Origin of the sequence: Streptomyces sp. NPDC102274, assembly GCF_044766385.1 — a bacterium.
Taxonomy (GTDB): Bacteria; Actinomycetota; Actinomycetes; order Streptomycetales; family Streptomycetaceae; genus Streptomyces.
On record NZ_JBIWLW010000006.1, the window covers coordinates 206942 to 264427 of the forward strand.

The 57486-nt window shown below is 71.2% G+C and carries 49 protein-coding genes and 1 pseudogene (1 of these 50 running past the window's edge); 21 read left to right on the forward strand and 29 right to left on the reverse strand.

Annotated features, from left to right (window positions below; translation table 11 throughout):
• Positions 1-134: 134 nt before the first annotated feature.
• Positions 135-662: a hypothetical protein gene (locus tag ACIRQP_RS11230; RefSeq protein ID WP_403887151.1), complete on the reverse strand. Its 528-nt coding sequence runs from the start codon at positions 660-662 to the stop codon at positions 135-137.
• Between the two features lie 214 nt (positions 663-876).
• Here ACIRQP_RS11230 and ACIRQP_RS11235 point away from each other — a divergent pair, with 214 nt between their 5' ends.
• Positions 877-1641, forward strand: a complete 765-nt coding sequence (locus ACIRQP_RS11235; RefSeq protein WP_403886846.1) for a hypothetical protein — start codon at positions 877-879, stop codon at positions 1639-1641.
• A 68-nt stretch (positions 1642-1709) separates the two neighbouring features.
• Here ACIRQP_RS11235 and ACIRQP_RS11240 read toward each other — a convergent pair whose 3' ends face one another.
• Complete coding sequence (locus ACIRQP_RS11240; protein ID WP_403886849.1) at positions 1710-4181, reverse strand: PQQ-binding-like beta-propeller repeat protein; 2472 nt, start codon at positions 4179-4181, stop codon at positions 1710-1712.
• A gap of 122 nt (positions 4182-4303) precedes the next feature.
• Positions 4304-5218 carry a VOC family protein gene (locus ACIRQP_RS11245; RefSeq protein ID WP_403886852.1) on the reverse strand — a complete coding sequence of 305 codons (915 nt, stop codon included), beginning with the start codon at positions 5216-5218 and terminating at the stop codon, positions 4304-4306.
• A gap of 361 nt (positions 5219-5579) precedes the next feature.
• Here ACIRQP_RS11245 and ACIRQP_RS11250 point away from each other — a divergent pair, with 361 nt between their 5' ends.
• Positions 5580-6227 (forward strand): TetR family transcriptional regulator, encoded by a 648-nt coding sequence (locus ACIRQP_RS11250; RefSeq protein ID WP_403886855.1) that lies wholly within the window; start codon positions 5580-5582, stop codon positions 6225-6227.
• Between the two features lie 150 nt (positions 6228-6377).
• Here the strand turns inward: ACIRQP_RS11250 and ACIRQP_RS11255 are convergent, their stop codons facing one another.
• Positions 6378-6509, reverse strand: a complete 132-nt coding sequence (locus tag ACIRQP_RS11255; protein WP_403886858.1) for a hypothetical protein — start codon at positions 6507-6509, stop codon at positions 6378-6380.
• A gap of 178 nt (positions 6510-6687) precedes the next feature.
• On the opposite strand from ACIRQP_RS11255, the gene ACIRQP_RS11260 reads away from it, so the two are divergent.
• Positions 6688-7359 (forward strand): pyridoxal 5'-phosphate synthase, encoded by a 672-nt coding sequence (locus ACIRQP_RS11260; protein WP_403886861.1) that lies wholly within the window; start codon positions 6688-6690, stop codon positions 7357-7359.
• 97 nt (positions 7360-7456) lie between these two features.
• Entirely contained in the window at positions 7457-8602 is a 1146-nt protein-coding gene (locus ACIRQP_RS11265) for a flavin-containing monooxygenase (protein WP_403886864.1), read from the forward strand.
• A 61-nt stretch (positions 8603-8663) separates the two neighbouring features.
• Here ACIRQP_RS11265 and ACIRQP_RS11270 read toward each other — a convergent pair whose 3' ends face one another.
• On the reverse strand, positions 8664-9995 hold the full coding sequence (locus ACIRQP_RS11270; RefSeq protein WP_403886867.1) for an MFS transporter: 1332 nt from the start codon (positions 9993-9995) through the stop codon (positions 8664-8666).
• A gap of 159 nt (positions 9996-10154) precedes the next feature.
• Positions 10155-11435: an MFS transporter gene (locus tag ACIRQP_RS11275; protein WP_403886870.1), complete on the reverse strand. Its 1281-nt coding sequence runs from the start codon at positions 11433-11435 to the stop codon at positions 10155-10157.
• Between the two features lie 89 nt (positions 11436-11524).
• On the opposite strand from ACIRQP_RS11275, the gene ACIRQP_RS11280 reads away from it, so the two are divergent.
• Positions 11525-12517, forward strand: coding sequence for a GlxA family transcriptional regulator (locus tag ACIRQP_RS11280; protein WP_403886873.1), 993 nt, complete (start codon positions 11525-11527; stop codon positions 12515-12517).
• Between the two features lie 313 nt (positions 12518-12830).
• Here ACIRQP_RS11280 and ACIRQP_RS11285 read toward each other — a convergent pair whose 3' ends face one another.
• The 3 genes from ACIRQP_RS11285 to ACIRQP_RS11295 form a co-directional block, all read right to left on the reverse strand.
• On the reverse strand, positions 12831-13304 hold the full coding sequence (locus tag ACIRQP_RS11285) for an ATP-binding protein (RefSeq protein WP_403886876.1): 474 nt from the start codon (positions 13302-13304) through the stop codon (positions 12831-12833).
• A 642-nt stretch (positions 13305-13946) separates the two neighbouring features.
• Positions 13947-14459, reverse strand: coding sequence for an EF-hand domain-containing protein (locus ACIRQP_RS11290; protein WP_403886879.1), 513 nt, complete (start codon positions 14457-14459; stop codon positions 13947-13949).
• A 55-nt stretch (positions 14460-14514) separates the two neighbouring features.
• On the reverse strand, positions 14515-14889 hold the full coding sequence (locus ACIRQP_RS11295) for an STAS domain-containing protein (protein WP_403886881.1): 375 nt from the start codon (positions 14887-14889) through the stop codon (positions 14515-14517).
• Between the two features lie 318 nt (positions 14890-15207).
• On the opposite strand from ACIRQP_RS11295, the gene ACIRQP_RS11300 reads away from it, so the two are divergent.
• Complete coding sequence (locus ACIRQP_RS11300; protein ID WP_403886884.1) at positions 15208-15789, forward strand: RNA polymerase sigma factor; 582 nt, start codon at positions 15208-15210, stop codon at positions 15787-15789.
• Entirely contained in the window at positions 15786-17159 is a 1374-nt protein-coding gene (locus ACIRQP_RS11305) for a maleylpyruvate isomerase N-terminal domain-containing protein (protein WP_403886887.1), read from the forward strand. Before ACIRQP_RS11300 ends, ACIRQP_RS11305 begins: the two co-directional genes overlap by 4 nt.
• Before the next feature lie 72 nt (positions 17160-17231).
• Here the strand turns inward: ACIRQP_RS11305 and purU are convergent, their stop codons facing one another.
• On the reverse strand, positions 17232-18134 hold the full coding sequence (purU, locus tag ACIRQP_RS11310) for a formyltetrahydrofolate deformylase (RefSeq protein WP_403886890.1): 903 nt from the start codon (positions 18132-18134) through the stop codon (positions 17232-17234).
• Between the two features lie 147 nt (positions 18135-18281).
• Complete coding sequence (locus ACIRQP_RS11315; RefSeq protein WP_403887154.1) at positions 18282-18728, reverse strand: hypothetical protein; 447 nt, start codon at positions 18726-18728, stop codon at positions 18282-18284.
• Positions 18729-18902: 174 nt separating this feature from the next.
• Here ACIRQP_RS11315 and ACIRQP_RS11320 point away from each other — a divergent pair, with 174 nt between their 5' ends.
• Positions 18903-20183, forward strand: a complete 1281-nt coding sequence (locus tag ACIRQP_RS11320) for an ABC transporter substrate-binding protein (protein WP_403886893.1) — start codon at positions 18903-18905, stop codon at positions 20181-20183.
• Between the two features lie 248 nt (positions 20184-20431).
• On the opposite strand, the gene ACIRQP_RS11325 is transcribed toward ACIRQP_RS11320, so the two are convergent.
• Together ACIRQP_RS11325 and ACIRQP_RS11330 are read right to left on the reverse strand one after the other, a co-directional pair.
• Positions 20432-22087: a hypothetical protein gene (locus ACIRQP_RS11325; RefSeq protein WP_403886896.1), complete on the reverse strand. Its 1656-nt coding sequence runs from the start codon at positions 22085-22087 to the stop codon at positions 20432-20434.
• A gap of 291 nt (positions 22088-22378) precedes the next feature.
• Entirely contained in the window at positions 22379-23761 is a 1383-nt protein-coding gene (locus ACIRQP_RS11330; protein ID WP_403886898.1) for a transcriptional regulator, read from the reverse strand.
• 309 nt (positions 23762-24070) lie between these two features.
• Here ACIRQP_RS11330 and ACIRQP_RS11335 point away from each other — a divergent pair, with 309 nt between their 5' ends.
• The 3 genes from ACIRQP_RS11335 to ACIRQP_RS11345 all read left to right on the forward strand — a co-directional run bounded on the left by ACIRQP_RS11335 (position 24071) and on the right by ACIRQP_RS11345 (position 27483).
• On the forward strand, positions 24071-24775 hold the full coding sequence (locus tag ACIRQP_RS11335; RefSeq protein ID WP_403887158.1) for a bifunctional DNA primase/polymerase: 705 nt from the start codon (positions 24071-24073) through the stop codon (positions 24773-24775).
• 132 nt (positions 24776-24907) lie between these two features.
• A complete protein-coding gene (locus tag ACIRQP_RS11340) occupies positions 24908-25822 on the forward strand; it encodes an ABC transporter ATP-binding protein (protein WP_403886901.1) in 915 nt (304 codons plus the stop codon).
• A gap of 2 nt (positions 25823-25824) precedes the next feature.
• Positions 25825-27483, forward strand: coding sequence for a transporter (locus ACIRQP_RS11345; protein WP_403886903.1), 1659 nt, complete (start codon positions 25825-25827; stop codon positions 27481-27483).
• 136 nt (positions 27484-27619) lie between these two features.
• On the opposite strand, the gene ACIRQP_RS11350 is transcribed toward ACIRQP_RS11345, so the two are convergent.
• On the reverse strand, positions 27620-28483 hold the full coding sequence (locus ACIRQP_RS11350) for an alpha/beta fold hydrolase (protein ID WP_403886906.1): 864 nt from the start codon (positions 28481-28483) through the stop codon (positions 27620-27622).
• Positions 28484-29378: 895 nt separating this feature from the next.
• The gene (locus ACIRQP_RS11355; protein WP_403886909.1) at positions 29379-30071 is read right to left on the reverse strand and encodes a metal-dependent transcriptional regulator; all 693 of its coding nucleotides are present in this window, start codon (positions 30069-30071) and stop codon (positions 29379-29381) included.
• 311 nt (positions 30072-30382) lie between these two features.
• Between ACIRQP_RS11355 and ACIRQP_RS11360 the strand changes: the two genes are divergently transcribed.
• The 3 genes from ACIRQP_RS11360 to ACIRQP_RS11370 all read left to right on the forward strand — a co-directional run bounded on the left by ACIRQP_RS11360 (position 30383) and on the right by ACIRQP_RS11370 (position 33934).
• A complete protein-coding gene (locus ACIRQP_RS11360; RefSeq protein WP_403886911.1) occupies positions 30383-31138 on the forward strand; it encodes an SIS domain-containing protein in 756 nt (251 codons plus the stop codon).
• 612 nt (positions 31139-31750) lie between these two features.
• On the forward strand, positions 31751-32335 hold the full coding sequence (locus ACIRQP_RS11365) for a carbonic anhydrase (protein ID WP_403886914.1): 585 nt from the start codon (positions 31751-31753) through the stop codon (positions 32333-32335).
• 69 nt (positions 32336-32404) lie between these two features.
• Positions 32405-33934, forward strand: a complete 1530-nt coding sequence (locus ACIRQP_RS11370) for a SulP family inorganic anion transporter (protein WP_403886917.1) — start codon at positions 32405-32407, stop codon at positions 33932-33934.
• 93 nt (positions 33935-34027) lie between these two features.
• On the opposite strand, the gene ACIRQP_RS11375 is transcribed toward ACIRQP_RS11370, so the two are convergent.
• Both ACIRQP_RS11375 and pdxH read right to left on the reverse strand, forming a co-directional pair.
• Positions 34028-35491 (reverse strand): PAS domain-containing protein, encoded by a 1464-nt coding sequence (locus ACIRQP_RS11375; protein ID WP_403886920.1) that lies wholly within the window; start codon positions 35489-35491, stop codon positions 34028-34030.
• 498 nt (positions 35492-35989) lie between these two features.
• Positions 35990-36619 carry a pyridoxamine 5'-phosphate oxidase gene (gene pdxH, locus ACIRQP_RS11380; protein WP_403887161.1) on the reverse strand — a complete coding sequence of 210 codons (630 nt, stop codon included), beginning with the start codon at positions 36617-36619 and terminating at the stop codon, positions 35990-35992.
• 338 nt (positions 36620-36957) lie between these two features.
• Between pdxH and ACIRQP_RS11385 the strand changes: the two genes are divergently transcribed.
• Entirely contained in the window at positions 36958-38070 is a 1113-nt protein-coding gene (locus ACIRQP_RS11385) for a citrate synthase 2 (protein WP_403886923.1), read from the forward strand.
• A 139-nt stretch (positions 38071-38209) separates the two neighbouring features.
• Here the strand turns inward: ACIRQP_RS11385 and ACIRQP_RS11390 are convergent, their stop codons facing one another.
• The 4 genes and pseudogenes from ACIRQP_RS11390 to ACIRQP_RS11405 all read right to left on the reverse strand — a co-directional run bounded on the left by ACIRQP_RS11390 (position 38210) and on the right by ACIRQP_RS11405 (position 41091).
• A complete protein-coding gene (locus ACIRQP_RS11390) occupies positions 38210-38851 on the reverse strand; it encodes a TetR/AcrR family transcriptional regulator (RefSeq protein ID WP_403886926.1) in 642 nt (213 codons plus the stop codon).
• Complete coding sequence (locus tag ACIRQP_RS11395; RefSeq protein ID WP_403887164.1) at positions 38839-39525, reverse strand: enoyl-CoA hydratase family protein; 687 nt, start codon at positions 39523-39525, stop codon at positions 38839-38841. Before ACIRQP_RS11395 ends, ACIRQP_RS11390 begins: the two co-directional genes overlap by 13 nt.
• A gap of 74 nt (positions 39526-39599) precedes the next feature.
• Positions 39600-39833 (reverse strand): annotated as a pseudogene (locus ACIRQP_RS11400) (hypothetical protein); the annotation flags it as partial.
• Positions 39834-39897: 64 nt separating this feature from the next.
• Positions 39898-41091: an RNA-guided endonuclease InsQ/TnpB family protein gene (locus ACIRQP_RS11405; RefSeq protein WP_403886928.1), complete on the reverse strand. Its 1194-nt coding sequence runs from the start codon at positions 41089-41091 to the stop codon at positions 39898-39900.
• Positions 41092-41211: 120 nt separating this feature from the next.
• On the opposite strand from ACIRQP_RS11405, the gene ACIRQP_RS11410 reads away from it, so the two are divergent.
• Positions 41212-41358: a hypothetical protein gene (locus ACIRQP_RS11410; RefSeq protein WP_403886931.1), complete on the forward strand. Its 147-nt coding sequence runs from the start codon at positions 41212-41214 to the stop codon at positions 41356-41358.
• Between the two features lie 2103 nt (positions 41359-43461).
• Here ACIRQP_RS11410 and ACIRQP_RS11415 read toward each other — a convergent pair.
• On the reverse strand, positions 43462-43854 hold the full coding sequence (locus ACIRQP_RS11415) for an HNH endonuclease (RefSeq protein WP_403886934.1): 393 nt from the start codon (positions 43852-43854) through the stop codon (positions 43462-43464).
• A gap of 78 nt (positions 43855-43932) precedes the next feature.
• Positions 43933-44157 carry a hypothetical protein gene (locus ACIRQP_RS11420; protein WP_403886937.1) on the reverse strand — a complete coding sequence of 75 codons (225 nt, stop codon included), beginning with the start codon at positions 44155-44157 and terminating at the stop codon, positions 43933-43935.
• Between the two features lie 323 nt (positions 44158-44480).
• Between ACIRQP_RS11420 and ACIRQP_RS11425 the strand changes: the two genes are divergently transcribed.
• The 3 genes from ACIRQP_RS11425 (at position 44481) to ACIRQP_RS11435 (ending at position 46602) form a co-directional block, all read left to right on the forward strand.
• Positions 44481-45686, forward strand: a complete 1206-nt coding sequence (locus tag ACIRQP_RS11425; RefSeq protein ID WP_403886940.1) for a helix-turn-helix domain-containing protein — start codon at positions 44481-44483, stop codon at positions 45684-45686.
• A 102-nt stretch (positions 45687-45788) separates the two neighbouring features.
• Positions 45789-46280 (forward strand): hypothetical protein, encoded by a 492-nt coding sequence (locus ACIRQP_RS11430; protein ID WP_403886943.1) that lies wholly within the window; start codon positions 45789-45791, stop codon positions 46278-46280.
• Between the two features lie 154 nt (positions 46281-46434).
• Entirely contained in the window at positions 46435-46602 is a 168-nt protein-coding gene (locus ACIRQP_RS11435; protein WP_403886945.1) for a hypothetical protein, read from the forward strand.
• Positions 46603-46857: 255 nt separating this feature from the next.
• Here ACIRQP_RS11435 and ACIRQP_RS11440 read toward each other — a convergent pair whose 3' ends face one another.
• From ACIRQP_RS11440 to ACIRQP_RS11465, 6 genes are all read right to left on the reverse strand, one after another.
• Positions 46858-48042, reverse strand: coding sequence for an acyl-CoA dehydrogenase family protein (locus ACIRQP_RS11440; RefSeq protein WP_403886948.1), 1185 nt, complete (start codon positions 48040-48042; stop codon positions 46858-46860).
• A complete protein-coding gene (locus ACIRQP_RS11445) occupies positions 48039-50087 on the reverse strand; it encodes an acetyl/propionyl/methylcrotonyl-CoA carboxylase subunit alpha (protein WP_403886951.1) in 2049 nt (682 codons plus the stop codon). The genes ACIRQP_RS11440 and ACIRQP_RS11445 overlap by 4 nt, the downstream gene beginning before the upstream one ends.
• A gap of 7 nt (positions 50088-50094) precedes the next feature.
• Complete coding sequence (locus ACIRQP_RS11450) at positions 50095-51702, reverse strand: acyl-CoA carboxylase subunit beta (RefSeq protein ID WP_403886954.1); 1608 nt, start codon at positions 51700-51702, stop codon at positions 50095-50097.
• Complete coding sequence (locus ACIRQP_RS11455; protein WP_403886956.1) at positions 51699-53471, reverse strand: acyclic terpene utilization AtuA family protein; 1773 nt, start codon at positions 53469-53471, stop codon at positions 51699-51701. Before ACIRQP_RS11455 ends, ACIRQP_RS11450 begins: the two co-directional genes overlap by 4 nt.
• On the reverse strand, positions 53471-54265 hold the full coding sequence (locus ACIRQP_RS11460) for a TIGR03084 family metal-binding protein (protein WP_403886959.1): 795 nt from the start codon (positions 54263-54265) through the stop codon (positions 53471-53473). Before ACIRQP_RS11460 ends, ACIRQP_RS11455 begins: the two co-directional genes overlap by 1 nt.
• Before the next feature lie 87 nt (positions 54266-54352).
• On the reverse strand, positions 54353-55417 hold the full coding sequence (locus tag ACIRQP_RS11465; protein WP_403887167.1) for an EamA family transporter: 1065 nt from the start codon (positions 55415-55417) through the stop codon (positions 54353-54355).
• Positions 55418-55690: 273 nt separating this feature from the next.
• Between ACIRQP_RS11465 and ACIRQP_RS11470 the strand changes: the two genes are divergently transcribed.
• Positions 55691-56548 carry a LysR family transcriptional regulator gene (locus ACIRQP_RS11470; RefSeq protein WP_403886962.1) on the forward strand — a complete coding sequence of 286 codons (858 nt, stop codon included), beginning with the start codon at positions 55691-55693 and terminating at the stop codon, positions 56546-56548.
• A gap of 319 nt (positions 56549-56867) precedes the next feature.
• A protein-coding gene (locus ACIRQP_RS11475; RefSeq protein WP_403886966.1) for an alpha/beta fold hydrolase crosses the window boundary here: on the forward strand, positions 56868-57486 show its 5' portion. Its footprint extends 335 nt past the window's final position; the window shows 619 of its 954 coding nt (coding positions 1-619); the start codon lies at positions 56868-56870; its stop codon lies off the right edge, out of view.

Below are 57486 nucleotides of genomic sequence, written 5' to 3' on the forward strand. Positions count from 1 at the left end.
CCCTCCTCGCCTCCGCCCCCCCACCTCCTCTTGTGGGGGGACCCGCACCACTACCCTTGGTGGGACGGCCCAAGGGGGGGGCGGCCCGGTTGGGGGGGGGGGGGGGGGCGCCCCCCCCCCCCCCGCCTCTCTTCTCACTGGATCCGCACGGTCGCCTCGCACTTCCTTACCCGCGAGACCTGCTTCGGGCTGTCCATCGGGACCCTGACCGTCGTCGTCTGCCCGCCCTGCAGCTCGACCTCCGCGTCGCCGAAGTCGACGACCGAGCCGGACGCGTCCTCGAACGTCACGTCGACCCCGTGGATGTCCGTCCGGCCCGCCGGGGCGTGGCCCGCCGTGACCCGCACGGTCGCGTACGTGACGGCCTTCCGCTTGCCCTTCGCCCTGCTGACGCAGGTGACGATCCGTGCCTCGGCGCCCGTCGTCGCCGTGGGCGTCGGGTCGCCATACGAGCTGCCGGACGAGCCGTAGTCGTCATCGGAGTCGTAGTCCGAGCCCGAGCCGGAGTACGAACCATTGCTCTTCTTGGAGTTGGAGCAGCCACCTCCGCTGCCGCTCGATCCCTTGCTCTTGCCGCTCTTGCCGCTCGTGGAGGACGAGAACCCCGTCAGGGCCAGCACCACCACGACCAGTACGGCCGCCATTTTCAGACGTCGACGCATCACGATCGAGTTACTCCCCCGTTGTGCTCACTCACCCGATGGCCCACGGGCTGTTCTGCCCATGAACCTGCCAATCGCGCGCGACACCCTAGCAGTTGGAGCGCGAGCGCCCTCGGCCGCGCGACGGGCACCCGGCGGTCGCGTGGCGGGGGCCGGACACGCGGCGTAGCGTCGCCAGCGGAGCACGATCACGCACCGCGAAGGAGGGCCGGCGATGGTCCGTAACATCCTCGGCTCGCTGCTCGCTCTCATCGGAGCGGCCGCCGCCGTCCTCAGTCCTTTCCGTCCCTGGTACGACGGCCGGAAGGGGAGCGACTACCCGGTCGCCGACCTGTTCAACGGTATCTCCGGCAGCGGTTCCAGCGTCTTCTTCTCGCTCGGGCTGCCCTTCTTCTTCGCCGCCCTGCTCACGCTGTTCGCGGTGGTGCTGCGTTCGCGGACGCTCGTGGCGCTGGCCGGTCTTGTCGTGCTCGGCTTCACGGTCCTGTGGATGGTGCGTCAGGGCCAGTCGGCGGACGGTCTCGGCGTCGGCGTCGACGGTTCGGGCCTGGGCACCGGCGTCGCGTTCGCCCTCGGCGGCGGGGTCGTTCTGCTGCTGGCCGCGCTGGTGATGAGCGGTCGCCCGCGCCGCGCCCCGCGGGGGCACCGCGAGCCCCGGTACGACTACGAGCCCCCGTACCAGCCGCAGTACCAGCCTCCCTACGAGCAGCAGTACCAGCCTCAGTACGAACAGCCTCAGTACGAACAGCCTCAGTACCAGCCTCCGTACGAGCCGTCGCAGCCGTACGGGCGGTACGGGTCCCACCGGTACGGGTACGAGCCCGAGCCTCCGCGCTCCTCGCCCCCGGAGGAGTGGTCCCTGCACGACGGCGACACCCAGTCGCTCCCCCGGGTCACCGACGAGCCGTGGAGCCCGAGCTCCACACCGCCGGAGGGACCGCCGCCCGAAGAGCCGCCCGCCGCCCCCCGGCCACGCTGACCGCCACTGACCGCCGCTGACCCGCCGGGCCGTACGCGACGTCCCCGTCGTCCCGCCCCGGGCCCCCGTTATCCCGACCCGCGCCCCGTCGCCGTCCCCTTCACCGCGTCCAGCGCGTACACACAGCGGTCCTTGCTGCACGCGTACACCACGCCCCGCCGCGCCACGGGCGATCCCGTGATCTCGCCGCCCGTCGCCAGCTTCCAGCGCAGCTGGCCGCCGCTCGCGTCGAGCGTGTAGAGGACATGGTCGGCCGAGCCGAAGTGCAGCCGGCCGTCGGCGACGACCGGCGCGCCGATGACCTCGCCGCCCGCCGCGAAGCGCCACTTGGGTGTGCCCGTCACCGCGTCCAGCGTGTACAGCGCGCTGCCACTGCCGACATGGATATTGCCGTCCGCGACCAGCACCGGTTCGATCGACTGCCGGGACTCCGTCGCGATGCGCCAGCGGTCCTTGCCGGTGGTGGCGTCCAGCGCGTAGACCGTGCCGAGGTAGTCGGCCAGATAGACACCGCCGCCGGTCACGGCCGGTCCCGGCGCGAAGGCCGGCGGGGAGAGGAAGACCGCGGGCGCCTCGAAGTGCCAGCGCACATGGCCGCTGACCAGATCGATGGAGAGCACGCGCGTACCGGCCGAGACATACAACTGGCCGTCGGCGGCGGGCCGTACCCGTACCGGCACGCCCCCGCAGGAGGCGGCGTCCCCGATGGGGTACGACCACAGCTCGGCGCCCGTGCGCGCGTCCAGCGCCAGCAGTCTGGCGTCCTTCCACACGTAGACCGTGCCGTCGTGGATCACGGGCCCGGCCTCCGGTGTCTCGAAGTCCGTCTGGGCCCCGGCGGTCTCCCACAGCTTGTCGCCGTTCGACGCCTCCCACGCCTGGACGCCGCCGCCGCGCGTGCCGGTGACGACAGTGCCCCGGTCGACCTTCAGGGAGTACACCCAGGCGTCCGTCTGGAGCCGCCAGCGCTCGGTCCCGTCCGCGCCGTCGAGCGCGTACAGCGTCGGCCCGTCCGAGGCGTGGATCCGGCCTCCGGCGACGGCCATCGCCCATGCCACGTCCCGGGTCTTGAACTGGCGGCGGCCACTGGCCACATCGAGCGCGTGCACCTCGAAGGAGGTGACGTACAGCAGATCGCCGTCGACGACCGGCGTCCCCCAGACGTCGTTGGACATCCGGAACCGCCAGGGCCGCCAGCGGCCGGGAGCGCCGTCGGGGGGCTGGGCCGGCGAGGGCACCGGCGGAGCGGCGGGGGCGGGCGCCGGGGCGGCGGGCGTCTCCGCGCCGTTCAGCCCGGCGGGCGGGCGGATCCAGCCGGTGGCGGGGCCCGCGTCGGCGCCGCCGACGCGCGTGTCCGCGACCCGGGGGCCTGGACCGATCGGCACCGGCGATCCGGGCAGTCTGACCGGGCCGTCCGCGGGCGCGGGTCGGGAGGCGTGCGGCAGGGCGGGCGGCGACATCGCGGCCGACGCCTCGGACCGTCCGGCGTGCTGGTTCTCGTTGCCGCCGCCCTGCCGCGCCCCGTCGGGCCGCCACGCGCCGTCCCAGTCGGGAGCCGCCTGCGCGAACACCGGCGGCTCGTGCGCGGGCCTCGGCGGTACGGGGGCGGCGGCGGGACCGCGCCCTACGGCGGGCGCGGGGCCCCGGCCGCCGGCCCGGCGGCGCTCGATCATCGCGGTGGCGAGATCCGGCAGCCACGCCGAGGCCGTACCGCTGTCGTCGCTGCCCGAGGCGAAGAGATGCGGGGCCAGCTGCGCCTGGAGGTCGGCGGGCGAGGGCCGCTGCGAGGCGTCCATCTTCATGCACGCCTCGATGAGCGGCCTCAGCTCCTGGGGCAGCCCCTCCAGGTCCGGGCCCTCGCGCAGCAGCATGAAGACCGTTTCGACCGGGTTGGCGCCATGGAAGGGGGCGTGCCCGGTGGCGGCGAAGACGAGCGTGGAGCCGAGCGAGAAGATATCGCTGGCGCCCGTCACGCTGCGCGAGTCGCGGGCCTGCTCGGGCGACATGTACGCGGGCGTGCCGACGGCGACGTTGGTCATGGTCAGCCGGGTGTTGGAGACCCCGGAGGCGATACCGAAGTCGATGACCCGGGGCCCGTCCTCCACCACCAGGACATTCGACGGCTTCATGTCGCGGTGCACGAGGTTGGCTCCATGGATCGACTGGAGCGCCTCCGCGATCCCCGCCGCCAGCCAGCGCACCGCCTGGGCCGGCATCGGACCGCACTCATTCACTATTTCTTCCAGCGAGGGGGCGGGTACATACGCCGTCGCCAGCCAGGGCACGGCGGCCCGTGGATCGGCGTCCACGACGGCCGCGGTGTAGAACCCGCTGACGGCGCGGGCGGCCTCCACCTCTCGCGTGAAACGGACCCGGAACAACTGGTCCTCGGCAAGCTCGGTACGTACCGTCTTGATCGCCACCCGGCGGCCGGACGCCGAGCGCGCGAGGTAGACCAGCCCCATGCCGCCGGCTCCGAGCCGCCCGAGCACCTCGAAAGGGCCGATGCGCCTCGGGTCGTGCTGCGTCAGCTGCTCCACTTGCGTGCCACCTCCCCGTACGGGCCACAAAGGTACGGCCCCGTGCCTCCTGATTCTTCCTGTCGGAGGCGGCGGTTGCGAACCCGGGGGCGGATCGGGGTGTCTCATCCCGATCCGGACACTCATGTGCTTTCCGGCTCCGCTTCCCGCTCCGGCTCGGGTCCGGCGCCCCGTTCAGAGCCCGCTGACACCCCCGTTACCGCCCCCGACGCCCCCGCTGACGCCCCTGCCGTCGGCTCCGGCGGGCGCTCCCGCTCACGCGTCGGCTCGGCCAGTACGGCGAAGTATGCGCCCTGGTTGTCCAGCAGCCCCGCCATCCGTCCGTAGTCGATGTCGAACGGGGGTGCGGTGACCCGGCCGCCGAGCCGGACGACCGCCGCCGCCGTCTCGTCGCAGTCGTCGACCGAGAAGTAGCTGAGGAAATGGCCGGGCAGCTCCGCCGGGAACGCGTCCGTTATCACGCTGCGCCCGCCGATCGCGCTGTCCGAACCCGGCTCGGAACCGGCCGGGGACCACTGCCGGAAGTCGACGCCGTCGCCCGGGAGATCCTTCCCCCGGAAGCCGAAGACCGTCTCGTAGAAGGGGTCGACGCTCTCCTTGTCTCTCGTATAGACCTCTGTCCAGCAGAAGGATCCCGGCAGGCCCGTCTTCTCGAAGCCCAGGGCCTCGCTCACCTGCCAGAGCCCGAAGACCGCACCCGCCGGATCCGCGGCCAGCGCCATCACACCGAACCGTCCGACGGCCAGCGGCTCCCGCACCATCTGGCCGCCCATCTCCCTGATCCGCTCGCTGAGCGCGTCGGCGTCCGCGGTGGCGAAATAGACGGTCCATACGGTCGGCATCCGGCCGTCCCGCTTGGCGATGAGGCCCGCGACCCGCTTCCCGCCACTGAACGCCACCGTGTAGTGCCCGTCGTCCATGCCCCTGGCCCGGCCGAAGGTCCAGTCGAAGAGCTCCCCGTAGAAACGCTTGCCCGCTTCCAGGTCGGGGAGTGACACATCCACCCAGCACGGTGTGCCTTCCGCGAATGCGTCCATGTCCCGGACTCCTTCCGTATGGACAAATAGAACAGTTGCTTAATTATCGCAGCGTGAACCCGCCGCCACCCCGAGTTATCCACCGAAGTTATCCACAGGCTGTTGATAACACTATTCAAGCCCGCACCCGCGCCGTCCGCCTCCCGGATCCACCCGCGAGCCCCCGCCGACGCCCGTGGCCGAGCCCCCGCCGACGCCCTTCGCGAGCCCCGCCCACGTCCGCGCCGAGCGCCGCCCACATCCGTACCGAGCCCCGCCCACGTCCGTACCGAGCCCCGCGCCGCCCCCTGCGCCCGATGGCCGGTTCCCCATTTGCAGTCGGCCAAATCGCGCTCGGATCACCCCTCGGTAAGCTGACGGCATGACAGGACAAGTGCGCACCGTCGACGGCCGCGTGGCTGGTCGACGCGGGCAGGCGACGCGGCAGAAGCTGCTCGACTGCCTCGGCGAGATGCTCAGCTCCTCGCCGTACCGGGACGTCAAAGTCATCGACGTCGCCCGCAAGGCGGGCACGTCACCCGCGACCTTCTACCAGTATTTCCCGGACGTCGAGGGCGCTGTCCTTGAGATCGCCGAGGAAATGGCCAAGGAGGGCGCCGGGTTGACCGAGCTGGTCTCCGGCCGCTCCTGGGCCGGCAAGGCCGGCTGGCAGACGTCCGAGGAACTCGTCGACGGCTTCCTCGACTTCTGGCGCAAACACGACGCCATCCTCCGGGTGGTCGATCTCGGTGCGGCGGAGGGCGACAAGCGGTTCAACAAGATCCGTATGAAGATCCTGAACTCCGTGACCGGTTCCCTCACGGATTCCGTGAAGGAGCTTCAGTCCAAGGGCAGGGTCGACAAGGACATCAGCCCGGCGGCGCTGGCGGGCTCGCTGGTCGTGCTGCTCGCCTCGGTGGCCTCGCACCAGAAGGGCTTCCAGAGCTGGGGCGTGAAGCAGGCCGAACTTCGGCCGACGCTCGCCCAGTTGGTCCATCTGGGCATCACCGGCAAGAAGCCCGCGAAGTAGCCCGCCCTCCCGCGTCAACAGCGGTAATTGCTCATAGCGGTAGTTGGTAGCAGCGGTACGTGGTAACACCGGTAACCCGACTGACGTAACCCGCCGAAGCGGGCCGGCGGCCACGGTACCCAGGTACGACGTGCGCCCTCCCCCGTTCTGTCACGCCGGCGGCAGCAGCCGTTCCACCGGCGCTCCGATCAGCGCACCGGCCTCCTCCGCCGGGCAGACCGACGTCCAGATGGTTCCGGACACCGTACGGAACGCGGCGACGCGCCCCGCCCGCCACCTCACGGACCATCTCCACGCCCCGCTCACGGTCGGCCGGCCCAGGTTCTGCCGCATGAAGCGTCGCCGCCTCTCGCGAACCGCCCCCTCTCGCGAACCACTCCGGCTCTCGAACCACTCCGAGTCGAACCACTCCAAGCGGAGTGATACGGACGGGATGAACGGACGAGGTTGAATGGCCCGCATGGACGACGACCGGCGGCAAGAGACCTTCCGCGCCCTGCTGCGCGCGCAGCCCGTCTGGGACACCGAACTGCCCGGGTTCGATCCGGCGGACGCGCCCGACGAGCCGCTGCCGCTGTTCCACCGCTGGTTCGCCGAGGCGGTGGCGGCCGGCCAGCCGGAACCGCACACGATGACGCTCGCGACCGTCGACGAACAGGGCCGGCCCGACGTACGGACCCTGATGCTGCACGACGCGGACGCACGCGGCTGGCACTTCGCCTCGCACGCGACCAGCCGCAAGGGCCGCCAGCTGGCCGCGCGACCCGAGGCCGCGCTCGGCTTCTACTGGGCGGCGCAGGGACGTGCCGTACGCCTGCGGGGCTGGGTCCGTACGGCCGGCGCCGAGGAGAGCGGCGCGGATCTCCGGGTCCGCTCGACGGGAGCGCTGGCCTCCGCGCTGGTCGGGCGGCAGAGCGATGTCCTCGGTTCGGCAGAGGAGTTGGCGGAGGCGAGCGCGGCGGCGTGGGAGCGGGCACAGCGGGAGCCGGACGCCGAGGCGCCGTCCTGGACCGCGTACACGCTCGTACCGGACGAGGCCGAGTTCTTCCAGGGCGACCCGCGCAGACAGCATGTGCGGCTGCGCTACCGGCGCGAAGGGAGCTTGTGGGTAAGGGAGTTGCTCTGGCCGTGAGCTTCGGGCCGACGGCCGGGGGTTGTGATCGATTCGCAACCCTTTTCCCGTCTTGACCGAGACCCAACAAGTGATGTTCCGGTTACGCTCAGCTCTCATGCCCGACGATTCCGACCGTGCCAACAGCCTTCCCGTGTACGTCATCGGCGCGGGGCCCGGTGGGCTCGCCGTCGCCGCCGCACTGCGCGAACAGGGCGTACAGGCCGTCGTACTGGAGAAGTCCGATGCGGTCGGGGCCTCCTGGCGCGGCCACTACGACAGGCTGCGGCTGCACACCACACGCCGGATGTCGGCCCTGCCGGGCCTGCGGATCCCGCGTTCCTTCGGGCGCTGGGTGCCCCGCGCGCACCTGGTGCGCTATCTGGAGAAGTACGCGGAGTACCACGGCCTGGACGTCGTCACCCGGGTGGAGGTCACCCGGATCGAACGCTCCCCCGACGGAACCGGCTGGCTGCTGCGGGCGACCGGCGGCCGGGAGCTGACCGGCCGCGCCGTCGTCGTGGCCACCGGCCACAACCACACGCCGAGGCTGCCGTCCTGGCCCGGCCGTGAGTCGTACGGCGGCGAGCTGCTGCACGCGGGCGAGTACCGCAACCCCCGGCCGTACGAGGGCAAGGACGTCCTGGTCGTGGGAGCGGGCAACACGGGCGCGGAGATCGCCGTGGACCTCGTCGAGGGCGGCGCGGCGCGGGTGCGCCTCGCGATCCGTACCGTCCCGCACATCGTGCGCCGCTCCACGCTGGGCTGGCCGGCGCAGGCGAACGCCGTGCTGGTCCGCCGGCTGCCGGTCCGTCTGGTCGACCGCGCGGCCGGGATGCTGGCCCGGATCTCGGTGCCCGACCTGTCGGCGAAGGGTCTGCCGCGCCCGGAGACGGGCCTGTACTCACGGGTCCGCGAGGGCGCGATCCCGGTGCAGGACGTGGGTCTGGTCAAGGCGGTGCGCAGGGGCCGGATCGAACCGGTGGCGGCGGTCGAGTCCTTCGAGACCGACAAGGTCGTGCTGGCGGACGGCTCCCGGATCGCCCCCGACGTGGTCATCGCGGCGACCGGCTACCGCCGGGCCCTGGAAGACCTGCTGGGGCATCTGGACGTACTGGACGAGCGGGGACGGCCGGTGACCCACGGCGGCCGTACCCCGAAGCAGGCGCCGGGCCTCTACTTCACGGGCTTCACCAACCCGATCAGCGGGAACCTCCGCGAGATGGCGATGGACGCGCGCAAGATAGCGAAGGCCCTGGCCTGACGGTCCGCGTCTGCTCACGAGGGCCCGGCGACTTCTCATGCCGGGCTCCGAAACCCGGCCCTCAATCCACCGCCGCCACGACCGGCCTGCGCCTGATCACCAGCGCCATCAGCGCCGCCGACGCGCACAGCGCCCCCGACGCGTACCAGACCACGTCGTACGAGCCGAAGACGTCCCGCGCCAGACCGCCCGCGAAGGCGACCACCGCCGCGCCGACCTGGTGCGAGGCGAGGACCCAGCCGAAGACGATCGCGCTGTCCTCGCCGTAGTGCTCGCGGCACAGGGCGATCGTCGGCGGGACGGTGGCGACCCAGTCCAGGCCGTAGAAGACGATGAAGAAGAACATCGGCGGATGGACCGAAGGCGCCAGCAGCATGGGCAGGAAGAGCAGCGAGACACCGCGCAGCGCGTAGTAGACCGCCAGCAGCCTGCGGGCCTCGAAGCGGTCGGTGAACCAGCCGGAGGCGATCGTGCCGACCACATCGAAGAAACCGATCACCGCGAGCAGCGAGGCGGCGGCCGTGATCGGCATGCCGTGGTCATGCGCGGCCGGTACGAAGTGGGTCTTGACCAGCCCGTTCGTCGAGGCGCCACAGATGGCGAAGGTCCCGGCCAGCAGCCAGAACGGTCCGGTACGCGCCGCCGAGAACAGCACCGAGAGAGCGCGCCGCGCGGCGCCCGTCACCGGCGCGGGCTTGGCTACGAACGTCTCGGCGCCGTACGCGGGCAGGCCGACATCCGCCGGATGGTCCCGCAGCAGCAGCCAGACGAACGGGACCACCGCGAGGGCGGCCAGCGCGACCGTGACGGCGGCCGGGCGCCAGCCGTGGTGCTCCACCAGCCAGGAGAGCAGCGGCAGGAACACCAGCTGCCCCGAGGCGCCCGCCGCGGTGAGGATGCCGGTGACCAGACCGCGTCGCGCCACGAACCAGCGGTTGGTCACCGTCGCGGCGAAGGCGAGCGCCATCGAACCGCTGCCGAGACCGACCAGCACGCCCCAGTACAGCACCAGTTGCCAGGCCGCGGTCATCCATACGGTCAGTACGGAACCGACCGAGATGATGGTGAGCGCGACGGCGACGACCCGGCGGATACCGAAGCGGTCCATCAGCGCCGCGGCGAACGGCGCGGTCAGTCCGTACAGCGCGAGATTGACCGAGACGGCGAAGCCGATCGTGCCGCGCGACCACGCGAACTCCGTGTGCAGCGGCTCGATCAGCAGACCGGGAAGCGAGGCGAACGCCGCCGCGCCGATGATCGTCACGAACGTGACGACGGCGACGAACCACGCCCGGTGGATGCGCCCCGGCGCGCGGGGCGCGGGGGGCGCGGAAGACACGGACGGGTCGGGCGGCGTAGCGCCCTTCGCGGAGAGGTCGGTTGTCTGGGTCACGTCAGCAGCATCGAGGGGACGTCACACTCCCGACGAGTGGCCCGACAGCCAGCATTCGCTGGGATCGGGCCACCCCCGCCCCTAGCGCCGAGCGCACCGCCCGCAGCCGACCGCACCGCCCGCAGCCGAGCGCCTCCCTCGGGCGAGCGCACCGCCCCCTCACTCCACGCGCTTCAGGCCCCGGATCGCCGGTATGGCCAGCAGCACCGCGCACACCCCCACATTGATCACCGCCCCGGCCACCAGCACTTCCCGCACCCCCACCGTCTCCGCGACCGGCCCGGCCAGTGCCCGCCCCACCGCCAGCATGATCAGTGAACCCGCCACGTCGTACGCGTGCAGCCGGTTGAGCGCCTCGGCGGGGATCTGCGTCTGGACCGTCGTCGACCACATCACCAGCCAGAACGCCAGCGACACACCCCCGGCGAAGAAGCCCGCGGCCAGCACGATCACCGGCACGTCGTACGCGAGGACCAGTACGTTCGCGGTCACCGCGAACAGCGAGAGCGCGCCCGCGAACAGGGGTCTGACCGGCCGCAGTCGCATCGCCAGCAGCCCGCCCACCACGTTGCCCGCGCCTTGGACCGTCATCATCAGCCCGAACATCGCCGAGGAGTGCCGTTCGGTGACGACGACCGCCTCCAGCGGTGTGATCGGGCCGAGCACCGTAACGCCGTACACCGACCAGACGGCGATGACGCCCCACAGCCAGGACCTGGCCCGGAACTCGCGCCAGCCGCCCATGAGTTCCGCGAGCATCGACTCACCGGTCACCACCGGCGCGACCGACTCCATCCGGATCAGGAAGAGACAGATTCCGCTGATCCCGAAGGTGGCCGCGTTGACCCCGAAGATCAGTCCGGGCCCGCCGAAGCCGGCCAGCGCACCCGCGATCGCGGGCCCCGCCATCGCGGTCAGCGCCTCCGCGACCCGCAGCACCGCGTTGCCCCGCTGTACATCGGGCGCGAGCCGCGGGAGCATGCTGGCGACCCCCGGCTGGAAGATCGCGGCGCCCAGGCCGTTGAGCGCGCTGAGCGCGTAGACGAGCCAGAGCACGGGCGCGCCGGAGGTGAAGGCGACGGCCAGCACCGCCGTGCCCACCAGCCGTACGCCGTCCGCCAGCACCATCATCCGGCGCGGGGTGAACCGGTCGGCCAGCACTCCGCCGACGAGCACGAACCCGGCGAAGCACGCCATCCAGGCGCCGAGCGCGAAGCTGACGGACGACGCGCCGTACCCGGCGTCGAGCAGACCCGCGGCGAGGGCGACGGGCACCATGCCGTCCCCGAAGCGCGCGACGGTACGGGCGAGGAAGAAGAGCCGGAAGTTACGGTTCCAGAGGGTACGGGCGGCCTCTTCCGGAGCTGTGCCGGCCGGGGCTTCGTGCGGATGTGCGGTCGGTTCGGGAATGCCCGGAGCCACCGTGCGCTTTTCTGTCACAGATGCGACTCATATCAAGTAATGGTCTGGACAACCAGAGTCCATCCGAGGAACGGACCGCGAAGACCGGAGGAGAGGGGAGCCACACCATGCCGGACCGCCGCCCGCACCGGGTCGTCGTCCTCGCCCTCGACGGAGTGATCCCGTTCGAACTGGGCATCCCCCAGCGGATCTTCGGGCCCGCGCGCGACTCCTCCCGCGAGCCGCTGTACGAGATCGTGACCTGCTCGGTCCGGGAACCGGGGCCGGTACGGACCGACGCCGACTTCTCGATCCTCGTCGAGAACGGCCCCGAGACGCTCGCCACCGCCGACACCGTCGTCATCCCGGCGTCCTACGAACTGGGTCCGGTCTTCGCCGAGGGCAGGCTCACCGACGAACTCCGCGCCGCGTTCGCGCGGCTGCGGCCCGGCACCCGTTTGGTCTCGATCTGCACCGGCAGTTATGTGCTGGCCGCCGCCGGGTTCCTGGACGACCGCCCCGCCACCACCCACTGGTCCTCCGCCGCCCACTTCCAGCGGCTGTTCCCGGGGGTCAAGGTGGACGCGGACGTCCTGTTCATCGACGACGGCGACGTACTGACCTCCGCCGGAGTCGCCGCCGGGATCGACCTGTGCCTGCATATCGTCCGGCGCGATCACGGCACGGCGGTCGCCAATGATGTCGCGCGGCGTACGGTCGTCCCGCCGTACCGGGACGGCGGCCAGGCGCAGTACATCCAACGCCCGGTCCCCGAACCGCAGCTGGCGACCACCGCGACCGCGCGCGACTGGGCCCTCGCGCGCCTCCACGAACCGATCCAGCTGCGCGACATGGCGGAGCAGGAGTCGATGTCCGTACGGACGTTCACGCGCCGCTTCCGCGAGGAGGCCGGGATCAGCCCCGGGCAGTGGCTGGTGCTGCAACGGGTCGAACGGGCCAGACACCTGCTGGAGTCGACGGATCTGTCGGTCGATCAGGTGGCGCGGGACGCCGGGTTCGGCACGGCGCAGTCGATGCGCCAGCATCTCCAGTCGGCGCTGGGCGTTCCGCCGACGGTCTACCGGCGTACGTTCCGCGCGGGAGCCGGATCGGGCCGGTAGCCGGTAGCCGGTGGTGCATGTCCACGCGGCCGACCGGCTGAGGCGCTCCCGGGAGCCGGACGACAGGCGCGCACGCGCCGCGTCGTCGTCCGCCGTCCGGCTCCCCCCGGCTCAAGAGCCCCGAGAACCGGCGCCGGGCCACGAACCGCACTCGCCGAGGACACAACCCACGCCCCCTACGTCCTGTCCGGCTACGTCCTGTCGGACAGGGCAGGACCTCGGCGCGCCCTCGGCGTCCCCTCGCGGCGGATCGCTCAACCCAGCGCGATCACGCCGGAGTGCCCCGTCAACGGTGATTCGGGGGATCGACGCATCACGCCGGCCGCGGGACAGCGCATGGGGGCTCATAGGCGGCGGGGGCATATGCTTCCGGCGCTACCCCCGGCGCGCTTCTGTCGACCTCGCACCAGATGCGCTTGCCCGCGCCCTCCGGCTGCCAGCCCCACCGGTCCGCCAGCCCATCGACCAGTTCCAGGCCACGGCCGTTGGTGTCCTCGCCGTCCGCGTGGCGCGGACGCGGCGGGCAGGCGCTGGTATCGGCGACCTCCACCCGTACCGTCCCGGCCTCGGCCGCGCCCGAGCCGAAGAGCATCCGCAGCACGGCCGGACAGCCGGTGTGCACCACGGCGTTGGTGACCAACTCCGAGATGAGCAAAATCAGCGTCTCGGCGACCGGCTCATCGTCCTCTATGCCGGAACCGGCCAGCCTGGAACGGGCCCATCTGCGGGCCCGCCCCACCTCCGCGGGATCCGGCCCGACCTCCAACTGAACCTGAAGCACCTGCACCGCTCACACCATCCGAACCGGCGGACACATCGCCTCGCGCCTCGACAAGGTCCTCAACAGAGTCACAAGAGTCTCAAGAGTCACGGAACGTGATTTCCTTGCGAGACAGCATGGTTGACGTACAGTCACCGCAACAAGCGCTTCGGGCATATTCCAGCGCGAAGGAGTACGCGTAGTGCATACTGTGCGACGCGCGCCGCGGGGAGTCGAACACGGGCGCGCACGGCGCCTCCGCACCGCGCGAGCGGCGCACATTCGCGACCCCGGAGCCGCCGTACCGGCAGCACCGCGACCGTCGCGCCTCGCAACCTCTCGCACGCCACGGAGCGTACCGGAGGCCGGACACGACTCCGGCCTGTCACGGCCCGCAGTCAGGACACAACCCGGTATCGGCCTCGGGCGTCGCACTCCGGCCACGGACGGTGACGCATCAGAGCGCTGAGGCCAGAGTTCTCCCCTTCCGCGGGAAGGGAGTTACCGCCCCCAGGGCACCACCAGGGCACCACCGGGCGCCGCGTCCGGGCACCCGGCGTCGTACACGGGGCACCCGGCGTCGTACACGGGGCACCCGGCGCCGTATAGCGGTACCAGGCGCCATACATGGGTCCGCACCCGGGCCGGCGCACCGGCCCGGGACGCTCCTCAGGGCTCCGGCGTCACGTAGTACGCCGCGAAGCCGGACAGGATCTCTCCCTCGTGGATCCTGCCGTCGTGGTCCACGTCCAGCTCCGCCGCCACCCGCGTCGCCGCCTCCGGCTCGACACCGAGCACCCGCAGCGCGCGCTCGGCCGACGCGGGCGTCACGCCGCCGCCGTCCTCGTCGGCGACGGCGATCGCGGCGCGCAGGAACGGGCGGGCGATCTCCGCGAACCGCTGCGGGTTGTCCCGCAGCCGCTTCACCGCGCCGGTGACGAACTCCTGCCTGCTGACCCGCTGGTCGCCGTCCACGTCCGCGATCCCGGCCATGCCCTGCCAGAAGGCCTCGGCCCCGCTGTAGAGCGCCTGTCCCTTGTCGGAGCGTGCCGTCGTACCGAACTCGGCGAGCAGCGCCGCCGCCGCTCCGCTGAAGTCTTCGCGGTCGATGTACCCGCTGCCGTCCTGGTCGAAGGCTGCGAACCGGGAGGCGATCTTGGCCTCGTACTCTGCGCTGTCCATCCCCGGAGCGTACGACGGCCGGGGGCCGCGATGTGTCCCGTTACGCGCGGAGCGGCTATGCGGAAAGCGGCTGGACCGCGTCGTCGACGGCCGCGGGCACATCCGGATAGACCTCGAAGAGGCGGCGTACGCCCAGGGCCGCCAGAACCCGGTTGACGTGCGAACCCGCCTCGGCGCCACGGGCCGGCAGGATGAGATGGAGCCTGCCGCGGCAGGAGTGGAGCAGCCTGCGTGAGGCGATCAGTACACCGACCCCGCTGGAATCGCAGAAGAACACCTGAGAGAGGTCGAGCACCAGCGCGTGGCGCCCGGCGGCGACCGCGTCGTGGACCAGCCGGCGGACCTCGGGCGAGGTCATGAGATCCAGTTCACCGGTGATGTGCAGCACGGTCCACTGGCCATGCTCGGACTCCTCCATCGTGAGCGTCACACGCCTGGACCTTTCCTCGGGTACCTGGGCCGATCCGGAAGAGGCTGATCCGGAAGCTGTCCTTCCTCAACCCGCCACTGCCCCGCCGCGTTCCCGCGAAACGTTGCGCCCCTCACTTCGCCGCCCACCGCCGGACCCGCAGGAGCGCCTCGGGGGCGCACTTGGGCAAAGGGGAGTGCGTTGTCGGCGCCGCCCACTACATTCGAAGGAACGGTGGCCAATGGTGGCCGTCGGCGGGCTTCGACATGATGGTGGACAGGGGCACGGGAACGGACAGAGGCACAGGCAGGCGCACAGAGGAACAGGGCTGGGGGTCGCATGGCGAAGGACACACCGCCCCGCTGGGACCGCAGGATGCACCAGCGGCTGTCGCGGGGCGAGGCGGCGGCTCTCGGGGAGTTGTACGACCGGTACGCGTCGCTGGTGCACGGCCTGGCTCACCGGGTTCTCGACGACAACGACGCGGCCGACCGGGTCACCCGTGAGGTTTTCGGTCATGTCTGGGAGAACCCGGACACGTACGACCCCAAACAGGGCTCCATACGCTCCTGGGTGGCGAAAGTCACACAGCGGCTGGCCGTGCAGCGTCTCCGGCGTACGGAAGCGGAGGCGTACGAGGCGCGCGGCGACGGTTCCGCGGAGGAGCTGGAGCAGAAGATAAGCCGGGTCTCGGTGGCCGCGCGCGCGGACTACATAGTCAGGTCGATGCCGACGCCCCTGCGGGACGCGCTGGAGCTGGCGTACTTCCAGCGCAGGGACTACCGCCAGACAGCGGCGGACCTCGGTGTCACGGAGGACGAGGCGCGGCGCCGGCTGCGGCTCGGGCTGCAACTGCTCTCCACGGCCAACACCCAAGCACGGAGCGGCTCGTCGCCGCCGGGAAACGGACGTGCCTTGTGACCGGCCCTCTGGACGGCGGCGCCCATGACGGCCGCGATCCGGACGAGCCGGCGGCTTTCCTCCGGATCCCGGGTCCGAGGACGGCGCCGGACGACGTGACGACACAGGAGCGACCGCGGGCACCGGAGCAGCGTGAGGCACTACCGGAGCAGCGTGAGGCACCACGGGAGGCGCGTGAGGCACCACCGGAGCCGCGGCAGGCACCGGAGCCCCGGCAGGCGCCCGAGCCCCGGCAGGCACCCGAGGGGCGTGAAACGCCGCCCGCCGCCGAGCCGTTGTCGCACAAGGTGCTCATGTCGCTGCTCGGAGCGTGGGCGCTGAGCGCCTGCTCCGCCGAGGAGACCGCGCTCGTCGAAGCGCACCTCACCGAGTGCGCCCCCTGCGCGGACGAGGCGCTCCGGCTGCGCGACGCCGTAGGACTGCTGCACGCCGACGGGAACCTGGACCTCGACCCGCTGCTGCGCTCCCGCGTGCTGGAGAACGCTCTCGGCCGCCGCCCCGCCCGTGTCCCGGTGCCCGGCTGGGCCGCTCCGTACGATGCCGAGACCGCGCGGCTCGACGCGCTCCTGCGGGACATCGGCGACGCGGAGTGGCACGCGCCCGTACGGCTCAAGTGGTTCGAGGACGAGGGCGCCGTCTCCCGCCGGACGACCGTCGCCGGGGTCATCGGTCATCTGATGACCGTCGACGGCCTCGTCGCCACCGCCCTCGGGCTGGACGACCCGCTCGGCTCCGACGCCCCTGTCCACCCGAGCACGCGTACGGAGAGCTTCTGGCGTGCCGCGAAGCCCCCGCCGACCCGCACCATTCACGAGCCCTGGCGCGAGCAGAGCCACACCCTCATCAGAACGGTGTCCTTCGCGGGCCGTGGGGTCGCCGAACTCTCCGTGTCGTACGGGTTCTTCGCCCTGCCCCTGCGCGACGCGCTGCTCGACCGCGCCTTCGAGTGCTGGGTGCACGGCGCGGACATCGCGGAGGCGGTGGACTACCCGTACAAGCCGCCCAGCGGCGGCCATCTGCACGAGATGATCGATCTGGCGACCCGGCTGCTCCCCGCCGCCCTCGCCATCCGCCGCCGGAGCGGTCTCGCGGCACCGGCCCGGGAGCTGGTGACGGCGGGCTCGCCCGGCCGGTCGCTGCATCTGGAGATCGAGGGCGTGGGCGGCGGTGACTGGTTCATCGCGCTGGACTCACCGGCGGCGGTCGGCTCCCGCGAGCGTTCCGTGGCGCAAGTCGCGCTGGACGGCGTCGAGTTCTGCCAGCTGGTGGCCGGACGGGTCTCGCCGGAGGACGCGGCGGCGGGTCAGGAGGGTGACCGTGAGGCGATCAGGGATGTGCTGTTCGCGGCGGCCACGATGAGCCGTCTCTGAGCTGTCTCCGAACCGTCTCCGACAAGCCGCCCGGCCGGGGACCGTCAGCCGGGGACCGTCGGTCGGGGCCGGTCAGCCGAAGACGACGGTGCGGTGCCCGTTGAGCAGGATCCGGTGCTCCGCGTGCCACTTCACCGCGCGTGCCAGCGCCTGACACTCCACGTCCCGGCCGATCGCGACCAGCTGCGCGGGCGTGACCTGGTGGCCGACCCGCTCGACCTCCTGCTCGATGATCGGGCCCTCGTCGAGATCGGCGGTCACATAGTGCGCCGTCGCGCCGATCAGCTTCACGCCGCGCGCGTGCGCCTGGTGGTACGGCTTGGCGCCCTTGAAACTCGGCAGGAAGGAGTGGTGGATATTGATGATCCGGCCGTTCAGCTGCTTGCACAGATCGTCCGAGATGACCTGCATATAGCGGGCGAGCACCACCAGCTCCACCCGCTCCGCGCGGACCAGCTCCAGCAGTTCGGCCTCGGCCGCCGCCTTGGTGTCCCTGGTCACCGGGATGTGGTGGAACGGGATGTCGTACGAGGCGGCCAGATCGGCGAGGTCCGTGTGGTTCGAGACGACCGCGACGATGTCCACGGGCAGCGCACCGGTACCGGCCCGGAAGAGCAGATCGTTCAGGCAGTGGCCGAACCTGCTGACCATGAGAATGATCCGCATCCGCTCGTCCGCGCGATGGATCGCCCACTCCATCCGGAACGAGTCACCGATGGCGGCGAAGCTCGCCCGCAGCTTCTCCACGGTCACCGGGGCGTCCGCCGAGAAGTGCACGCGCATGAAGAAGAGACCCGTGTCGTGGTCCCCGAACTGCTGGCTGTCCTCGATGTTGCAGCCGGTCATGAAGAGATAGCTCGACACGGCGTGCACGATGCCCTGCTTGTCCGGGCAGGACAGCGTCAGGACGTACTGATCGGCCGGGGCGGCCGGGGCGGCCGACGGGGCGGCGGGTGGCGGCGTGGCGGAGGTCATGACCCCAGAGGATCCCACATCTGTCCCGCGCGCCCCGGAATCGCCCAGTACATGGACATTGCGTCGATGACGCCGGGTGACGCCCTATGACCTCGCGGCGATCCCACGTCGGCCTCGGGGCGTCCTCGCGACGGTCTCACCGTGCCGTCAGGCGGACCGCGTCATGATCCGCAGCACATCCAGCGAGGTCGGCAACACATCCGGGTCGTCCCCGTCGCTCGTCGCCAGCCGTAGGTGCGCCTCGCGGGCCGCCCGTACCGCCTCCGGCCAGCCATGGTGCTCCAGATAGGCGGAGACGGGCGCGTCCGCTCCGACCTGGTGCATGATGCGCAGCACCCGGAGCACGGCGAGATCGACCAGGGCGGCCTCGCCCGAGTCGCGGAAGATCGTGCCGACGTATTTCTCGGCGGACCAGTTGTCCAGCCAGGTGTCCTCGACGAGACGGTAGACGGCGTCGGTGACGTCGCCGTACCCCTCCAGGCCGGCCAGCCAGTACTCCTGGTGGAAGACGGGATCGGAAAGCATGTGCAGCGCCGAGCGCACATTGCTGCGCCAGCGCCACCACGGCATGTCATTGAGCGGCATGCCGCCCATGGTGGGGGAGCGACGGGCACGACGGGAAGAGTTCTCGGAACCTTGCTGCACAGTCCACGACTTTACGTTCCGTGGCGGGGCGTCCAGCCGGGCCCCCGTAATTCACCTCCAGGTCACCGATCGTTGATCCTTGCTCACTCGGGTGTTACTCGGAGGGCGGAAGTCTGCAGGACTATGACCGGTTGGCGACGCTCCCCCTCCCCCCGCCCCTTCCAGTCCGGCGCGAAACGCGCCCTCTGTATGACGGCGGCCGGGGCCTCGCTTCTTTCTCTTCTGACCGGCTGCGGCATTCTCCCCGGCGGCCCGGGGGGCTCCAGGGAGCCCGTCACGGTCATGACCTGGGCGCCGGTCGGCACCAATGCCACCAATCTGCCCGGTATGCCCGCCATGGCCAAGGCGTACGCCCGCTGGGTCAACGCGTCCGGCGGCATCGACGGCCACGAGCTGCGCGTCCTGACCTGCAACGAACGCAACGACACGGCGGGCGCCGCCGAGTGCGCGCGCCGCGCGGTGAAGGAGAAAGCCGTCGCCGTCGTCGGCTCGTACAGCCAGCACGGCCGCGAGTTCATGGCACCGCTGGAGGCCGCGTCGATCCCGTACCTCGGCGGATACGGCGTCACGGAGGAGGAGTTCACCAGCTTCCTCTCCTACCCCGTCAACGGCGGCCAGGCCACGCTCCTCGCGGGCAACGGCCTCCAACTGGCCCGCAACTGCGACAAGACCGCACTGGTACGGCCCGACACGATCACCGGCGACGATCTGCCCGAGCTGCTCAACTCCGGCCTGTCCAAGGGCGGCCGCGGCCCGGCCACCGACATCCGCGCGGCGGAGGACGCCACCGACTACACCAATCCGTCCGGCCGCGCCCGCGAGAGCGCCGAGGACGACGGCTGTGTCACCGCGGTCCTCGGCGACCGCACCGAGACCTTCTTCGACTCCTACCGCCGCCTCCCCGAGGACGGCCGCGACATCCGCGTCTCCTCGGTCCTCGGCAGCGTCGGCCAGCCGCTGATCAACCGCACGGGCGGCAAGGACGGCCCCTTCGAGGGCGCGTACCTCACCGGCTGGTACCCGGTGGCGAGCGACCCGGCGTGGAAGCCGATGCTCGACGTGATCGACAAGTACGCCTTCGGCGACAACGACATCGACCCGACCGACCCGGGCGCCCAGACCACCTGGATCGCGTACACCGCCCTCAAGGCGGTCATCGAGACGATCAACAGCGAAACAGTCACCTCGGGCAAGATCGCGGACACACTGGACCGCGGCCTGCGCGTCGACACGGGCGGCCTGACCCCGCCGCTGCGCTGGCGCTACGAGGACATGCTGGGCACACCGGGCTTCCCGCGGATCGTGAACGGGAACGTGACGTTCCAAGTGGTGCGCGACGGAAGGCTGGTGGCGGAGAAGAAGGGCTTCGTGAACGTGGGCCAGACCCTGGGCGGCACGCACTAGCCACACCCGGCCGGGGGCGCGCCTCGCTCCCCGACAGCCTCACCGAACTGCCCGAGCAGATCGCCGAGCTCACGCGCAAGAGTGCTGACCGTCGTCGACCAGCCGTACAACCGGTGCCGCGCGACCGGCCGCCTTCTGACATGGCCGACGATGCGCCGTAGATCGTGCGATCCCGGAACCGGGACCGGTTCCGGAACCGGCCCCCGGCGGCACCGCGCCCCGTCTCAGGGGCGCGCGGCGCGCGGGGGCTACAGCTGTGTCGGGGCATGCTCCGTCAGGCCGTACTTCGTCGCGATGCTGTTCCACAGGCCCGACGCCTTCTGCTTCGCCGCCGTGGCCTCGCCGCTCGCCTTGTTTGCCTTGGCCGCCTGCGAGGTCGTGCGCGCGCGGCCGTCCTTGCAGCCCTTCTTGCCCTTGGCCTGCTTGGCCCACTGCGCGTAGGAGTCGTCCGCCGAGGCGGAGGCCTGCCAGGCGTCGGTGAGGGAGGACGTCAGCTCGGTGTGGTTCGGCAGTTTGTCGAGTGTCAGCGCCTCCAGCTCGGTCACCAGACCCCGGCGCTGCTCGGCCGCCCCGTGGAGGTCGGTGGCCGCCTGGTCCAGGTTGTCGCAGGACTTGATGTCCTCGACCGCGCTGATGACCGTCGAGCGGCTGCTGTTGCTGTCCGCGAGAAGCTTGTCGAGCGCCTCGGCCTGTTGCTTCACCGGGTCCGGGGCGGTCTGGGTGGAGGGTTCGGCGCTGGCCGAACCCTCCGACGCCACCGTCTTGCTGTCGTCCTGGGGCGAGTCGCCGCCGCTGCTCATCAGCGCGCCCGCGCCCAGGCCGAGGACCGCGCAGCCGACGACCACGGCCGCGATCAAAGGCGCGCGGGACGACTTGCGGCGCCCCGTGCCACGCCCGCCGTTCACCGGTCCCTGCCGCACCGGCGGCTGCTGGTACGCGGCGGGCTGCTGACCGTACGGCCCGCGCTGCTGGGGCTGCTGGGGCTGCTGCGGCGGCTGCGGCCCCCGGCCCGCGTCGAACTGGGGCATCTGCTGCGTCGACTCCGCGCCCTGTCCCCCGCCCGGCTCGTCCGTACGGAAGAGGTTGTCGAACTCCGCGGGCGGCTGACGGTCGCCCGGGGCGCCGGGTCGGATGCCGTACGGGGCTCCGGGGGGCGCTGCCGGGACATTCTGCGGGGGGACGGGCGCGATGTACTGCGTGGCGTCCGCGTCCGAGCCCTGCGGAGGCGGCGCGGTGGACGGCAGGTATTGCGTGGCCTCCGCGGAGCTCTCCGGCGGCAGCATTCCGGGGCCCGGCGGGATCGGGGCGATGAACTGCGTCGCGTCCGAGTCCCCCATCGCGGGCACCGGCGGCAGATACTGCGTCGCGTCCGCGCTTCCCGGCGCCTGTGCCTCCGCGGGCAGCGGCAGGGGCTGCGCGTGGCGCTGCGTCGGAGGCAGGGGCTGCGGCAAGGGCTGCGACTGCGCCGGCGGGAGCTGCTGCCCCTGCGGATACTGCTGGTACGGCGCGTACGGCTGCCCCGCGGCCGGCTGCCCCTGGACCTGGTGTCCCTGGAGCGGCTGTCCCTGGGCCGGCGGGAGCGGGGCGCCGTACGGCTGGCCGCCCTGCTGCGGCTCGTACGACTGCCCGTAGGTCTGATCGTAGGTCTGTCCGTACGACTGCGGTACGTCCTGCGCCTGCGGGGCCGACGGCGCGCCGCCGCCGTACCCGGGCTGCTCCTGGAGGCCGTCCTGCGGGCCCCAGGGCTGCCCCCACGGCTGCCCGCCGGTCGGCACGGCCCGGTCCTGGTCCGCGGCCGTGCCGGGAATCCAGGGCCCGCTGCCGTCGCTGGGCAGCACCACGCCTTCGTGCGCGGGGCGAGCGGCGGGGTGCTGCGGCTCATCCCCTTGTCCGCTGTGCGTCACCGGGACTCCTACGTGTGGAACGTGTGGACCTACCGAATCGTCGGTTCACGCTACCGGGTGAATCGCGGCCACTGCCACGCGCGTAGCCCTTGTAACAACTCGCCCCCTCAAGACGCTGATAACGGGTCCGAATTCACCCGCTCCGCCCCGGACTTGATCACCCTCACGCCACCCCCACGGCGCCTGCACGACGCCACCACGCACAGGGCTCCGCCAGGTCCTGTCCGGTCGGTCCTCGTGGCCCACGAGGACCGACCGGACAGGACCTGGGAGCGCTGGGAGTGAGCGCCGTCACGCCGCCTGGATCTCCAGCCGCGCCGCGAACTCCCGCACCGCGGGCTCGTTCGCGTACGGCTCCAGCCGCTGCTGGAGATCGTCGAGATACTCCGCGCCCCGGCTGGAGCGCAGCGCGCCCAGCAGCTCCACGGCGCGCGTGCCGGTCCGGCACGCCTCCTCGACCTCCCGCTGCTGGACCTGGGACGTGGCGAGCAGGACGAGCCCGATCGCCCGCCGCCTGGCCCGGGACTCGGGATGGCCCGCCAGCGAGTCCTCGGCGTGCTGGGCCGCCGTCTCCGGCCGGCCCAGATCGCGGTAGCAGTGCGCCAACTCGTCCGCGAGATAGGCATGATCGAAATGCGTGATCCAGTCCGGGTCGTCGCCCGACGCGTCGTCCGACTGCTCCAGCGCGGTGACCGCCCGGCCGACAACCGCCTCGCAGGTACGGGCGTCGCCCATCAGCGCGTGGCCCCGGGCCTCGGCCGCGTAGAACATGGCCTGCGCCCTCGGCGCCACCTGCCCGCGCGCTCCCTCCTGCGCCGCGCGCGCCAACTGCGCGATCTCGCGCGGATTCCCGAGCTGCGCCGCCAGATGACTCATCGACGCGGCCAGCACATAGCCGCCGTAACCGCGGTCCCCGGACGCCTGGGCCAGCCGCAGCGCCTGGATGTAGTAGCGCTGGGCGAGACCCGGCTGACCGGTGTCGATCGCCATATAGCCGGCCAGCTCGGTCAGCCGGGAGACCGCCGCGAAGAGCCGTCGGCCGACCGACTCCCGGTACGAACCGGAGAGCAGGCCCGACACCACGCTGTTCAGATAGTGGACGACGACGGGACGGACATGGCCGCTGCCGAAACGGTGGTCCAGATCGATGAGGGCCGCGGTCATGGCCCGTACCGCCTCGACATCCGAATCCCCCACCCGCGCCCCGGTGTTGCGTGCGACGGCCGGGTCCGCGCCCGTGATCAGCCAGTCCCTGCTGGGCTCGACGAGCGCCGAGGACGCCACCGCGGAGCCGGACAGGAAGTCACGGCGGCCCACATCGCTGCGCCACAGCTCACATGCCTGCTCGATCGCGCCCATGACGGTGGGCGAGAACTGGAGACCGACGCCCGAGGCCAGATTCTTGCCGTTCGCCATCCCGATCTCGTCGATCGTGACCGTACGGCCCAGCTTCCGGCCCAGCGCCTCGGCGATGACGCCCGGGGCCCGGCCACGCGGCTGCTGTCCACGTAACCAGCGGGCCACCGAGGTCTTGTCGTAGCGCAAGTCCAACCCGCGCTCCGCGCCCACCATGTTGACGCGCCGGGCGAGCCCGGCGTTGGAACACGCCGCCTCCTGGATGAGCGCCTGGAGCCGTTCGTTCGGCTGGCGCGCGACGAGTGGTCTGGCTGCCAATGGATACCCCCTGTGGCCGCAGTGATCAGCTCACTGAACACTGCCCGTCACATATGCGAAGAATGCACATGTTCGGTGATAACGGAAAAATTCGAGGAATTTCAGAAAGCTTCGGTAAACACGGCAGGGCTCGCCTGCGTGCCGCCCGCGTTGCCCATATGTTGTCGGACCCCCGAGGGTGGCTACCCCCTTACCGCCTCACCCCTTCCCGCGCGCCCCCACCCATGCATCCATGCGCCCCATATGCAGGGCGGACGTTCCCCGGCGTGGCAACAGGGCACCCCGTAACCCGTGGTGGCGGCGGTAGTTGTGCTGTTCGTGGAAGAGACCATCGGAGTGACGGACAGCGCGCACATCCCTCAACAGCGGGGCGACCTGCTGCTCGACAGCGCGGTGCGGTACGTGGAAGAGCGGCACTGGGACGTGTTTCCCGGCACCTGGCTGGAGGCGGCGGACGGCCGGGAGACCTGCTCGTGCGACCGGACGGACTGCCCGGCGCCGGGGGCACACGCGACCGGACCCGACTGGGCGGCCCAGGCGACGGGCAGCGCGGTCGCGGCGCGCAGACTCTGGTCGAAACAGCCCAGGGCGTCGGTCCTGCTCCCGACGGGACGCACCTTCGACGCGCTCGACGTACCGGAGTCGGCCGGCTTCCTGGCCCTGGCCAGGATGGAGCGGATGAACCTGACGCTCGGGCCGGTGACCCGCACCCCGCTCCGCCGGATGCTGTTCTTCGTACTGCCCGGCGCAGCGCTCAAGGTGGACGACCTCCTGCGGAAGCTGGGCTGGATGCCCGGCGCGATCGACCTGGTCACGCGCGGCGAGGGGGAGTACGTGGCGGCCCCGCCGACCCGGATCGGCGGCAGCGGCGCGGTGCAGTGGGCGCGCCGGCCCACCCAAGCCAACCGCTGGCTGCCGGACGTCGAGGAGCTGATGAGCCCCCTGGCGTACGCGTGCGGGCGGGAGGCCGCCGCGGAGCGGGCGCGCCGCGCCCAGGGCCTGTCTTCAAAGTAGCGCCGCCGGGCCCGCGGGACTTTGAAGACAGGCCCTGGGGCAGGAACCCGTCCCCTCTCCAGGCCCCCGTACATAAGGTGGCCCCTGTAGACATGCGGGGACACCTGTACGAAACACGAAAGGCAGTGCGCGATGCCGGACCAGGCACGGGACCAGGCACGGGACCAGGCACGGGACCGGACGCCCGCCGAGGGGGCCGACGGGGGCAAGAGGGCCGACGGAGCGGGGCCGATATCGCCGGCCACCGGCGCGGGTACCACCGGCGCCGAGGCCGCCCGCGCCGAGCCCGCCGTTCAGGTCGAGGGGCTGTGGAAGCGGTTCGGCGAGCACATCGCCGTCGCCGGCATCGACCTCGAACTGCCCGCGGGCCAGTTCATCGGCCTGGTCGGACCGAACGGCGCGGGCAAGACCACGACCCTGTCCATGGTCACCGGCCTCCTCCGGCCCGACCAGGGGCGGGTACGGGTCGCCGGGCACGACGTCTGGCGGGACCCCGTCGAGGTCAAGGCGCGGATCGGGGTCCTGCCGGAGGGACTGCGGCTCTTCGAGCGGCTCTCCGGGCGGGAGCTCCTCGGGTATACCGGGCGGCTGCGGGGACTGCCGGGCGCCGAGGTCGACAAGCGGGCCACACAGCTTCTCGACGTACTGGACCTGGCGGGCGCGCAGCACAAACTCGTTGTCGACTACTCGACAGGTATGCGAAAGAAAATCGGCCTCGCGGCGGCGCTGCTCCACAACCCCCAGGTCCTCTTCCTGGACGAGCCGTTCGAGGGCGTCGACCCGGTCTCCGCGCAGACGATCCGAGGCGTCCTGGAGCGCTATACGGACTCGGGCGCGACCGTCGTCTTCTCCAGCCATGTCATGGAGCTGGTCGAGTCGCTGTGCGACTGGGTCGCCGTGATGGTGGCGGGCCGTATCCGTGCCCAGGGCACCCTCGAAGAGGTACGGGGTGACGCGCCCACCCTCCAGAACGCCTTCCTGGAACTGGTGGGCGTACAGGGCCGCGGCGCCGGGGAGTCGCTGGACTGGCTGGGCGGCGCGCGATGAACATGGCCGAGAACAACCCCGCGCCGACGGCGCCCGTCCCGCTCACGCCCGCGTCCGCGCTCGTCACGCCCGCGTCCGTACCGCTCACGTCCGTCTTCGTACGGCTGAAGCTCTCCCTCCTGCGCAATGGGCTGAGGCAGTCGTCGGGCCGGGCAGTCGCGTACATCGCCTCGGCGGTCATCACGCTGCTCCTCGCGGTGGCACAGCTCCTCGGTCTGTTCCTGCTGCGCGGAACGGCCCACGCGGGCACGCTGGTCGTGCTGCTGACCGCGCTGCTGGCGCTGGGCTGGGCCGTGATGCCGCTCTTCTTCCCCGGCGGCGACGAGACGCTCGACCCGACCCGGCTGGTGATGCTGCCGCTGCGCCCGCGACCGCTGGTCGGGGCGCTGCTCGCGGCCTCGCTGGTGGGAATCGGGCCGCTGTTCACGCTCTGTCTGGCGGTCGGCTCGGCGGCGGCGACGGCGCACGGCGCGGCGGCCGTGGCCGTCTCGGTCCTGGCCGTACCACTGGTCCTGCTCGTGTGCGTGGCGCTGGCCCGCGCCGTCGCGACGGCCAACATCCGGCTGCTGACCTCGCGCAAGGGACGCGATCTGGCCGTCCTGAGCGGTCTGGTGATCGCGGTGGGTACTCAGGTCGTCAACTTCGGCGCCCAGCGGCTCGGGGACGCGGGCGGTCTCTCCGCACTGGACCCGGCGGCGCGGGTCGTTCGGTGGCTCCCGCCGGCGTCCGCGATGGGCGCGGTGGAGTCGGTGAGCGAGGGCGCGTACGGGCGGGCAGCGGCCCAGCTGCTGCTGACGGTGGCCGCGCTGGCGGCCCTGCTGTACGCGTGGCAGCGGTCGCTGGTGAAGCTGATGACCGCCCCGGACGGCTCGACGCTCGCGGCGGCCGAACCGGCACGCAAGGAGTCGGTGTGGCAGCCGGGGCGGCTGCTGCCCGAGGGGCGCACGGGCACGGTGATGCTGCGCAGTCTGCGGTACGTGTGGCGCGACCCGAAGACCAAGGCGGCCTGGGTGACCTCGCTCGCCATCGGCCTGATCGTGCCGCTGCTCAACGCGCTCCAGGGCACGGGCACGATCTACTTCGCGTGCTTCGCGGCCGGCATGCTCGGCATCCAGATGTACAACCAGTTCGGCCAGGACACCTCGGCCTTCTGGATGGTCGCGCTGACGATCTCCTCGACCCGGGACGCCTATCTCGAACTGCGCGCGCGTGCGCTGGCGCTGCTGGTGATCACCCTGCCGTACTCGGCGCTGGTGACCGTGGCCACGGCGGCGCTGCTGGGCGACTGGAGCACCCTGCCCGAGGCGCTCGGGCTCTCCTTCGCGCTGCTCGGCGCGATGCTGGCCACGGGCGCGGTCGCCTCGGCGCGCTTCCCGTACTCGATACCGCAGGACAGCGGTTTCAAGAACGTCGCCCCCGGCCAGGCCGGTCTCGCCTGGATCTCGATCTTGGGCGGCATGCTCGGCGCCGCGCTGCTGTGCGCGCCGGTGCTCGCGCTGACCATCTGGGTCCATGTCTCCGGCGCGGACGCATGGGCGTGGCTGCTGCTCCCTGTCGGCACGGCGTACGGGGCCCTGGCGGCGACGGCCGGCCTCCGCCTGGCGGCCCCGAGGACGGCGGCGCGCCTGCCGGAGATCCTCACGGCGGTCAGCAAGGGCTGACAGTTCGGCAGGAGCGGCAGGAGCGGACGGAGCCCGAGCCGCCCTGCCCCGGCCGTCGTGGCCGTCACGTCAGTACCGTCGTCGGAGCGGCCCGTCGAGTCAGGGCGCCCTGACACGTTCGGGGCGGCTCGTCGCCTCAGGGCGTCAGCACGCCGTCCAGGAACGGTTCGATCGCCGCCCGCCAGGCTTCCGGCTGGTCGTAATGGGCGAGATGGCCCGCGTCCGTCACCTCGGCGTACTGGCCGCGCGGCAGCACGCGCACCATTTCCTGCGCCTCCGCGCGGCCCAGCTCACCGTCCAGACACCGGACCACCAGGGTGGGGCACTGGACGTGCGCCAGCTCCTCCCAGTGCGCGTCGTGGACCCAGGTCTCCCGGGACGTCAGCATCTGGCGGCGCGAGAAGACCGGGCGCCAGCCGTCCGCGCACTCCGCCATCACCTCGGCGAAGAACTCGCCCCGCGCCGCCGTGGGACGCTCCACCCAGGGGTCGTCCTCGCCGAACCACTTCCGTACGTCGGCGAGCGTCGCGAACGGGACCGGCCAGGCCCGGAACCAGTCCGCCCACTCCCGCTGGGACGCCGCCCCCAGCGCCGAGGCCCGCATGTCGCAGATGACCAGGGCCCGGACCAGATCGGGGCGCTTCGCGGCGAGCTGCCAGGCGGTGAGCGCGCCCATCGAGTGGCCGATGAGCGTGACGGGCGCCAGCCCGAGCTGTTCGATCGCGGCCTCGGCGTCGGCCACGTACGCCTCACGCGTGAACGGCCCTCCGGACGGCTTGTCGCTGCGGCCGTGGCCACGCTGGTCGAGCGCGATCACGCGGTGCCGCTCCGAGAGCCAGCGCGCGGTGGCGGCCCAGTGCGAGGCGCGGCCCATGAGGCCGTGCAGCAGTAAGACGCCGGAGGCCCCCTCTGTCTCCTCGTGTCGCTTGGGCGGGTCGGCAAACTCCCAGGCAGCGAGACGTACGCCGTCCGCTCCGGTCACATCGATGCGCTGCACCATGCGTCCCGGCACCCCCTTCGGTCCTGAGTGGTCGAGTCGGATTCCGCTCTGGCCCCGTTTCGATGCGTCCAGCCACGCCAGACTATCGAACTCCTATTCGAAAAAATGATCCCCGCGCCCAACACCGCTCGTTCGAGTGACCACCCCCCAGGATTGCCGGACGCGGCCCGGGGGAGATCTTCTCCGGGAGGCGGGCCGCTCGGGGATGACGGTCCGAGGGGAATGACCCTGAGAGCTCGGGGCTCCGGGTCAGCGCAGGGGAGGACAGGCTCCGGTGCCGAAAGGCGCCGGAGCCGCCCCCTCGCAGAACGCCCCCTCGCAGAGCAATCCGGGCAATCCGGCTCAGACCGCCGGGCTCGCGCGGAGCGCACGGATCATATGGTTCGCATGGGTCACATAGGTCAACTGGTTCGCGTGGGTCACATGCGGCAACCCGTTCACGCGGACGATCCGGTTCGCGCAGGCGTCGGCGCGACGGTCGCGACCCCCGCCCCCGCCGGGCATACGCGCCGTACCGCAGACGCGACACACAGTGCACACCCCCGCACAGGCGCATCACCTGCCCCCTCCCCGGCCTCGAACCGACCCGGACCCCCGTACCCCGGCCGGCACCTCACGTCATATGCCTCTGCCACAGACTGGCACGCGAACGCCCAGCCGTCGCCCCCTCCTGCCGGAAAGCGCGTACCCTCCGGCCACGGAACGCCCCCCTGCGTCACTCCGTTGTCCGGAAGTCTCAGCGCACCCCGTGCACGCGCCCGTACATACATCCCGTACACACACCCCGTACGGCCCCCCGCACGGGCATCCGCGCGCGCACCGGGTCCCGTCACCGAAGCACCGCCCTCCCCCCCGGGGGGCGGACGGTGCTCCTTCGGCGATGGGACGCGGCGCCTCAGCGCTTGGCGACGAAGACGTGCGACGCCACCTCGGACTGAAGCTCCGCCGCCTCGCCACTGCTCCCGACCAAGACCCCGCCGGGAGACTCCGTCACGCTCACCACGGACCCGGGCTGCACGCCCGCGCGCCGCAGCGTGTACATCAGCTGTGCATCCGTCTGGATGGGCTCGCCGATCCGCCGCACGACGACCGTCTTGCCCTCGGCGCCCGGATCCAGCTCGGCGAGGCTCACCATCCCCACGTCCAGGAACGGGTCCGCCTCGGTCTTCTCGCCCAGCTCCTCCAGGCCCGGGATCGGGTTGCCGTACGGGGACTCCGTCGGATGGCGCAGCAGTTCGAGCACGCGCCGCTCCACCGCCTCGCTCATCACGTGCTCCCAGCGGCACGCCTCCGCGTGCACCTGCTCCCACTCCAGGCCGATCACGTCGACCAGGAGACATTCGGCGAGCCTGTGCTTGCGCATGACGCGCGTCGCCAGCCGGCGCCCCTCTTCCGTCAGCTCCAGATGCCGGTCACCCGCGACCTGCACCAGTCCGTCGCGCTCCATACGGGCCACGGTCTGGCTGACCGTCGGCCCGCTCTGGTCGAGCCGCTCCGCGATCCGGGCGCGCATCGGGACCACACCTTCCTCTTCCAGCTCAAGGATGGTGCGGAGGTACATCTCCGTCGTGTCGATCAGTCCGGACATACATGCCCCTCGATAAATCGTGCGCTGGCCCTGACTCAATTCTGACGCATACCACCGACAACCGTGCCGTGCCGTGGGGAGCGGAAGGAGTGGGACCCGGACGCGGCGGGACAGCCATGTCGAGTCGCCGTATTGACAGAGCAATGGTCCAGACCTCAACGTGATCCGCGACACAGACGTTCCCCGTGCCCGCCCCGCCCCTGGTTCCAGCCCTGGTCAACCCCTCGATCCACCCCTGTTCCGCCCCTGATCCACCCCTGTACCACCCTCCTGTTCCGCCCTTGATCCCCCACCCTGGAAGGGCCTTCTCGATGAGCGAGAGCAAGCTGGCCGGTCAGTTCTTCGATGCGGCGATCGGCCTGCTCCAGCGGGTACGCGACGAGGAGTCCGCCAACGTCGCCGCCGCCGGAACCGCCGTCGCCGACACCGTCGCCGCCGGGGGCCGGCTCTTCGCCTTCGGCGCCGGGCACTCCTCGCTCGCCGCGCAGGACGTCGTCTACCGGGCCGGCGGCTTCGCTTTGATGAACCTGCTCACCGTGCCCGGCGTGGTCGGCGTCGATGTCATGCCGGCCACCCTCGGCTCCGCGCTGGAGCGGGTCGACGGGCTCGCAGGCGCCGTGCTCGACTCCAGCCCCGCCCGCGCCGGGGACCTGCTGGTGATCATCTCCCTCTCCGGACGCAACGCGCTGCCCGTCGAGATGGCGATGAACGCGCGGGCGCTGGGGCTGAAGGTCATCGGCGTGACGTCCGTGGCGTACGCGACGGAGACCACGTCGCGCCACCTCACCGGGACCTACCTCAAGGACCACTGCGACATCGTGCTGGACAGCAAGATCGCGGTCGGTGACGCGGAACTGACGGCCGACGGCATCGAGGCGCCCTTCGCGCCGGCCTCCACCGTCGTCACCAGCGCCCTGATGCAGGCGATGATGGCCGCGGGCGCGGGAGAACTCGTCGAACGCGGAATCGAACCGCCGCTTCTGCGCTCGGGGAACGTCGACGGCGGGACCGAGTGGAACCGCCGCGTCATGACCGAGTACGGCGACCGAATCTTTTACCGGCATTAGAACATGCCTACGAACGGCGATGGACTGCGGCGGCCCGGGTAAAGCGACGCGGCCGGAGAAAAAAATGCGACGCGCTTAACATCCGAAACCGAGAGTGACATCAGGGGCCTGCGGGGCACATTCCCGCAGGCCCCAGCCCGTTCCCGCACCCAGGAACCACCACTTTGCGTCACCAAAGGAACACTTGGCGGAATTTTGATCTTTCACAAGCAAGTAATGTTCAGGCAAAGTGGTGGACGCTGTGGTGCGGCATCATCGGAGCTGACGACGTGTCGGCGCGTGACTGCCGCGCCCGCACGGCACCACGGAAAGACCGAAAGACGGAAAGGGCGAGCTGTGAGAATCCGACTGGACCGCGAGTCCACCGTCAGACGCGGGACGACCGCTTCCTGACCCGGCCGCCAGGACCACCGCACGGCAGCCGCCACGCCGGCCTCCCTCAACTGCCGCGATCCGGCAGGGCACGACGCCCGCACGGCTCCCCGTCAGGCCCGGGACATCCACTGACGCCCGGCCCTTTCCCCGCAGTTCTCGCACATCCGTTTTCTCACCCCCCACTGACCCGACCACACCGTGCCCCGGCAAGCCCGGGGGTACAGGAGGCAGGCCATCATGAAATCCCTCATCGACAACGCCCGTTCCTTCTCCGTGCAGGTGGCGGAACGCCCCGACGAGTTCCGAGATCTCGCGGCGGGGCAGACGCCGCAAGCGCTCTTCATCACCTGCTCGGACTCCCGTGTCATCCCCTCTCTCATCACCGGCGCCCGCCCCGGCGAGCTCTTCGAGCTGCGTACGGCGGGCAACATCGTCCCCCGCTACGACGCGGACCGTCCCAGCGGCGAGTCCGCCACCATCGAGTACGCGCTGCGCGTGCTCGACGTCCGTGACCTCGTCGTCTGTGGTCACTCGCACTGCGGCGCCGTCGGCGCCATGGTCCGCGGCGAGGACCTGTCGGCCGTTCCGGCCGTGCGCGGCTGGCTCGGCCTCGGCGCCTCCGCGCTCCCGTCGGCCCATGGCCTCGCGCACGCCGTACGGCACCACGCGGCGGCCCAGCTCGACACCCTCCGGGGCTATCCCGCCGTACGGGAACGACTCGCGGAGGGCCGTCTCTCCTTGCACGCCTGGTACTACGAAGTGGACACGGGCGCGATCAGCGTCCACCGGCCCGAGCTGGGCGGGGAGTTCAGACCGCTGTAACGGCGGCCCCGGTATCGACTCTCCTCACCCCCCGTCCGCTCGCGGACCGCACAGCTAGGACAACCCGTCATGCTCTCCCTCTCACTTCTGAAGGACCAGCGTGTCCTTCGACGCGAGATACTCGCGTCCCTCGTCGTCTTCCTCGTCGCCCTGCCGCTCTGTGTGGGAGTGGCGGTCGCCTCCGGCGTCCCCGCCGAACTCGGTCTGGTCACCGGCATCGTCGGCGGACTCGTCGTGGGCTTCCTGCCCGGCAGCTCGCTTCAGGTGAGCGGCCCCGCGGCCGGTCTCACGGTCCTCGTATACGAAGCAGTCAAGGAGTTCGGCATCGGCACACTCGGTGCCATCGTCCTGGTGTCCGGATTGCTGCAACTGGCCCTCGGGGCCTTCGGTTTCGGCCGCTGGTTCCGGGCCATCTCGGTCGCCGTCGTCCAGGGAATGCTGGCCGGGATCGGCCTGGTGCTCGTACTGGGCCAGGTGTATGCCATGGCCGACACCGCGCAGCCGTCCGGCGGGCTCGGCAAGATCGCCGGGCTGCCCGGACTGACCGGCGAAATCATCACCGACGGTACGGCGCTGACCGCGTTCCTCATCGGGGCGGGGACCATCGCCGTACTGGTGCTCTGGCCCCGCCTCCCGGCCGGGGCCCGGATGATCCCGGGCCCGCTGGCAGCCGTGGCCCTGGCCACCGGCGCGGCCTTCCTGCTGGATCTTCCCGTCGCCAAGGTCGAGGTGCAGGGTCTGCTGGAGTCCATACGTCCGCCCGGTCTCGGCGAGTTCGGGCACCTGGCGAGTGTGGCCGCCATCGGCACCGTGCTCGCGTTCACCCTGATCGCCTCGGCGGAGAGCCTGTTCAGCGCCGCGGCGGTGGACCGTATGCATGACGGCCCGCGCACGGACTACAACAAGGAGCTCATGGCGCAGGGCGTGGGAAACACGGTCTGCGGGGCGCTCGGCGCGCTGCCGATGACGGCGGTCATCGTACGCAGCGCCGCCAATGTCCAGGCGGGCGCGCGGACTTCGCTCTCCCGGATCCTGCACGGCCTGTGGCTGCTGCTGTTCGCCGCGCTGCTGCCGGCGGCGATCGGCATCATCCCGCTCGCGGCACTCGCCGGCGTCCTGGTGCACGCGGGCTGCAAGCTCGTACCGGTCAAGGAACTGCGCCCGCTGTGGCGGGAGCACCGCGGCGAAGCGGTGATCCTCGCCATCACGGCGCTGGCGGTCCTGGTCACGAACCTCTTCGAGGGTGTGGTCCTCGGACTGCTGCTCGCGGTGGTCAAGACCGCGTGGGAGATCTCCCACCTCCATGTCGACGTCCATGAGCTCACCGGCGGCCGGATGGTGGTGTCGGTCACCGGCAACGCGACGTTCCTGCGGCTGCCGCGCATCATGGAGCAGTTGGAGGCGCTGCCGAAGGACCGTCCCATCGAGCTGGACCTGTCCGGCCTGCGCCATGTCGACCACGCGTGCCGGATCGCCCTGGAGAACTGGGCGATGCGGCACAACGACGCGGAGACGGAACCGGTCAGGATGCTGTCGCCGAAGGCGGCGCCCCTCCAGGAAGGCGGCCCGGCGACGGGCCCGCAGGCGGGCACGTCCTGACGGTATGTCAGCGCTGGGCGGCGCGGGCGGCGGCATGTGCACGAAACCGCCCGTGCCGCCTGTGCCGCCCAGTACTTGTCCTCGGCGACGTCGTCAGTCGGACAGAACCCCGGAGAGATCCAGAGCCGCCGCCACGCGGATCGTCACGTCCTCCGCGTATACCGCGTCCGGCCGTTCGAAGGCGGCCCGACTCGCTCCCCGAAGGAACGTCACCACGCCCAACGACCGGCCCCGGCTGCGCAGCACCGTACACAGGGCGTGCACCGAGTCCGGCGGCCACTGCCGCGAGGTCGCCCAGGTCGGGGAGGGGACGGCGCCCGACGCGGCCCCGGCGGAGGTGCCAAGAGCGCTCGCCCGGACCGAACCGTTGCGGTCGATCGCCTGAAGCGCCGGATGCCCGGTCGTGTACCGCACCGGTATCCCGCCCGTCTCGACGGCCATGCTCGGCCCCGACCCGCCACCGGACGGCGTCTCCGCCACCCGCACCAGCCGTACGGGAGCCGCCGACCCGTCCGGCCGCTCCCCCGCCACCAGATCGATCAGCGCGTGATCCGCGAAACCCGCCAGTGCGAAATCCAGATAGACCGTCGCCGCCTCCATCGGGTCCTCGCACTCCGCCGCCGCGCGACCCGCCCGGTACAGCTGGCTCGACCGGAACCGCAACCGGTCCGCCGCCTGCGCCGCCAGCTTCGACTCCGTCACATCCTGGAACATCCATCCCACGCCCAGCGGCACCGGCTCCTCCGCCAGCGGAGACGCCAGCCGCAGGAAGCCGCTGCGCCAGCAGCGCCGCCGCTCCCCGTCCGCCGCGGTGACCGACACCCACAGCTCGGCGGGCGACTTCGGCGCCCCTTCCGCGAGCACATGGTGCAGCGCGGCCTCCAGCTCCTCGACACCCTGTACCACCAGCTCGCCCAGCGGCCGGCCCAGCACCGCGGCGCGCCCGGAACCGAACGCGCGCGCCGCGTATCCATTGACGACGGTCGGCCGCAGATCGACATCGACGAGGACGACACCCCAGGACGCGTCGTCGAAGAGCGCCTCGCTGAGCGCGATGGACCGCTCCAGATCGATCTGCTCATGGACCTCGCTGAAGGCGCTGTAGACCCCGGCGGGCTTGCCGTCCGCCCCGCGCATCCCGGACGACTGGGTCCGTATCAGCACCCTGCCGCCGTCCTTGCGCAGCAGCGCGAACTCGTCCACCTGCCGTCCCGGCGTCTCCATCACGGCCATCAGCCGCGCCTGCACCTCGTCCGCGTCGGCGGTCCGGGCGGCCCATCCCTCGAAGCCCCGCCGTCCGACGGCCTCCTCGGCGGACCAGCCGAGTATCCGCTCGGCCTCGCGGTTCCAGTGCGTGATCACACCGTTCGCGTCGAAGGCGCACAGGGCCGCGTCCATACCGTCGAGCAACGCCGCGAGCAGATCGGACCCGGCCTCGTCCCGCTCCGCACCGGCCCCCGCACCGGCGCCGACCCCGGCACCACTCTCCGATTCGGGATCGGGCTCCGGCTCGTCCGGCCCGCGCGGATCGGTGGTCTCACTCCGAGAAGCACTCATCCTGGCACCCCCTGCAGGGCGTCTCCGCCTGTGCTGACGCACGTCCGATCATTCAACTCGAACGTGACCCAGCACACACAAGGTTCCCCGAAATCGTCGCACCCCAAAAGCTGTCCCGCACACCGGCTGACACACGCCGCGGACAATCGATCAAGGTTTCGACGAGGAACACGCATACGAGCGTACCCTTCCTCCTTTGAGCGCATGCCGGGGATCCACGGCTATCCTGGCGGCGAAACTCCCTCATATAAATCGCTTGAGAGTCGCCGGGACCCCTCCTAAGGTGTGACACACGCTGAAAGGAGGTGATTCGGAAGTGATTTCTTTCCGGACTCGTGAGGTGGCTGCGGGCTGACGGCCCGTTGTCGCACTCAGTGCGGAGCCGGTAACCGCCGGCCCAATCCAAAGCAGTCACCGCCCCGCGGGCTCGCCGGTACGTCCGGCCGGCTCCTCTTCGGAGGAACCCGAGCCCGCGGGGTACTGCTTTTTCCGCGGGTTCTACGGGCAGAGCCGCTCCACCCGCCAGCCGTCGCCATCGCCATCGCGTACGTAGCGCAGCCGGTCGTGGAGCCTGTTCTCGTGGCCCTGCCAGAATTCGACGGTCTCCGGCGTGACGCGGTAGCCGCCCCACTGCGGGGGCACCGGTACGTGCTCGCCCTCCGGGTAGCGGGACGCCAGCTCGTCGTAGCGATGGAGCAGTTCCTGGCGGGAGGCGATCGGGCTGGACTGGTCGCTGGCCCAGGCACCCAGCTGGGAGCCATGGGGGCGGGTGCGGAAGTACGCGGCTGTCTCGTCGCGGCCGGTGCGCGCGGCGGTGCCCATGATGATGATCTGGCGGGCCATGGGGTGCCAGGGGAAGAGCAGCGAGACGAAGGGGTTCGACTCGATCTCGTCGCTCTTGCGGGACGTGTAATTCGTGAAGAAGACAAAGCCCCGGTCGTCGTATGCCTTCAACAGCACCGTGCGCGAGGAGGGCCGGCCTTCGGGGGTGGCCGTCGCGACGACCATCGCGTTCGGCTCGTGGAGATCACCGGCCACGGCCTCCTTGAACCAGCGGGCGAACTGGTCGGTCGGAGCGGGCGCGAGGTCCTTCTCCAGAAGCGGAGTGGTGCGGTACTGCTCGCGCATGGCCGCGGGGTCGGCTGGATCGAGGGGATCGACGGGGTCGACGGGCTCGACGGAATCCGGGGTCTCGTAAGGCACGCAGCCATCCTGCCGCAGCGCTAGTTTCCCCGGCACCGGGTGCCGCTAATCCCCTGGGGAGGAAGTCTGGCAGTGTGCCGGTTATCACGCTTCCCCGCATCGGAGGAACCCGCCAAAATCTTGGGGTAGGCCACTGTGGCCTTCGTACACCAGGGGCTATCGTTCCTGCCTCCCGGACGGCTGCCGCAGGGGGCATCCACCGGGTGACCGACCCGCCGAAGTCCCCGCCGAAGTGCCCGCCCCCACCTCAGAGGAGCCGCCTGATGTCCGCTTCCGACACCTCGTTCGTCCCCGGACTCGAAGGAGTCATCGCGTTCGAGACGGAGATCGCCGAACCGGACAAGGAGGGCGGCTCGCTCCGCTACCGGGGCGTCGACATCGAGGACCTGGTCGGCAAGGTCTCCTTCGGCAATGTGTGGGGGCTGCTGGTCGACGGGGCGTTCGCGCCCGGTCTGCCGCCCGCCGAGCCGTTCCCGATCCCGATCCACTCCGGTGACATCCGGGTCGATGTCCAGTCCGCGCTGGCCATGCTCGCGCCCGTGTGGGGGCTGAAACCGCTCCTCGACATCGATGAGCGGACGGCCCGTGACGATCTGGCGCGTGCCGCGGTGATGGCGCTCTCCTACGTCGCCCAGTCGGCCCGTGGCCAAGGGGTGCCGATGGTGCCGCAGCGGGAGATCGACAAGGCGGAGTCCGTCGTCGAGCGCTTCATGATCCGCTGGCGCGGTGAGCCCGACCCGCGGCATGTGCGGGCCGTGGACGCCTACTGGACGTCGGCCGCCGAGCACGGAATGAACGCCTCCACCTTCACCGCCCGGGTCATCGCGTCCACCGGCGCCGATGTGGCGGCGGCCCTGTCGGGTGCGGTCGGCGCGATGTCGGGGCCGCTGCACGGCGGCGCGCCCTCGCGCGTCCTCGGCATGATCGAGGAGATCGAGCGCACGGGTGACGCGACGGCGTACGTCAAGCGGGCCCTGGACCAGGGCGAGCGACTGATGGGCTTCGGGCACCGGGTCTACCGGGCCGAGGACCCGCGGGCGCGGGTCCTGCGGCGTACGGCGCGCGAGCTGGCCGCGCCGCGGTTCGAGGTGGCGGAGGCGCTGGAGAAGGCCGCGCTGGACGAGCTGCACGCGCGCAGGCCCGACCGGGTGCTGGCGACGAACGTGGAGTTCTGGGCGGCGATCGTGCTGGACTTCGCGGAGGTCCCGGCGCACATGTTCACGTCGATGTTCACCTGTGCCCGTACGGCCGGCTGGTCCGCGCACATCCTGGAGCAGAAGCGCACGGGCCGGCTGGTGCGGCCTTCGGCGCGCTATGTGGGGCCGGGGACGCGCAGCCCGCGCGAGATCGAGGGGTTCGACGCGATCGGGCGCTGAGCGGATTCCGCGCAGAGCGGATCGCGCGCAGAGCGCCGACCGGCCCGCCTGCCCCGTCGCGGTACGGGTCGCCGTCGTGCGTCCCGTATCGGGTCGCGCGCGCGTCCCGCCGGGCCGCACGACGGGGCGGTCGGGCCCCTCAGCCGAGCACGTCGTCCAGGATCCGCGCCCACTGCGCCACGACCCGCTCCCGCCGCCGCGCGTCGTCCGTCAGCAGCGTCGCCAGGCCCAGGCCGCGCGCCATGTCGAGCAGCCCCTGCACGGTCTCGCGTACGCCGGGCACGGACTCGTCGGCGCCCAGCAGCTCGACCGCGATCCGGTGGGACTCGCGGCCGACCCGGGCCTCCAGTTCGGTGACGCGGGGCCGCAGTTGCTCCTCGTCGGAGGCCGCGACCCAGAGGTGCAGCGCCGCACGGAACAGCGGGCCCGTATAGAGCGCGACGATGCCCTCGACCGCCGCGCGGCGGTGCGCGGGTCCGGCCGGGACGAGGGCGCGCAGCGCCGAGGACCGTTCCTCCGCCACGTACTCGACGGCCGCCGTGAACAGGTCCTCGCGGGTCGGGAAGTGGTGCTGCGCTGCCCCGCGCGAGACGCCCGCGCGCTCGGCGACGACGGCGACCGTGGAGCCCGCCCAGCCGTACTCGGCGAGGCAGGCCACGGCGGCCTCCAGCAGTCCGCGCCGGGTGGCGCGGCTGCGGTCCTGTTTGGGTGCGGTCCCCGTGGGTCTGGGGGCGGCCTTACCGGGTTTGGGCGCGGTCCCGGCGGGCCCTATCGCACCCACGAGGCGTCCCGCCGTTCGAGGAACGCGGTAATGCCCTCGCGCGCCTCCGCCGTCACGAAGAGCGAGGCGGAGCGCTGGACGAGCTCCTCGGCGTACCGCTCGAAGGCGTCCAGTACCCCGACCGTGAGCAGCTTCTTGCATTCGGCGAGCCCTTGCGGCGAGGCCCTGCGCAGTCCGTCGAGCACGGGCGCGAGCGCGGCGTCCACATCGTCCGCGGCCTCGGTGATGACCCCGGCGGTGGCGGCGCGTTCGGCGTCGAAGCGCTCGCCGGTCAGGTAGTAGCGGGCCGCCGCGCGCGGTTCGACACGGGGCAGGAGCGGCAGCGAGATGACGGCCGGGGCGACCCCGATCCGTACCTCCGTGAAGGCGAAGTCGGACGTACGGTCCGCGACGGCGATGTCGCACGCGCCGAGCAGCCCGATGCCCCCGGCCCGGACATGGCCGCTGACGCGCGCGACGACCGGCTTGGGCAGTTCGACGATCTGCCGCATGAGGGCGATGAAGGTGTACGGATTGGCCGGCTCCTTCAGGTCGGCGCCCGCGCTGAAGGTGGTGCCGGTGTGGGTGAGCAGCACGGCCCGTACGGCGGGGTCCTTGGCGCAGTCCGTGAGGGCGTCGCCGAGCGCGTCGACGAGCCGCGCCGAGAGCGCGTTGCGGTTCGCCGGTGAGTCCATGGTCAGGGTGGTGATGCCCCGTTCGTGCGCCGTGATGACCAACACGGGCCTGGCCGCCGGTGGCTGCGTCTGCGTCACGTGTTGTTCCTCTCGCGGTCCCGCGCTTCCCGGTCTCTCAGTTCACGTCTGAGGATCTTTCCGGAGGCGGCGCGGGGTACGCCTCCGACGAATTCGACCCGGCGGACCTTCTTGTACGGGGCGACCCGGTCGACGACGAAGAGCCAGCCGTCGGCGTCCACCCGGCCGACATCGCCGGTATGCACCCAGCCCGCGGCGTCGATCAGTTCGGCGGTGGCGTCGGGCCGGCCGGGCCGGGGGCGGCCGTCCCAGATATCCCTTCTTGACGCTCTCCTCCCTGAGGGGAGGACATTCTTACGGCTCGCGCCGTGAGACTTCCTGCTTCATCGCCGACTGCCCGCCCGGAGAACTCCGTTGAGGTCTTACACCAGCTCCACAGGCCGCAACCGCCCGTCCGGCGGCCAGAAGGTTCTTCGCCGCGTTCACGTCCCGGTCGTGGGTCGTCCCGCAGGCGCACGTCCAGGTGCGGACGCTGAGCGGCATCTTGTCGGCCAAGGTTCCGCAGGCGGAGCACAGCTTGGAGGAGGGGAACCACCGGTCTACGGCGATCACTTCCCGCCCGTACCAAGCGGCCTTGTACTCCAGCATGCTCCGGAACTCCGACCACGCGGCATCACTGATGGCGCGGGCCAGGCTCCGGTTCTTGACCATGTTGCGTACGGTCAGGTCCTCGATCACGAGCGTTTGGTTTTCACACACGAGTCGAGTGGTCAGCTTGTGCAGGTGGTCCCGACGCCGGTCGGTGATCCGGGCATGGACCTTGGCCACCTTGAGGCGGGCCTTGGCCCGGTTCGCCGAGCCCTTCTCTTTACGGGCCAGGGTGCGCTGGGCCTTCGCCAGGCGGTTCCGGTCCCGGCGTTCGTGCCGGGGGTTGGCGATCTTCTCACCGGTGGACAGGGTCAGCAGGTGGTCGAGTCCGACGTCGATGCCGACCGCCGTATCGGTGGCGGGGAGCGGCTTCACGCTCGCGTCCTCGCCCAGCATCGAGACGAACCAGCGTCCGGCCGCGTCCTGGGACACGGTCACCGTCGACGGGCTCACGCCCTCGGGCAGGGGCCGGGACCAGCGGATGTCCAAGGGTTCGGACATTTTGGCCAGCGTCAGCCTGCCGTCCCGGAACCGGAAGCCCGAGGTGGTGTACTCCGCGCTCTTGCGGGACTTCTTCCGCGACTTGAAGCGCGGGTACTTCGCCCGCTTACCGAAGAAGCTGGTGAACGCCAGTTGGCGGTGCCTGAGCGTCTGCTGGAGCGGAACCGAGGACACCTCGTTCAGGTACGCGAGTTCCTCGGTCTTCTTCCAGGCGGTCAGCATTGCCGACGTGGCGTTGTAGTTGACCCGCTCCTGCCGCGTCCATGCCTCGATACGCGCGGCGAGCGCCATGTTGTAGACCTTCCGCACACACCCGAACGTGCGCGACAGCTCCGCTGCCTGCGCATCGCTCGGATAGAAGCGGTACTTGAACGCCCGCTTCACACGGCTCGTGGACACGCTCACAAACTAGCAGGCCACCAGTTAAGAGCAAATCTACCGGTCAGGGCACTGCGATCCGCCCTTGCGGCGAATCGCAGCCCGCTGCCCTGCTCCGCAGGAGTCCGATTCCTCTCCGGCGTGAACGCCAGAGTATCCACGGAGGAAGCAGAAGACCTGCGGGCCGCGCATGAGGATCTCGCCCTCGGCGCCCGGACCGAGGTCCTTGTTCGGGTCGTCCAAGGCGACGACGCGACCACGTCGGGGGCGGCGCCCACGGTGACGTAGGCGCGCCCGTAGACGAGGGCGTCGAGGTGGGCGAGCTGAGATTCCTCGTCGAGGTCATTGGCCTGCCACACCACTGCCACAGACGATCACCGGCGTCCGCTGCCCCGTTCAGCCTGAAGCCCTCCAGGTCCAGGCGCTCTTCGAGCGCATCGACATACAGAGCAGGCCAGTTGACCATCGTCGACAACCTCCGCATCTCCGGCGGCAGCGACAAGCCGATGGAGGCGAGACGGACACGCCCCTCTTAAGTAGCGATCGAGGCGGGTGTGGGTGTGGGCGCCGCTCGTCAGCTTGCGTTCGAGCCGCACGACGACCGCCGAAGGTTCCACAACATGCCTCCTCTCGAAGCTACTTCTGTGACGCTGACAGGCTTTCATTTAGTGAGCTTCGTACGGCACAATGGCTTCACTTCCGCTCGGGGGATTTGGACGCCCCTCCCCGTACGAACTCGGGTTCGCCAGCCGAGAGAGTCGGTGCGAGGCGCTTCCATAAACGACGTCGGAGATGTGTCGGCGTAACGCGTTGTGGAAGGCGGTTGGAGCCCGAAGCTCCCTGGCCCGAGAGGACCTTGTGCGCATGGCGAGCACCATCGACCCGTGAGGGCACGGCCGCTGCTCGGCCTGGTTTCAGGGGGCGCCCTGATACCCGTCGCGGTGGCCTACCCGTGGGTTGCCCTCATCCCTCTATTCGGCGCACTAGCCATACTGGCCTGTGTTGTTGTCCCCGGCGTCTGGTCTGCGAAGCCAGCTCGGCGGCGGGACGCCAGAGCCATGACCGAACTACTGCTTGGGATGCCTCCTCGGAGGCACCGGTGACCCCTACTGAGACGTGTCGTGCTCCACCGGCCTGTTCGCCAAGGGAGGGAAGGGACTGTGCCGAGCCGTGCCTTACTGCACGATTCCGGCTGCCTTCCTATGAGCGCCACTCAACTCGCGGGGCGCGTCACCGCGGTCTGTCGGCGCGCGGCCTAGGCTGGGGCGTCGGGCAGCTTCAGCGACTTGAGCAGTCCGGCCAAGCACCGTGCGGTGCTGGCGCACCTCGGACACCAAGGGAGGCGACGAGTTGCCCCATGGAGCCCTTCACCGTCAGCGGGGCGCCGGCGAGTTCGGCCTCCAGGCGCTCGATGATGTCGGCCTCCCGGCAGGCGTCGGTGAGGAGGCGTACCTCATCGGGGCGCAGCTCGTAGCGCTCGACGACCTCGCGCCACAGGCGGCGGTCGGCCGCGTCGAGCTTGGTCGGCGGGCGCGGCTTGGGGCGCTAACTGGAGGGGCCGGCCATGGCGCATCCCCCCAGCGGTGGCGAGGTCGGGCGGAGAAGCGGGGCAGCCGCACGCATGGCCGGGGCGCTATGACGCTGCGGTCAAAATTCGGACATCCGGGGCGAGGGATCTCCCCCCTGGGCTAGTGATTATCTGCCGTGTTGTTCCAGCAATGAGCTCGTCGCTCGGCGGCGACACGCGGCGGGGTGCTGCTCAGCCAGCCGTTGGCGCGGGTGAGGCGGTCCGACCCAGCTAGGCGGCACCGTACGGGCCGCTGCGGTCCGAGGCAACCGTCGTGGGCGCACCCATTCGTGACCCTGGTCACACCCAATCTTCGTGACCCAAGTCACTCACCCTTTGGATCGCAGGCACACAACACCAAGGACCCCAGCAAGCAAGGCGAAACTCACCCACAAGCCACCGCTCACCATGCAATCATTTGACATGTGGGGCGACAGGCTTGATTTTAGCGCCACCGCCTAGGCTATAGCTGCGATTGCAAGGACGGGTGCGGCTGTAGGGTGAGCCACGCCCCGGCTGCCCGGTCCCGCCGTGTGAGGTGGCGGCCCCCTGTGCTACCAGGGAACCGCCGGGGTCCCATGACTATGAGGAGAGACCCGATGGCACACACTACGCGGCGTCGACGCCGCCTGTTACTCGTCGCTGCCGCGGTACTGGGCACTACAGGGCTGTTCGCGGTCCTCGTACTGGCAGGCGTAATCGATGACGAGCGTGCGTCCGCAGCAGCGGCCATTGTGACGGCTGGTACGGGCATCACGCTATGGATCTTGCGTAGGGGACCGCGAAGTTCTCCAGACGAGGGGACCGAGCCGACTCCCTGAGTCTCAGGCGCCTACGATCCGGCCCGCGTCGGCCCTCGCCCTACAGTCGGCGGGCGGGGGTTGCGGCGTAATCAGGCGCCGCTGGGCTGAGTGTGAGCAGTAGATTACGACACGGCGCGCTACTCGGCCGGCCGTTGCCGGGGCCGCTTCGCTCGAGACTTCGCGGCGGCCCTTGCCGCCCTCGCTGCTCGACTTGGTGCGGTGGCACGGGTCGGAGTGGATCGCTGCAAGGTTGTCCAGCGCGTGGTTGTCGCCGGAGGTGATGTGGTCCACCTGGTCGGCGCCGTGCTTGCCGCACACGTGGCACACGCCGTTGTCCCGGCGGAGGATCGCGGCGCGCATGACGGGCCAGTTGGGCGGCAGACGCCGGGCACGGTCGCTGGTGTTCCAGGCCACGGCTCCCCCTTTCTGCACATGAGAAGGGGGGCCTCGCTCGCCGCGGGCACCCCTTCGGTCCATTGCTGACGCGCTACGTCAGACCGGCTCGTTCACGATGACGATCTCGCTGTTGTCGCTGTTGCGATAGGCGGAGCACCCGCCGCACAGGGGCGTCTCTACGTCCTGCACGTTGAAGGTGCCGATGGCGCGGCGTGCGAAGCAGACCTCGCAGGTCTCGTCGATCTCCTGAAGGCTACGGAAGAGCGTTACCTCCGCTTCCGGGGTGATGGCGTCCAGCTTGATCAACGCGTCCACCGTCATGCCGTCCTCGTTCCTACCGTCGGTGTGTCCAGCCGTCCCGCTGCTGCGGGACGGCTGGACAGTACGGAGGTGACCGGGGCGGTGGAGCGCGGTCGCAGCGCGGTGCGGCGGGCCTCCGCGCCCCGGGCACGTAGTGGACCCTTCCGTCGCCGGCCGCCCTCGCCGGAGTCACCGGCGCCGCCACCGGGCTGCTCGCCCTGCTCCGCTGACGCTCAACACCGCGACCCCTGACTGGCCTTCACGGGCTAGGCAGAGGCGCTTCGTCGTGCCCGGAGCCGACCGGGCGTACCGTTCTGAGTGTCTAGGCCAGAACGGAGTTCAGCATGCCACAGAGCAATGAGGAGCACACCGGCGCGCGGATCGTGGACTACCGGAAGCTCCGCCAGATGACTCAAACAGCCCTGGCGCAAAGATCGTTCCTCGCCCGAAGCACCGTCGCGAAGGTCGAAGCCGGGCTCTCGCCCGCCACTCCCACCGTGGTCGCTGCCATCGCCCGCGCCCTCCAAGTCGAGCCCGCGGTCCTCCACGGCCAGCCCTACACCGCCGAGTTGCAACAGGACCATCTCGACCGGTTGATCAGCCCACTCTCTGAGGCCCTGGACCTGTACGACCTAGGCCCCGACCCGGACATTACGCCGCGGCCCGTCGTCCAGATCGCAGCGGACGTAGCAGCCCTGTGCAAGGCATCGTGCGCCACCGAGTACAAGAACGTCGGTACCCAGCTGCCGGGCCTCGTTGGCGAATTGACCACGGCTGTCGCGCTGCTTCCCGTCGGGGAGGAGCGGCTGCGCGCGAGCAAGTGCCTGGCCTGGTCGTACTGGGTGTCTTACGAGTTCGCCTATCGGCTCGGCTACCACCATCTTGCGACGATCGCCCTTGAGCGCATGGGGTGGATGTCGGAGCAGGCACAGGACCCACTGCTTCTCGCCGTCCGCCTGGCCAAGCGGTCCAGCATGCTCCTCCGACGAGGGGATAACCGAATGGCGGGCCGAATCATCGAGCGCGGTCATGCCCTCGTCGAGCAGTCCGAGGACCGGCGATCCGTGGACGCGCTCGCCGTCACCGGAAGCCTCCACCTTGCGTCGGCCATCGCAGCCGCTCAAGCCCGGAACGGAGACAGCGTCAAGGGCTACATGGGCCTGGCCAACAAGGCGGCGGACGAGATCGGCCGTGACGTGCCTGACGCGTACTGGACTTCCTTCGGCAAGACGAACGTTCTGCACTACGAGGTGGCGACCCGAGTGGAGCTGGGCCAGCTTGGCGATGCGGTCAAGGAGGCCAAGAAGCTGCACTTCCCGGCGGACCATCCGAAGATGAGGATGGGCCGGTACTTCATGGAGATGGGCCGGGCTTACGCCCAGATGGGGCAGGCGGAGGCGGCACACCGGGCGTTGCGCCAGGCGCGTAAGGTCGCCCCCCAACAGGCCCGTTATCACCCGCTGATGCGCGAGACGATCGGCGCTCTCGTGCGCAGGCAGCGCCAAGCGTCCGACTCTCTGGCGGCGATGGCCTCTTGGGTCGGCATGTAGCAGGAGGGCACGGCCCGAGTGTTCCCGAGACGGGAACACTGGCAGCTCCCCCGGTCGGGATGATGTGACGAGAGCCTCACCCCCCGTCACATGGAGCCGACCATGCCCCCTATGCCCATCCGTGGCAGGACCGAGACCGCCATCACCCGCTGGCTGGCCTCCACCGTCCCCACGCCGGACATCGCTCATCAGGACTGGCAAGACGGCCGCCCCGGAGTACTCCGGTGCGGAATCCGCTTCGACGCCGTCCGTATGCCCCACGAGTTGGTGAACGCCGCGGCTGGGAGCACCGCGCCGGACAAGGCTGCAGGATTCCTGGCCGAGGTCCTTGACGGCCCGGTGATCTGCCATCCGGGCCAGTGGTACTACGCGCTGGTGCCACCGGGTACGGCGGAGGTCTGGCGCTCGCCCTGGGCTTGCGTGCGCGGCATCGGCGGATGGCTCGGGGTATCCCGCCCGGACCGCACAGAACCCAGCGCGGTCAGCGTGTACTGGTCCGTGCCCATGGCGGAGGCCGGCACTCTGTGCTCGGCCGACGCGGTGGCCAGGCTGCTGCGTCTGGGGCACGCCCGTGTGGAAGACGTCGCCCAGTGACCACAGACGAGACGGCCCGCACCTACATCCCCTCGCTCTGCTGAATCGCGCACAGCGACGGTGTCCGACGCTGCACCGAGCACGAGGACCACAACGGCGATCATTACCACTGCTACAGCCGCACGCACTGGCCACGCCAGGTGGGAGAGACACAGTGACCGCCACCAGGGCAGCCACGTATATGGCGCCCGCCTGCCGCATCGGCGAGCACGCGGAATGCCCCGGCCCGGGGGAGACGCGACTGCCCTGGCAGACCGTCACCCAGCCGCCCATCGAGACCCTGCACTGCGCCTGCGACTGCCACCGGAAGGGCCAGTCATGACGAAGTGCCCCGGCGGCGGCCACGACTTCCCGGTAGAGGACGAGGAAGGCGCCCGCTGCGAACCGCACGGCATCACCCTGCTGTGGAACGGCGACCCCATCACGGAGGACGACCTCCCCTCGGAGCCCGGCGCCCTGGCCCCGTGCGGACCGTGCATGGCGGCCCGTATGTTCGGCCTCGGCTCTCCGCACCGGTGCACGGGCCGGAGCGTCGCCCGCGCCCTGGTCACCAGGATGGCGCTGTCGGAGCCCTGTGTCAGTAGGACTTGGGGAGACCCAGGGACTGATGGGATACGTAGTTCAGGATCATTTCCCGGCTGACGGGCGCGATCCGGGCCACGCGGGCGGCGGTGATGAGGGACGCCAGACCGTACTCACGGGTGAGCCCGTTGCCGCCGAGGGTGTGTACGGCCTGGTCGACGGCCCTGACGCAGGCTTCCGCGGCGGCGTACTTGGCCATGTTGGCGGCCTCGCCCGCGCCGGTGTCGTCGCCCGCGTCGTAGAGGTGGGCGGCCTTCCGCGTCATGAGGCGCGCGAGTTCGAGTTCGATATGGGCCTGGGCGAGCGGGTGCGCGATGGCCTGGTGGGCGCCGATCGGCTCGTTCCACACCTGGCGGGTCTTCGCGTACTCGACGGCCCGGTCCAGCGCGTAGCGGCCCATGCCGAGGGCGAAGGCGGCGGTCATGACGCGCTCGGGGTTGAGCCCGGCGAAGAGCTGGAGCAGCCCGGCGTTCTCGTCGCCGACGAGCGCGTCGGCGGGCAGCCGTACGTCGTCGAGGACCAGCTCGAACTGCTTCTCCACGGCCTGGAGTTCCATCTCGATCGGGGAGCGGTGGAAGCCTTCGGTGTCGCGGGGGACGATGAACAGGCACGGCTTGAGGCCGCCGGTCCGTGCGTCCTCGGTACGGCCGACGATGAGGGTCGCGTCGGCGATGTCGACTCCGGAGATGAAGACCTTGCGGCCGTTCAGCACCCAGTCGTCGCCGTCCCTGCGCGCCGTGGTCGTGATGCGGTGGGAGTTGGAGCCGGCGTCGGGTTCGGTGATGCCGAAGGCCATGGTGAGGGAGCCGTCCGCGAGACCGGGCAGCCACTGCCGCTTCTGCTCGTCCGTACCGAAGCGGGAGATCACGGTGCCACAGATGGCGGGCGAGACGATCATCAGCATCAGCGGACAGCCAGCTGCCCCCAACTCCTCCAGCACGAGGGAGAGTTCGGCGATCCCGCCGCCTCCGCCGCCGTACTCCTCGGGGAGGTTCACGCCGAGGTGACCGAGCTTGCCGGCCTCGTGCCAGAGGGTCTCGCGGTCGTATCCGCGTCCGTGGCGCCGGCCGAGGGCGGCGACGGCGGCGCGGAGTGCGGTGTGCTCTTCGCTCTCGATGATGACGCTGCTGCTATTGCTGTTGCTGCTGTTGCGGTCACTGCTGTGGCTACGGGGGCTCATTCTGACGATTCCTCCTGTGCGTCCTGTACATCCTGTGCGTCTGTGTCGGTGACGACGGCGAGCAGGGCCCCGACCTCGACCTGGCGGCCGGGGGCGGCATGGAGCGCGGTGAGCGTGCCGGAGGCGGGAGCGGTGACGCGGTGCTCCATCTTCATGGCCTCCAGCCAGATGAGCGGCTGCCCGGCGGTGACCCGGGCGCCTTCGGCCAGCCCGGCGGCGAGCCGTACGACGGTTCCGGGCATCGGCGCGAGCAGCGACCCGGGCGGGGTGCGGTGGCCGGTCTCGCTGAACCGCGGCCGGGCGATCAGCCGGTACGCGCCGGTGGCGCTGTCAACATGGACCTCGTCGCCGTATGTACGGACGTCGAAGTGCCGCACGACACCACCGATTTCGAGGCTCACGCGGTGGGGGGAGACGGCAACCGCCCGCACCTCGTCGCCGTCGTCGCCCTCCACGACGAAGCCGTCCCGGGTGGCTCGGTAGCGCACCTCGTGCTCCCCGTACGTCTTGCGCTGCGCGGGGGCGGCCATATTGCGCCAGCCGCCGAGCCGCGCGGGGAGCGTGTCGCCGGTGGTACGTGCCGCCGCGTCGGCGAGCGCGGCGGCGACGGCCGCGTGCCGCTCGCCGGGGACCGGGGCGGTGAGCGCGTCCAGATGGCGTTCGTAGAACCCGGTGTCGCACCGCCCGTCGATGACATCGGGGTGGCCGAGCGTCCGTACGAGCAGCTCCCGGTTGGTGCCGGGGCCGTGCACCCGGGCGCGCCGCAGCGTGTGCCGGAGCGCGCGCAGCGCCTCGGCCCGGGTGGGGGCCCAGACGATGACCTTGGCGAGCATGGCGTCGTAGTGCACCCCGATGGTGTCGCCGTGCGTGTAACCGGTGTCGACGCGCAGGCGTGGCGCGGAGGCGGCCACCGGCACAAGCCCCGACGCCTGCCCCGACGCCTGCCCCGCCATCCGACCCGGGACCTGGGCCGGCACCTGGGCCGACGCCTGCCCCGGCACCTCCAGCGCGTGCAGCCGCCCCGTCTGAGGTGCCCACCCGGCCGCCGGATCCTCCGCGTAGAGTCGCGCCTCCACCGCGTGCCCATGGGCGGCCGGCGGCTCCGCCGGAAGTGCCGCACCCTCCGCGACGGCGAGTTGCAGGGCCACCAGATCCAGCCCGAACACCTCTTCCGTCACCGGGTGTTCGACCTGGAGGCGGGTGTTCATCTCCAGGAAGTACGGCCGCCCCTCGGGCGAGAGGAGGAACTCGACCGTGCCCGCGCCCCGGTAGTCGACCGCTCGGGCCGCGGCCACGGCCGCCTCGCGCAGTACGGCACGCAGTTCGTCCGGGAGGCCGGGCGCCGGGGACTCCTCGATCACCTTCTGGTGTCTGCGCTGGAGGGAACAGTCCCGGGTGCCCAGCGCCCACACCGTGCCGTGCGCGTCCGCCAGGATCTGCACCTCCACATGCCTGCCGCGTTCCATATACGGCTCGGCGAAGACCTCCCCGTCCCCGAAGGCGGATGCCGCCTCCGCCGAAGCGGCCTTCAACTCCTCTTCCAATAGAGCGAGTTCGCGCACGATCCGCATACCGCGGCCACCGCCGCCCGCCGCCGCCTTCAGCAGCAGCGGCAGGTCGGCCCCGACGGCGCCGGCCGGATCCACCGGCGCCAGCAGCGGTACGCCCGCCGCCGCCATCAGTTCCTTCGCCCGGGTCTTGGACGCCATCGCCTCGATGGCGCCGGGCGGCGGTCCGACCCAGACGAGGCCCGCGTCCAGCACCGCCCGCGCGAACTCGGCGTTCTCGGAGAGGAAGCCGTACCCGGGATGCACCGCGTCGGCGCCCGCCGCGAGCGCCGCCTTCACGATCAGGTCGCCGCGCAGATAGGTGTCGGCGGGCGCGGCCCCCGGCAGCCGTACGGCCGCGTCCGCCTCCCGTACGTGCAGCGCTTCCGCGTCGGCGTCCGAGTGGACCGTGACGGTCGCGATCCCCCGTTCGCGGCAGGTCCTGAAGACCCGGCAGGCGATCTCGCCCCGGTTGGCGACGAGCAAGGACTCGATCATCTGGACCTCACATCCGGAAGACGCCGAAGCCGCCCCGCACACCCTCGACCGGGGCGGTGTGGACGGCGGACAGGCACAGGCCGAGGACGGTACGGGTGTCGCGCGGGTCGATGACCCCGTCGTCGTACAGCCGCCCGGACAGGAACATCGGCAGCGACTCGGACTCGATCTGCCGCTCCACCATCGCGCGCAGCGCGGCGTCCTCCTCCGCGGCCTTGTCGTCGTACGGCTGTCCCTTGGCCGCCGCCGAGGCCCGCGCCACGATCGACAGGACCCCGGCGAGCTGCTGCGGGCCCATCACCGCGGACTTGGCGCTAGGCCAGGCGAAGAGGAAGCGCGGGTCGTACGCGCGGCCGCACATGCCGTAGTGCCCGGCGCCGTACGAGGCGCCCATCAGCACGGACAGATGCGGGACGCGGGAGTTCGAGACCGCGTTGATCATCATCGCGCCGTGCTTGATGATGCCGGCCTGTTCGTACTCCCGGCCGACCATGTAGCCGGTGGTGTTGTGCAGGAAGACGAGCGGGATGTCGCGCTGATTGGCGAGCTGGATGAAGTGCGCGGCCTTCTGCGACTCGGCGGAGAACAGCACGCCCTGCGCGTTGGCGAGCACCCCCACCGGATAGCCGTGCAGCCGGGCCCAACCGGTCACCAGGCTCGGCCCGTACAGCGGTTTGAACTCGTCGAAGTCCGAGCCGTCCACGATCCGGGCGATGACCTCGCGCGGGTCGAAGGGGATCTTCAGATCGCCGGGGACGATGCCGAGCAGTTCGTCCGCGTCGTACTTCGGCGGCTCGACCGGGCCGGGATCGGGGTGCGCCTTGCGCCAGTTGAGCCGGGCGACGATGCGCCGCGCACGCCGGATCGCGTCCTGTTCGTCCATCGCGTAGTGGTCGGCGAGCCCGGACGTACGGGCGTGCATCTCGGCGCCGCCGAGCGACTCGTCGTCGCTCTCCGCGCCGGTGGCCATCTTCACCAGGGGCGGGCCGCCAAGGAAGACCTTCGACCGTTCCTTGATCATGACGGTGTGGTCGGACATCCCGGGGACATACGCGCCGCCCGCCGTGGAGTTGCCGAAGACGACCGCGACGGTGGGGATACCGGCGGCGGAGAGCCGGGTGAGGTCACGGAAGAGCGCGCCGCCGGGGATGAAGATCTCCTTCTGGGAGGGGAGATCGGCGCCGCCCGACTCGACCAGGCTGATGACGGGCAGCCGGTTGGCGAAGGCGATCTCGTTGGCGCGCAGGGCCTTCTTCAGCGTCCAGGGGTTGGAGGCGCCGCCGCGTACGGTCGGGTCGTTCGCGGTGACCAGACACTCGACGCGCTCGACCACGCCGATGCCGGTGACCATGGACGCGCCGACGGGGTAGTCGCTGCCCCAGGCGGCGAGCGGGGACAGTTCGAGGAACGGGGTGTCGGGGTCGAGCAGCAGCTCGATCCGCTCCCGCGCGAGCAGCTTGCCGCGTCCGCGGTGCCGGGCGACGTACTTCTCCCCGCCGCCCGCCAGGGCTTTGGCGTGTTCGGCGGCCAGTTCGCCGAGTTTGCCGAGCATGGCGGCGCGGTGGGCGCCGTAGTCGGCGGACGCGGGGTCGAGGGCCGAGGAGAGCACGGTCACAGCAGGACCTCCGGGATATCGGCGTGCCGGGCGCGCAGCCACTCGCCGAGCGCCTTCGCCTGGGGATCGAAGCGGGCCTGCGCGGCGACGCCCTCACCGAGCAGCCCCCCGACGGTGAAGTTCACGGCGCGCAGCCGGGGCAGGAGATGGCGGACGACGGTCAACTCCCGGCTTTCGGGAATCAGTTCACGGAATCTGTCGGTCGTCAGCGTATGGGCGAGCCAGCGCCAGCCGTCCTCGCTCCTCGCCCAGACACCGACGTTGGCGTCGCCGCCCTTGTCGCCGCTGCGGGCGCCCACGACGAGCCCGAGGGGCGCGCGCCGGGTGGGCAGGCCGGCGGGCAGCGGTTCGGGCGGGGCTGGCGCCGGGACCGGCTCAAGCGCCGTGGTACGTGACGGAGCGGGCACCGCCACGCGCCGCCCGTCGGGGAGCACTGCCGTGTGGACGGCCTCGGACGCGTCCACGTATGCCGCCTCGAAGACGCCATACGGCACGCCGTTGCCCGGCGGGGCGGTCACATGGAACCCGGGGTAGCTGCCGAGCGCCAGCTCGACCGCCGCCCCGCTGACCGCCCGGCCCACCACCTCCGGATCGCTGTCGCGCACGACGAGACGCAGCAGGGCGCTGGCGGTCTCCTCGGTGTCCGCGTCCGGCCGGTCCGTACGGGCGAGCTCCCAGCGGACCTCGGCGGGGCGCCGTCCGGCGAGCGCGTCCTCGACCTGGCCGCGCACCAGCCGGGCCTTGGCGTCGATGTCGAGGCCGGTGAGGACGAAGACGATCTCGTTGCGCAGGCCGCCGAGCCGGTTGAGGCCGACCTTGAGTGCCGGGGGTGGCGGCTCGCCCCGTACGCCGGAGATTCTGACGCGGCCCGGCCCGTCCTGGTCCAGCCGTACGGTGTCGAGGCGTGCGGTGACATCGGGTCCGGCGTACCGGGCGCCGCCGGTCTCGTAGAGCAGCTGCGCGGTGACCGTACCGATGTCGACCACACCGCCCGTGCCGTCGTGCTTGGTGATGACCGCCGAGCCGTCGGCGTGGATCTCGGCGAGCGGGAAGCCGGGCCGCCGTACATCGTGCCGTGTGAAGAAGGAGTAGTTCCCGCCGGTCGCCTGCGTACCGCACTCCAGCACATGGCCGGCGACGACCGCGCCCGCGAGCGCGTCGAGATCACCGGGGCGGTCGGGGTTGTCGGCGTCCCAGCCGAAGTGCGCGGCGGCGGGCCCGGTCACCAGCGCCGCGTCCGTCACACGTCCGGTGACCACGACATCGGCTCCGGCCCGCAGGCAGGCGGCGATCCCGGCGCCGCCGAGGTAGGCGTTGGCGGTGAGGACGCCGTCGCCCCAGCCGCCGCGGGCGAGGAGATCGTCCCCCTCGACATGGGCGACCCGTACCGGCACGCCCACCCGCCCGGCCAGTGCGCGTACGGCGGCGGCGAGTCCGGCCGGGTTCAGTCCGCCCGCGTTGGTGACGATCCTGACGCCCCGTTCATGGGCGAGTCCGAGGCCCTCCTCCAGCTGCCGCAGGAACGTCTTCGCGTAGCCGGCGTCCGGGTTCTTCAGCCGGTCCCTGCCGAGGATGAGCATGGTCAGCTCGGCGAGGTAATCACCGGTGAGGACATCGAGCGGACCGCCCGTGAGCATCTCGCGCAGCGCGTCGAAGCGGTCGCCGTAGAAGCCGGAGGCGTTCCCGATCCGCAGCACTCCGGGCAGGGAACCGGCCGGGGATCCGAGTGAGGAACCGGGCGGGGAACCGGGCGGGGAACCGGGCGCCATCAGGCGTCCTTGGGCGCGCGGCCGGGGCCCGCCGGTCCGGCGAAAGCCTGCGCGATGTCCAGCCACGCGTCGGCGTCGGCGCCCTCGGCCCGTACGGCGAGATCGGCGCGGTGCGCCCGCTGGGTCGCCAGCAGACAGAAGTCGAGCGCCGGACCGGTCACCCGCTGGGCGGCGTCCTTGGGGCCGTACGTCCACAACTCCCCGCCGGGACCGGTCAGTTCGATGCGGAACGGTTCGGCGGGCGGCTGCTCGCCCCGGACGAGGTAGGCGTAGTCACGGGCCCGTACGCCGATCCATGCCACATGCCGCAGTCGCGCGGTCGGTTCGCGCCGTACGCCGAGCGCGTCCGCGATGTCCTGCCCGTGTGCCCAGGTCTCCATCAGCCGTGCGGTCGCCATCGAGGCGGCGCTCATCGGCGGCCCGTACCAGGGGAAACGTGCGCCGGGCGGCGCCCCGCGCAGGGCCAGGTGCAGCCGCGCGCGGCCGTCGCGCCACCGGGCGAGCAGTTCGGCGGGCGGGAGTAACGCGCCGGTCGCCGCACCCTCGTCGACGAAGGTGTCGGGGGCGGCGCGGGCCCTGCCCGATTCCGCGGCGAAGGCCCCCGGGTCGGTCACGGCGAGCAGCGCGGCGGAGTCGGTCCAGACCAGATGTGCGATCTGATGGGCGATGGACCAACCGGGTGACGGGGTCGCCAGGGCCCATCGCTCAGGCCCCAGCGGGGCGAGCAGCCGGTCGAGTTCCTCGCTCTCGCCGCGCAGATCGTCGAGCACTTCGGCGGAGCCGGAGTCGGACACGGATGCGCTCCCCTCGGGACACGGCGGTGTGCGTGCCCCGGAGCATGGCAGCGCCCGGAGAAACAATCAAGCGTGCTTGCTTTGCTGTTACCGGACCTCTTCCCGGGCCGCCCCCCGGGCCTCTCCCCGCGCTTGTCCCCGGGCCTGTCCCCGGGGCTCTCCCGTCGCCTCGGCCCGGGTCGACGTGGGGGTCGGCTTCGAGGCCGGCTCGGGGGCCGGCCCCGAGGCCGCCTTCGGGTTCCCGCGGCCGATCTGGGTCCGTACGGCGCCCATGCTCGCCGCGATGACCAGCGCGATCGCCAGCGCGTCGGTGACGGAGAGCGCCTGGTGCAGGACGAGGAATCCGGCGGTCGCCGCGACAGCCGGTTCCAGACTCATCAGCACGGCGAAGGTGGGGGCGGGCAGCCGCCGCAGGGCGAGCAGCTCAAGGGTGTACGGAAGGACGGAGGACATCACCGCGACCGCGAGAGCGAGCCCGATCGTGGAGGGCACCAGCAGTTTCGAGCCGGACTCCACGACGCCCAGCGGGAGGGCGAGCAGCGCGCCGACCGCCATCGCCAGCGCCAGCCCGTCGGCCTGCGGGAAGCGTCGGCCGGTGCGCGCGCTGAAGACTATGTATGTGGCCCACATGACACCCGCCCCGAGCGCATACGCCGTGCCCACGGGGTCGAGCCGGTCGAAACCGCCGCCACTGAGCAGCAGCACACCGCCAAGCGCGAGCCCCGCCCACAGGAAGTTGACCAGCCGCCGCGACACGATCACGGAGAGCGCGAGCGGCCCGATGACCTCCAGGGTGACGGCCGCGCCCAGCGGGATACGGTCGGCCGCCTGGTAGAAGAGGCAGTTCATGGCGGCCAGGACGGCGCCGAAGGCGATCACCGTGCCCCAGTCGGCGCGCGAGTGGCCGCGCAGGGCGGGCCGGCAGACCGCGAGCAGCACGATCGCGGCGAGCGCGAGCCGCAGCGAGACGACACCGAGGACGCCGGTCCTGGGCATCAGCAGGACGGCGATGGCGGCACCGAACTGTACGGAGAGCCCGCCCGCCACGACCAGGGCGACGGGCCCGAGGGTCCGCTTGCCGCCGACGGGCCCGCCGGGCCCGTCGGAGTCGCCGGGATGCGCGGCCTCGACGGACCCGGTCGCTTCCGGCAGTGAGACACCGGCCGCGACACCGGCCGCGGCGTCAACAGGCGCGGCGTCAACAGTGACAGCGGCATCGACAGCGGCAGCGGCAGCGGTACGCGGCTCTTCCACCGGATTCCTCCCTCAGTTCGCTTCAATGGACTCGCAGTTCAACATACTGCACTTGCGTGACTGCTCGCGGGCCACCTTCGGGCCACCTTCGGGCTGCCTTCCACGGTCACGCTACGGCCCCGGGGTCCATCCCGTGAAATACCGATTGGGCTGCCGTTATGCTCGGGACGCATGAGCATTGAGCTGCGTCACCTCCGCTGCTTCCTCGCCATCGCCGAGGAGTCCAGCGTGACCCGGGCGGCTGCCCGGCTGCATCTCACCCAGCCCGCCGTCTCCCGCGCCCTCGCCGCGCTGGAGAAGCACCTCGGCGTACGGCTCGCGGAGCGCTCCACCCACCATCTCGCCCTCACCGCCGAGGGGCGCGCCTTCCGCGAGCGGGCGGCCTCGGCCGTCGCCGCGTTCGACGACGCCCTCCACGCCGAGCGGCTGCGCAGCAGGCCGCTCAGGCTCGGGCACGCGTGGTCGGCCTTCGGCCCGTACACCACGCCGCTGCTGCGCCGCTGGGAGCGGGAGCGGCCCGAGACCCCGCTCGAACTGCTGCGGATCGACGACCGTACGGCCGGACTGGCGCGTGGCGAGGTCGACGCGGCGCTGCTGCGCGGCCCGGTGGAGATACCCGGGCTGGTCACGGAACTGCTCTTCACCGAGGCCCGGATCGCGGCGGTCCCGGCGGACGGGCCGCTGGCGGCGCGTACGTCCTTGACGCTCGCGGACCTGGTGGCCCAACCGCTGATCGTGAACAAGGTCTCGGGCACCACGAGTCCGGCGCTCTGGCCGCCGGGGGCGGGTCCCGCGACCACCGTCACGGTCACCAACACCGACGAGTGGCTGACGACCATCGCGGCGGCGCGCGGCATCGGCGTCACGGGCGCCTCGACGGCCGCCGTGCACCCTCACCCCGGGGTCGCCTACCGCCCCGTGCCCGACGCTCCGCCGCTCCAGGTCTTCCTGGTCCGGCGCGAGGGCGCCGCGCATCCGGCGATCCCCCGTCTCGCGGCCCTGGCCCACGAACTGGCGTCGGGAACATGACCGCGCCGACGTCAGGAGCATGACCGTGCCCGTGCCGACGCCGGGACCACGACCGCGCTCGACCGCGCCTGACCGCGTCCGAGCTCACCCGACCGCGTCCGACCGGACCCGTTCGCGGCCGATCGCGCCCCGTTCACCCGCATGCCCGCCACCGCGCGCCCCCTCGGCAGGGGGTGAACACACTGATGTCGACTCGCCCTCACCCGTTTCACCAGAGGAGAGAGACATGCCCATGCCATCCACTCCCGGGCGGCGGACACGTTCGCGTCCCGGCCCGAGGAGAGGTCCACGTTCCGGCCCTCGGATACGTTCGCACCACGTGTGCGCCCTCGCCGCGATGTTCACCGCGACGGCGTTCGCCAACGCCATCCCCGCCGCCGACGCCGCAGCTGCCGCCGACCACTCGGGGAGCCTCGGCGTCACCGCCGCCAAACCGACGATCGTGCTGGTGCACGGCGCCTTCGCCGACGCGTCGAGCTGGGGCGAGGTCGTCCCGAACCTCCAGAACGACGGCTACCGCGTCATGGCCCCCGCCAATCCGCTGCGGGGTCTGCACGGCGACGCGGCGTACATAGCCAGCTTCCTCAGAAGCATCAAGGGCCCGATCGTGCTCGTCGCCCACTCCTACGCCGGCGCGGTGATCAGCGGCGCCGCGATCGGCAATCCGCACGTCAAGGCGCTCGTCTACATCAACGCGCTGATGCCCGACAGGGGCGAGGTCCTCTCCGTCCTGTCGGCCAAGTTCCCCGGCAGCGAACTCGGTACGGCCACGATCTCCGTACCGTTCACCGGGCCGGACGGATCCACCGGCACCGATCTCTACATCAAGCCCGAGCGGTTCCGGCCGGTGTTCGCCGCCTCGCTCCCGCCGTCCGTCACGGCGGTGCTCGCGGACACCCAACGCCCGATCAACGCACAGGCGTTCGCCGACACCGCCG

Excerpts from the sequence above, each read along its gene's own strand:
- ACIRQP_RS11230 (WP_403887151.1), bottom strand. The coding sequence starts at position 662 with ATGCGTCGACGTCTGAAAATGGCGGCCGTACTGGTCGTGGTGGTGCTG.
- ACIRQP_RS11235 (WP_403886846.1), top strand. The coding sequence starts at position 877 with ATGGTCCGTAACATCCTCGGCTCGCTGCTCGCTCTCATCGGAGCGGCC.
- ACIRQP_RS11245 (WP_403886852.1), bottom strand. The coding sequence starts at position 5,218 with ATGGACGCATTCGCGGAAGGCACACCGTGCTGGGTGGATGTGTCACTC.
- ACIRQP_RS11250 (WP_403886855.1), top strand. The coding sequence starts at position 5,580 with ATGACAGGACAAGTGCGCACCGTCGACGGCCGCGTGGCTGGTCGACGC.
- ACIRQP_RS11260 (WP_403886861.1), top strand. The coding sequence starts at position 6,688 with ATGGACGACGACCGGCGGCAAGAGACCTTCCGCGCCCTGCTGCGCGCG.
- ACIRQP_RS11265 (WP_403886864.1), top strand. The coding sequence starts at position 7,457 with ATGCCCGACGATTCCGACCGTGCCAACAGCCTTCCCGTGTACGTCATC.
- ACIRQP_RS11280 (WP_403886873.1), top strand. The coding sequence starts at position 11,525 with ATGCCGGACCGCCGCCCGCACCGGGTCGTCGTCCTCGCCCTCGACGGA.
- ACIRQP_RS11290 (WP_403886879.1), bottom strand. The coding sequence starts at position 14,459 with ATGGACAGCGCAGAGTACGAGGCCAAGATCGCCTCCCGGTTCGCAGCC.
- ACIRQP_RS11300 (WP_403886884.1), top strand. The coding sequence starts at position 15,208 with ATGGCGAAGGACACACCGCCCCGCTGGGACCGCAGGATGCACCAGCGG.
- purU (WP_403886890.1), bottom strand. The coding sequence starts at position 18,134 with ATGACCTCCGCCACGCCGCCACCCGCCGCCCCGTCGGCCGCCCCGGCC.
- ACIRQP_RS11315 (WP_403887154.1), bottom strand. The coding sequence starts at position 18,728 with ATGGGCGGCATGCCGCTCAATGACATGCCGTGGTGGCGCTGGCGCAGC.
- ACIRQP_RS11320 (WP_403886893.1), top strand. The coding sequence starts at position 18,903 with ATGACCGGTTGGCGACGCTCCCCCTCCCCCCGCCCCTTCCAGTCCGGC.
- ACIRQP_RS11340 (WP_403886901.1), top strand. The coding sequence starts at position 24,908 with ATGCCGGACCAGGCACGGGACCAGGCACGGGACCAGGCACGGGACCGG.
- ACIRQP_RS11345 (WP_403886903.1), top strand. The coding sequence starts at position 25,825 with ATGGCCGAGAACAACCCCGCGCCGACGGCGCCCGTCCCGCTCACGCCC.
- ACIRQP_RS11350 (WP_403886906.1), bottom strand. The coding sequence starts at position 28,483 with ATGGTGCAGCGCATCGATGTGACCGGAGCGGACGGCGTACGTCTCGCT.
- ACIRQP_RS11355 (WP_403886909.1), bottom strand. The coding sequence starts at position 30,071 with ATGTCCGGACTGATCGACACGACGGAGATGTACCTCCGCACCATCCTT.
- ACIRQP_RS11360 (WP_403886911.1), top strand. The coding sequence starts at position 30,383 with ATGAGCGAGAGCAAGCTGGCCGGTCAGTTCTTCGATGCGGCGATCGGC.
- ACIRQP_RS11365 (WP_403886914.1), top strand. The coding sequence starts at position 31,751 with ATGAAATCCCTCATCGACAACGCCCGTTCCTTCTCCGTGCAGGTGGCG.
- ACIRQP_RS11370 (WP_403886917.1), top strand. The coding sequence starts at position 32,405 with ATGCTCTCCCTCTCACTTCTGAAGGACCAGCGTGTCCTTCGACGCGAG.
- ACIRQP_RS11375 (WP_403886920.1), bottom strand. The coding sequence starts at position 35,491 with ATGAGTGCTTCTCGGAGTGAGACCACCGATCCGCGCGGGCCGGACGAG.
- pdxH (WP_403887161.1), bottom strand. The coding sequence starts at position 36,619 with ATGCGCGAGCAGTACCGCACCACTCCGCTTCTGGAGAAGGACCTCGCG.
- ACIRQP_RS11385 (WP_403886923.1), top strand. The coding sequence starts at position 36,958 with ATGTCCGCTTCCGACACCTCGTTCGTCCCCGGACTCGAAGGAGTCATC.
- ACIRQP_RS11395 (WP_403887164.1), bottom strand. The coding sequence starts at position 39,525 with ATGGACTCACCGGCGAACCGCAACGCGCTCTCGGCGCGGCTCGTCGAC.
- ACIRQP_RS11420 (WP_403886937.1), bottom strand. The coding sequence starts at position 44,157 with ATGACGGTGGACGCGTTGATCAAGCTGGACGCCATCACCCCGGAAGCG.
- ACIRQP_RS11425 (WP_403886940.1), top strand. The coding sequence starts at position 44,481 with ATGCCACAGAGCAATGAGGAGCACACCGGCGCGCGGATCGTGGACTAC.
- ACIRQP_RS11430 (WP_403886943.1), top strand. The coding sequence starts at position 45,789 with ATGCCCCCTATGCCCATCCGTGGCAGGACCGAGACCGCCATCACCCGC.
- ACIRQP_RS11440 (WP_403886948.1), bottom strand. The coding sequence starts at position 48,042 with ATGAGCCCCCGTAGCCACAGCAGTGACCGCAACAGCAGCAACAGCAAT.
- ACIRQP_RS11445 (WP_403886951.1), bottom strand. The coding sequence starts at position 50,087 with ATGATCGAGTCCTTGCTCGTCGCCAACCGGGGCGAGATCGCCTGCCGG.
- ACIRQP_RS11455 (WP_403886956.1), bottom strand. The coding sequence starts at position 53,471 with ATGGCGCCCGGTTCCCCGCCCGGTTCCCCGCCCGGTTCCTCACTCGGA.
- ACIRQP_RS11470 (WP_403886962.1), top strand. The coding sequence starts at position 55,691 with ATGAGCATTGAGCTGCGTCACCTCCGCTGCTTCCTCGCCATCGCCGAG.